At 72.5% G+C, this 57,671-nt stretch carries 49 protein-coding genes and 1 riboswitch (2 of these 50 running past the window's edge); of the genes, 21 read left to right on the top strand and 28 right to left on the bottom strand.

What is annotated here, in order from left to right; translation table 11 throughout:
* The 14 genes from pgeF to mraZ all read right to left on the bottom strand — a co-directional run.
* Positions 1–676, bottom strand: partial view of a peptidoglycan editing factor PgeF gene (pgeF, locus tag P2F65_RS01930; RefSeq protein ID WP_275803618.1) — the 5' portion only. The gene continues 50 nt to the left of window position 1, outside the view; the window shows 676 of its 726 coding nt (coding positions 1–676); the start codon lies at positions 674–676; the stop codon falls past the left edge of the window.
* A gap of 120 nt (positions 677–796) precedes the next feature.
* Positions 797–2,101, bottom strand: a complete 1,305-nt coding sequence (gene ftsZ / locus P2F65_RS01935; protein WP_275803620.1) for a cell division protein FtsZ — start codon at positions 2,099–2,101, stop codon at positions 797–799.
* Between the two features lie 333 nt (positions 2,102–2,434).
* Positions 2,435–3,184: an FtsQ-type POTRA domain-containing protein gene (locus tag P2F65_RS01940; RefSeq protein WP_275803621.1), complete on the bottom strand. Its 750-nt coding sequence runs from the start codon at positions 3,182–3,184 to the stop codon at positions 2,435–2,437.
* Entirely contained in the window at positions 3,181–4,617 is a 1,437-nt protein-coding gene (gene murC / locus P2F65_RS01945; protein ID WP_275803623.1) for a UDP-N-acetylmuramate--L-alanine ligase, read from the bottom strand. Before murC ends, P2F65_RS01940 begins: the two co-directional genes overlap by 4 nt.
* Complete coding sequence (murG, locus tag P2F65_RS01950; protein ID WP_275803625.1) at positions 4,614–5,726, bottom strand: undecaprenyldiphospho-muramoylpentapeptide beta-N-acetylglucosaminyltransferase; 1,113 nt, start codon at positions 5,724–5,726, stop codon at positions 4,614–4,616. The genes murC and murG overlap by 4 nt, the downstream gene beginning before the upstream one ends.
* Positions 5,723–6,991, bottom strand: coding sequence for a putative lipid II flippase FtsW (ftsW, locus tag P2F65_RS01955; RefSeq protein WP_275803626.1), 1,269 nt, complete (start codon positions 6,989–6,991; stop codon positions 5,723–5,725). The genes murG and ftsW overlap by 4 nt, the downstream gene beginning before the upstream one ends.
* 2 nt (positions 6,992–6,993) lie before the next feature.
* Positions 6,994–8,496, bottom strand: coding sequence for a UDP-N-acetylmuramoyl-L-alanine--D-glutamate ligase (gene murD / locus P2F65_RS01960; protein WP_275803627.1), 1,503 nt, complete (start codon positions 8,494–8,496; stop codon positions 6,994–6,996).
* The gene (mraY, locus tag P2F65_RS01965; RefSeq protein ID WP_275803628.1) at positions 8,493–9,575 is read right to left on the bottom strand and encodes a phospho-N-acetylmuramoyl-pentapeptide-transferase; all 1,083 of its coding nucleotides are present in this window, start codon (positions 9,573–9,575) and stop codon (positions 8,493–8,495) included. The genes murD and mraY overlap by 4 nt, the downstream gene beginning before the upstream one ends.
* A complete protein-coding gene (gene murF / locus P2F65_RS01970) occupies positions 9,572–10,987 on the bottom strand; it encodes a UDP-N-acetylmuramoyl-tripeptide--D-alanyl-D-alanine ligase (protein WP_275803629.1) in 1,416 nt (471 codons plus the stop codon). Before murF ends, mraY begins: the two co-directional genes overlap by 4 nt.
* A complete protein-coding gene (locus P2F65_RS01975) occupies positions 10,984–12,522 on the bottom strand; it encodes a UDP-N-acetylmuramoyl-L-alanyl-D-glutamate--2,6-diaminopimelate ligase (protein WP_275803630.1) in 1,539 nt (512 codons plus the stop codon). Before P2F65_RS01975 ends, murF begins: the two co-directional genes overlap by 4 nt.
* A 20-nt stretch (positions 12,523–12,542) precedes the next feature.
* Positions 12,543–14,327, bottom strand: coding sequence for a penicillin-binding protein 2 (locus P2F65_RS01980; RefSeq protein ID WP_275803631.1), 1,785 nt, complete (start codon positions 14,325–14,327; stop codon positions 12,543–12,545).
* Positions 14,328–14,777: 450 nt separating this feature from the next.
* Complete coding sequence (locus tag P2F65_RS01985; protein WP_275803633.1) at positions 14,778–15,506, bottom strand: hypothetical protein; 729 nt, start codon at positions 15,504–15,506, stop codon at positions 14,778–14,780.
* On the bottom strand, positions 15,503–16,483 hold the full coding sequence (gene rsmH / locus P2F65_RS01990; protein ID WP_275803635.1) for a 16S rRNA (cytosine(1402)-N(4))-methyltransferase RsmH: 981 nt from the start codon (positions 16,481–16,483) through the stop codon (positions 15,503–15,505). The genes P2F65_RS01985 and rsmH overlap by 4 nt, the downstream gene beginning before the upstream one ends.
* A 184-nt stretch (positions 16,484–16,667) precedes the next feature.
* Positions 16,668–17,099: a division/cell wall cluster transcriptional repressor MraZ gene (gene mraZ, locus P2F65_RS01995; RefSeq protein WP_275803637.1), complete on the bottom strand. Its 432-nt coding sequence runs from the start codon at positions 17,097–17,099 to the stop codon at positions 16,668–16,670.
* 426 nt (positions 17,100–17,525) lie between these two features.
* Between mraZ and P2F65_RS02000 the strand changes: the two genes are divergently transcribed.
* From P2F65_RS02000 to P2F65_RS02010, 3 genes are read left to right on the top strand one after another with little or no spacing between them, the layout of a single operon-like run.
* Positions 17,526–18,524, top strand: a complete 999-nt coding sequence (locus tag P2F65_RS02000; RefSeq protein WP_275807212.1) for an AAA family ATPase — start codon at positions 17,526–17,528, stop codon at positions 18,522–18,524.
* A 17-nt stretch (positions 18,525–18,541) separates the two neighbouring features.
* Positions 18,542–19,798 carry a DUF58 domain-containing protein gene (locus tag P2F65_RS02005; protein WP_275803639.1) on the top strand — a complete coding sequence of 419 codons (1,257 nt, stop codon included), beginning with the start codon at positions 18,542–18,544 and terminating at the stop codon, positions 19,796–19,798.
* Positions 19,795–22,170: a DUF3488 and transglutaminase-like domain-containing protein gene (locus tag P2F65_RS02010; RefSeq protein WP_275803641.1), complete on the top strand. Its 2,376-nt coding sequence runs from the start codon at positions 19,795–19,797 to the stop codon at positions 22,168–22,170. Before P2F65_RS02005 ends, P2F65_RS02010 begins: the two co-directional genes overlap by 4 nt.
* 87 nt (positions 22,171–22,257) lie before the next feature.
* On the opposite strand, the gene P2F65_RS02015 is transcribed toward P2F65_RS02010, so the two are convergent.
* Both P2F65_RS02015 and P2F65_RS02020 read right to left on the bottom strand, forming a co-directional pair.
* On the bottom strand, positions 22,258–23,544 hold the full coding sequence (locus P2F65_RS02015; RefSeq protein WP_275803643.1) for a hypothetical protein: 1,287 nt from the start codon (positions 23,542–23,544) through the stop codon (positions 22,258–22,260).
* 28 nt (positions 23,545–23,572) lie between these two features.
* On the bottom strand, positions 23,573–24,232 hold the full coding sequence (locus P2F65_RS02020; protein ID WP_275803645.1) for a class I SAM-dependent methyltransferase: 660 nt from the start codon (positions 24,230–24,232) through the stop codon (positions 23,573–23,575).
* A gap of 249 nt (positions 24,233–24,481) precedes the next feature.
* On the opposite strand from P2F65_RS02020, the gene P2F65_RS02025 reads away from it, so the two are divergent.
* The 3 genes from P2F65_RS02025 (at position 24,482) to P2F65_RS02035 (ending at position 25,890) form a co-directional block, all read left to right on the top strand.
* Entirely contained in the window at positions 24,482–25,039 is a 558-nt protein-coding gene (locus tag P2F65_RS02025) for a flavodoxin domain-containing protein (RefSeq protein ID WP_275803647.1), read from the top strand.
* A 131-nt stretch (positions 25,040–25,170) separates the two neighbouring features.
* Positions 25,171–25,275, top strand: a complete 105-nt coding sequence (locus P2F65_RS02030; RefSeq protein ID WP_275803649.1) for a DUF2510 domain-containing protein — start codon at positions 25,171–25,173, stop codon at positions 25,273–25,275.
* 405 nt (positions 25,276–25,680) lie between these two features.
* On the top strand, positions 25,681–25,890 hold the full coding sequence (locus tag P2F65_RS02035) for a hypothetical protein (RefSeq protein ID WP_275803651.1): 210 nt from the start codon (positions 25,681–25,683) through the stop codon (positions 25,888–25,890).
* Positions 25,891–25,998: 108 nt separating this feature from the next.
* On the opposite strand, the gene P2F65_RS02040 is transcribed toward P2F65_RS02035, so the two are convergent.
* The 6 genes from P2F65_RS02040 to P2F65_RS02065 form a co-directional block, all read right to left on the bottom strand.
* A complete protein-coding gene (locus P2F65_RS02040) occupies positions 25,999–27,693 on the bottom strand; it encodes an RNA polymerase sigma factor (protein WP_275807216.1) in 1,695 nt (564 codons plus the stop codon).
* 265 nt (positions 27,694–27,958) lie between these two features.
* A complete protein-coding gene (locus tag P2F65_RS02045) occupies positions 27,959–28,360 on the bottom strand; it encodes a universal stress protein (protein ID WP_275803653.1) in 402 nt (133 codons plus the stop codon).
* Between the two features lie 55 nt (positions 28,361–28,415).
* Positions 28,416–29,570 (bottom strand): homoserine O-acetyltransferase, encoded by a 1,155-nt coding sequence (locus P2F65_RS02050; RefSeq protein WP_275803655.1) that lies wholly within the window; start codon positions 29,568–29,570, stop codon positions 28,416–28,418.
* Positions 29,571–29,589: 19 nt separating this feature from the next.
* A riboswitch (SAM riboswitch) is annotated at positions 29,590–29,700 on the bottom strand.
* A gap of 64 nt (positions 29,701–29,764) precedes the next feature.
* Entirely contained in the window at positions 29,765–30,847 is a 1,083-nt protein-coding gene (locus P2F65_RS02055; protein WP_275803657.1) for a DUF4192 domain-containing protein, read from the bottom strand.
* Positions 30,848–30,955: 108 nt separating this feature from the next.
* Complete coding sequence (locus P2F65_RS02060; RefSeq protein ID WP_275803659.1) at positions 30,956–31,366, bottom strand: YkvA family protein; 411 nt, start codon at positions 31,364–31,366, stop codon at positions 30,956–30,958.
* 128 nt (positions 31,367–31,494) lie between these two features.
* Positions 31,495–32,217, bottom strand: a complete 723-nt coding sequence (locus P2F65_RS02065; RefSeq protein WP_275803661.1) for an EcsC family protein — start codon at positions 32,215–32,217, stop codon at positions 31,495–31,497.
* 73 nt (positions 32,218–32,290) lie between these two features.
* Between P2F65_RS02065 and P2F65_RS02070 the strand changes: the two genes are divergently transcribed.
* Together P2F65_RS02070 and P2F65_RS02075 are read left to right on the top strand one after the other, a co-directional pair.
* The gene (locus P2F65_RS02070; protein WP_275803663.1) at positions 32,291–33,169 is read left to right on the top strand and encodes a sulfurtransferase; all 879 of its coding nucleotides are present in this window, start codon (positions 32,291–32,293) and stop codon (positions 33,167–33,169) included.
* 7 nt (positions 33,170–33,176) lie between these two features.
* The gene (locus P2F65_RS02075; RefSeq protein ID WP_275803665.1) at positions 33,177–33,650 is read left to right on the top strand and encodes a SufE family protein; all 474 of its coding nucleotides are present in this window, start codon (positions 33,177–33,179) and stop codon (positions 33,648–33,650) included.
* Positions 33,651–33,663: 13 nt separating this feature from the next.
* Here the strand turns inward: P2F65_RS02075 and P2F65_RS02080 are convergent, their stop codons facing one another.
* Positions 33,664–34,332: an IclR family transcriptional regulator gene (locus tag P2F65_RS02080; protein WP_275803667.1), complete on the bottom strand. Its 669-nt coding sequence runs from the start codon at positions 34,330–34,332 to the stop codon at positions 33,664–33,666.
* 128 nt (positions 34,333–34,460) lie between these two features.
* On the opposite strand from P2F65_RS02080, the gene P2F65_RS02085 reads away from it, so the two are divergent.
* The 8 genes from P2F65_RS02085 to P2F65_RS02120 are packed head-to-tail and all read left to right on the top strand — an operon-like array spanning position 34,461 to position 44,499.
* A complete protein-coding gene (locus P2F65_RS02085) occupies positions 34,461–35,651 on the top strand; it encodes an ABC transporter substrate-binding protein (RefSeq protein ID WP_275803669.1) in 1,191 nt (396 codons plus the stop codon).
* On the top strand, positions 35,651–36,520 hold the full coding sequence (locus tag P2F65_RS02090; RefSeq protein ID WP_275803671.1) for a branched-chain amino acid ABC transporter permease: 870 nt from the start codon (positions 35,651–35,653) through the stop codon (positions 36,518–36,520). The genes P2F65_RS02085 and P2F65_RS02090 overlap by 1 nt, the downstream gene beginning before the upstream one ends.
* The gene (locus tag P2F65_RS02095; protein WP_275803673.1) at positions 36,520–38,472 is read left to right on the top strand and encodes a branched-chain amino acid ABC transporter ATP-binding protein/permease; all 1,953 of its coding nucleotides are present in this window, start codon (positions 36,520–36,522) and stop codon (positions 38,470–38,472) included. The genes P2F65_RS02090 and P2F65_RS02095 overlap by 1 nt, the downstream gene beginning before the upstream one ends.
* On the top strand, positions 38,469–39,305 hold the full coding sequence (locus P2F65_RS02100; RefSeq protein ID WP_275803675.1) for an ABC transporter ATP-binding protein: 837 nt from the start codon (positions 38,469–38,471) through the stop codon (positions 39,303–39,305). The genes P2F65_RS02095 and P2F65_RS02100 overlap by 4 nt, the downstream gene beginning before the upstream one ends.
* On the top strand, positions 39,302–40,261 hold the full coding sequence (locus P2F65_RS02105; RefSeq protein ID WP_275803677.1) for an MBL fold metallo-hydrolase: 960 nt from the start codon (positions 39,302–39,304) through the stop codon (positions 40,259–40,261). Before P2F65_RS02100 ends, P2F65_RS02105 begins: the two co-directional genes overlap by 4 nt.
* Positions 40,258–41,880 carry an FAD-dependent monooxygenase gene (locus tag P2F65_RS02110; protein WP_275803679.1) on the top strand — a complete coding sequence of 541 codons (1,623 nt, stop codon included), beginning with the start codon at positions 40,258–40,260 and terminating at the stop codon, positions 41,878–41,880. Before P2F65_RS02105 ends, P2F65_RS02110 begins: the two co-directional genes overlap by 4 nt.
* Before the next feature lie 44 nt (positions 41,881–41,924).
* Positions 41,925–43,667 carry a DNA polymerase gene (locus P2F65_RS02115; protein ID WP_275803681.1) on the top strand — a complete coding sequence of 581 codons (1,743 nt, stop codon included), beginning with the start codon at positions 41,925–41,927 and terminating at the stop codon, positions 43,665–43,667.
* A 31-nt stretch (positions 43,668–43,698) separates the two neighbouring features.
* Positions 43,699–44,499: a DUF1206 domain-containing protein gene (locus P2F65_RS02120; RefSeq protein WP_275803683.1), complete on the top strand. Its 801-nt coding sequence runs from the start codon at positions 43,699–43,701 to the stop codon at positions 44,497–44,499.
* A gap of 36 nt (positions 44,500–44,535) precedes the next feature.
* On the opposite strand, the gene P2F65_RS02125 is transcribed toward P2F65_RS02120, so the two are convergent.
* Both P2F65_RS02125 and hrpA read right to left on the bottom strand, forming a co-directional pair.
* Positions 44,536–45,456 (bottom strand): PAC2 family protein, encoded by a 921-nt coding sequence (locus tag P2F65_RS02125; RefSeq protein WP_275803685.1) that lies wholly within the window; start codon positions 45,454–45,456, stop codon positions 44,536–44,538.
* A gap of 99 nt (positions 45,457–45,555) precedes the next feature.
* Positions 45,556–49,350, bottom strand: coding sequence for an ATP-dependent RNA helicase HrpA (hrpA, locus tag P2F65_RS02130; protein WP_275803686.1), 3,795 nt, complete (start codon positions 49,348–49,350; stop codon positions 45,556–45,558).
* A gap of 442 nt (positions 49,351–49,792) precedes the next feature.
* On the opposite strand from hrpA, the gene P2F65_RS02135 reads away from it, so the two are divergent.
* Complete coding sequence (locus P2F65_RS02135) at positions 49,793–50,479, top strand: response regulator transcription factor (protein WP_275803688.1); 687 nt, start codon at positions 49,793–49,795, stop codon at positions 50,477–50,479.
* Positions 50,480–50,545: 66 nt separating this feature from the next.
* Here the strand turns inward: P2F65_RS02135 and P2F65_RS02140 are convergent, their stop codons facing one another.
* The 3 genes from P2F65_RS02140 to P2F65_RS18445 all read right to left on the bottom strand — a co-directional run bounded on the left by P2F65_RS02140 (position 50,546) and on the right by P2F65_RS18445 (position 52,949).
* Positions 50,546–51,748 carry a hypothetical protein gene (locus tag P2F65_RS02140; RefSeq protein WP_275803690.1) on the bottom strand — a complete coding sequence of 401 codons (1,203 nt, stop codon included), beginning with the start codon at positions 51,746–51,748 and terminating at the stop codon, positions 50,546–50,548.
* Complete coding sequence (locus P2F65_RS02145; RefSeq protein ID WP_275803692.1) at positions 51,745–52,035, bottom strand: hypothetical protein; 291 nt, start codon at positions 52,033–52,035, stop codon at positions 51,745–51,747. Before P2F65_RS02145 ends, P2F65_RS02140 begins: the two co-directional genes overlap by 4 nt.
* 113 nt (positions 52,036–52,148) lie before the next feature.
* Positions 52,149–52,949, bottom strand: coding sequence for a DUF2249 domain-containing protein (locus tag P2F65_RS18445; RefSeq protein ID WP_345803667.1), 801 nt, complete (start codon positions 52,947–52,949; stop codon positions 52,149–52,151).
* 65 nt (positions 52,950–53,014) lie between these two features.
* Here P2F65_RS18445 and P2F65_RS02160 point away from each other — a divergent pair, with 65 nt between their 5' ends.
* The 4 genes in view from P2F65_RS02160 to P2F65_RS02175 are tightly spaced (at most 7 nt apart) and all read left to right on the top strand, a layout consistent with a single transcriptional unit that may run on beyond the window.
* A complete protein-coding gene (locus P2F65_RS02160) occupies positions 53,015–53,767 on the top strand; it encodes a helix-turn-helix domain-containing protein (RefSeq protein WP_275803694.1) in 753 nt (250 codons plus the stop codon).
* Positions 53,764–54,900: a hypothetical protein gene (locus P2F65_RS02165; RefSeq protein ID WP_275803696.1), complete on the top strand. Its 1,137-nt coding sequence runs from the start codon at positions 53,764–53,766 to the stop codon at positions 54,898–54,900. The genes P2F65_RS02160 and P2F65_RS02165 overlap by 4 nt, the downstream gene beginning before the upstream one ends.
* Positions 54,897–57,536 (top strand): multicopper oxidase domain-containing protein, encoded by a 2,640-nt coding sequence (locus P2F65_RS02170; RefSeq protein ID WP_275803698.1) that lies wholly within the window; start codon positions 54,897–54,899, stop codon positions 57,534–57,536. Before P2F65_RS02165 ends, P2F65_RS02170 begins: the two co-directional genes overlap by 4 nt.
* 7 nt (positions 57,537–57,543) lie before the next feature.
* A protein-coding gene (locus tag P2F65_RS02175) for a histidine phosphatase family protein (protein WP_275803700.1) crosses the window boundary here: on the top strand, positions 57,544–57,671 show its start. The gene runs 484 nt beyond the window's last position; only the first 128 of its 612 coding nucleotides appear in the window; the start codon lies at positions 57,544–57,546; its stop codon lies beyond the right edge, outside the window.

The raw sequence follows: 57,671 nt of genomic DNA on the forward strand, positions 1-57,671 counted from the left end.
CCCGCCGGTACGAGTACAGCCGCGAGGACTCCCGGGTGCAGCCCGGAACCCACTGCACGGCAACGTTGTTGGCGCGCAGCTGCGACACAACCCCCGCGGCGACGTCGATGGCCGGCGTGCCCGTCCACGAGACGGCGCAGGTCTCGGGCGAGACCTCGGCCGCCGCGTCGCGCATCTGCGCCGGCACCTCGTAGCAGCGCCCGCACACCGACGGGCCGACGGCAGCGGTGATGGTGCGCGCACCGGCCTCGCGCATCACCGTCACCGCGCGGTCGACGATGCCGCCGGTCATGCCCGGGCGCCCGGCGTGCACCGCGCCCACCACCCCGGCCTCGGTGTCGGCCAGCAGCACCGGGGTGCAGTCGGCGACGAGCACGGCGAGGGCCAGGCCCGGAGTGGCCGTGACCACGCCGTCCGCCACCGGCGCCTGCCCGCCCCGCCACGGACCGTCGGCCACGACGACCTCGGACCCGTGGCACTGGTCGAGGTAGAGCACTTCCTCGACCCTGCGGCCAAGAGCCCCGGCGAGGGCTTCGCGGTTCGCAGCCACGGCCTCGGGCTCGTCGCCGACGTGGCCGCCGAGGTTGAGCGAGCCGAAGGGTGCGCCGCTGCGGCCACCCTCCCGGTCGGTGAAGCCCCACTCGAGGGGTCCGGAACGCTCACGCCAGAAGAACACAGGCGACACCGTATGACACCCGGGGTGACGCGCGGCCCGCGCACACCACCGACAACGAGGAGGCCGCCCGGATGACTCCGGGCGGCCTCACCACCGTCGCGGACGACGGCGCGCTGGGTGCTACTTGAGGAAGTCGGGCACGTCGAGCTCGTCGGCGTCGTCGAACGTGACGGTGCGCGGCGGCCGCGCCGCCTGCTCCTGCTGGGCCGGCTGCACCGCGGGGGCGGGGTGACCGGCCTGGCCGTTGCCCGAGACCGGCTGCGCCTGGCCGTTCGAGTGCTGCACCGGCTGGGGCACCTGCTGCGGGGCGGGCCGCGGGGCCGGCTGCTGCTGGGCCGGCGGGAACATCGGCACCTGCTGCTGCGGGCGCTGCTGGGCCTGCACCTGCTGCGGCTGCTGGACGGGGGCCGGCGGCTGCGTGCGCTGGGTGGCTCCCTGGATCTGGCCGATGGCCCGCTCGTCGTTGCGCTTGATCGGCGCCCCGCCGTCGAAGCCGGCGGCGATGACGGTCACCCTGACCTCGTCACCGAGCGCGTCGTCGATCACTGCGCCGAAGATGATGTTGGCCTCGGGGTGAGCCGCCTCCTGCACCAGTCGCGCGGCCTCGTTGATCTCGAAGAGGCCGAGGTCGCTGCCGCCCTGGATCGAGAGCAGCACACCGTGGGCGCCGTCGATGCTGGCCTCGAGCAGCGGCGAGGAGATCGCGAGCTCGGCGGCCTGCACCGCGCGGTCGTCGCCGCGGGAGGACCCGATGCCCATGAGGGCCGAGCCGGCGCCCTGCATGACCGACTTGACGTCGGCGAAGTCGAGGTTGATCAGGCCGGGCGTGGTGATCAGGTCGGTGATGCCCTGGACGCCCGAGAGCAGCACCTGGTCGGCGCTGCGGAACGCGTCGAGCATGGAGACGGCCCGATCGCTGATCGACAGGAGCCGGTCGTTCGGGATGACGATGAGGGTGTCGACCTCCTCGCGGAGGTTGAGGATGCCCGACTCGGCCTGGTTGGCCCGGCGGCGGCCCTCGAAGGTGAACGGGCGGGTCACGACACCGATGGTCAGCGCCCCGAGGCCCTTGGCGATCTTGGCGACGACGGGGGCGCCACCGGTGCCGGTGCCGCCGCCCTCGCCGGCGGTCACGAAGACCATGTCGGCCCCCTTGAGGACCTCCTCGATCTCCTCCGCGTGGTCCTCCGCGGCCTTCTTGCCGACCTCGGGGTCGGCGCCGGCGCCGAGACCCCGCGTGAGCTCGCGGCCCACGTCGAGCTTGACGTCGGCGTCGCTCATGAGGAGCGCCTGTGCGTCGGTGTTGATGGCGATGAACTCGACGCCCTTCAGGCCAACCTCGATCATGCGGTTGATGGCATTGACGCCACCACCGCCGATGCCGACGACCTTGATGACGGCCAAGTAGTTCTGTGGTGCAGCCACGTCGGTGGGCCTCTCCTGAAAGCGTTTCTGGGTGGTTCGTGCCGGCACGATCGCACTTGCAGCCCCGAGCGGTAACGCCGAGCAAAAGTCTCAGTGTCCACTAGAGGGTTAGAATTATGTCAACCCTGCCGTCGCAGACGCTATGCGCAAGGGGTGGGGCAAGCAACCGCCGCACCCGCGTGTCGCGAGACTGGTGGACGGACTTTTTGGCGGACCCCTGCCCGACTGCGGATGGCATGTCACAACAGCCACACAAGCCTCTACCGTCACTCTACATCGAGGCTCCTCCGGCCCCGCAACCGGGGCGGCGGCCAGACGCGCTCCAGAATCTCGTCAACGGGTCACAGGGGTGTCGGGCGCACTGACGTCGATGAGCTTCGGACGCGTCTTGAGCAACGCGACCATCACCGTCAGCTTCTTCTCGGGCTGCCCGACGCCGCCCCAGACGACCGTGGCCCCACGGACGCGCAGGGTCACCAGGTTGGCGCCGCTCACGGTCACCTTGGTGGTCTGCTTCTGCAGCGCCGGTGGCAGCACCTCCATGACGTCGACGGCCGCGAGCAGGGCGTCCTTCGAGAGGGCGTCGTCGGAGGCCGCGTCGACCATCGGCACGCCCTTGGGTGCGGTGTGGACCTGGGCGTACGCCACCCCGCGCGAATCCACAACGTGAAGTTGACCTTTAGGGTTCTTGGCGACCAGCACCGGAACTCGCGGGCTCGCGTGGATCACCAGGGTGCTCGGCCACGAGCGCTCGATCGAGACGTTGGCCAGCGTGGCCCGCTGCCGCACCCGGTCGGCGATCGCCGCGTCGTCCACTCGGACCATGGGCGTGCCCATGGGCACCGCCGCCAGACGGGTGATGGGTGCGACCTCGGCCGAGGGGACGCCCACCACCTCCACCGCGCGCACGGCGAGCACCGGGCTGAAGGCGACCAGCCAGACCAGGCCGGCCAGCACGAGGACCGTCCCCACCGCCCAGGCCGTCAGCCGCCACGGCCGGCGCCGGACCTGGTCGGCGCGGTGCTGGAAGCGCGCACGGGAGGACGCGAGCCCCCGCTGGGGCAGGGTTGCGCGGCCGCTCATGCGCCTTGGAGGGACCGCAGGATCTCCGGCCCGAGCATGGTGACGTCACCGGCGCCGACGGTCATGACCAGGTCGCCGGGGCGGGCGCGGCCGGCAGCCTCCCCTGCCACCGCGGACCAGGACGAGACCACCTCGACGTCGGCACCGGGTCGCAGCGCGCGCAGCTCGTCGACGATCAGCTCCGAGGAGACCCCGGGGATCGGGTCCTCCCGGGCGCCGTAGACCTCCATGAGCACCACGCTGTCGGCGGGCGCGAGGGCGGCGGCGAACTCCTTGGCGAAGTCACGGGTGCGGGAGTACAGGTGGGGCTGGAACACCACGATGAGCCGGCCCTCGCCGACCAGCTCGGCGGCCGTCTCCACGACGGCGGCAACCTTCCCCGGGTTGTGGGCGTAGTCGTCGACCACGCTCACCCCGGCCGCGGTGCCCTTGGGCTCGAACCGCCGGCGCGTTCCGGTGAAGGAGAAGAGCCCCTCGAGTACGCTCGCCGGGTCCTGGCCGAGGCCCTGCGTCGCCGCGGTGAAGGCCGCCGCCGCGTTGAGCAGGTTGTGACGGCCAGGGATGTTGACACGCAGGTCCCAGGACCTGCCATCGGCGTCGCGCAGCGGCACCTTCCCCATGAGCCCGTGGGTGACCGGCTCGCCGAGGACGACGTCCGCCCCGGTGGCCCAACCGTAGGTGAGCACCCGCAGACCCGCCTCACGCGCGCCCTCGGCGAGGGCGAGCGAGCCCGGGTCGTCGTGGCAGGCCACGAGCAGGCCGCCAGCCTGCACGGAGCCGGCGAACTCGGCATACGCGGCCTTGACGTTCTCGAAGGTGCCGTAGAAGTCGAGGTGGTCGGGCTGGACGTTGGTGACCACGGCGACCTCGGGGCGGTAGACGAGGAACGACCCGTCGCTCTCGTCGGCCTCGGCCACGAAGACCTCGCCGGTGCCCCAGTGGGCGTTGGTGCCGTGCTTGGCCAGCTCACCGCCCGCGGCGAACGACGGGTCGGCGCCGCAGTGCTGGAGCGCGACCGTGAGCATCGACGTGGTCGTGGTCTTGCCGTTGGCGCCGGCGACGGCAACGCGGCGCGAGGACGCCATCGTGCTGGCCAGCGCCTGCGAGCGGTGCAGCACCCGCAGCCCACGCTCGCGGGCAGCGGCGAGCTCGACGTTGCCCTCGCGGATCGCTGACGAGATGACCACCGTGTCGACGCCCTCGAGATGCGCGGGGTCGTGGCCGACGTGCACGTCGGCACCCTCGGCCGACAGGGCGGCCATGACGGGCGAGTCCTTCGCGTCCGAGCCGCTCACCGCGCAGCCACGGGCCAGCATGACCCGCGCGACCCCGGACATCCCGGCACCGCCGATGGCGATGAAGTGCACACGCCCGAGCTTGTCGAGGGTGGGCACCGGGGCCCGGAAGTCGAAGCGGGAGTTGGCGCCGTTCATCGACGGCTCCTCGAGGACTCGGCGAAGGCACGGGCCACCATGTCGGCGAGCAGCTCGTCGGCCCCGCGCTCCCCCACCCCCGCCGCTGCCTCGCCCATGGTGTGCAGGCGGTCGGCGTCGCTCATCAGCGGGATGAGGTGGGTGTCGATCCACTCAGGGGTGAAGGCCGCGTCGTCGACGAGGATGCCGCCGCCGGCGGCGACCACGTCGGCGGCATTGAACCGCTGCTCGCCGTTGCCGATCGGCAGCGGTACGTAGACCGCGGGAAGGCCCACGGCGGTCAGCTCGCACACGGTGTTTGCCCCGGCGCGGGCCACGACGAGGTCGGCCGCGGCATACGCCAGCTCCATGTGGTCGGCGTAGGCCGCGACGACGTACGGCGGGCCGGAGACCTCCGAGACCGGTTCGAACTCCTTGCCCAGCCCGGTGACGTGCAGCACCTGGATGCCGGCCGAGCGCAACGCGTCGACCCGCTCCTGGAAGGCGTGGTTGAGCCGCTGCGCACCGAGCGAGCCGCCCGTGACGAGCAGCGTGGGCCACTGCGGGTCCAGGCCGAAGGCGTCGAGCCCCTCCCCCCGTCGGGCGCTCCGGTCGAGCATCGCGATCTCCTGCCGCAACGGCATTCCCACCACCGTGGCTCCGCGCAGGGCGGTGGAGGCGAAGGTCGTGGCGACGTGCCGGGTGAAGCGGGCCCCGAGCCGGTTCGCGAGGCCGGGCCGGGCGTTCTGCTCGTGGATGACGATCGGGATGCGGCGCCGGCGGGCGGCGAGGTATGCCGGCGTGGAGACGTAGCCGCCGAAGCCCACCACCACCTCGGCACCCGTCTCGTCGATGGCCCGGCCGGCGGCGTCGACCGCGGCCCGCAGGTTGCGGGGAAGCCTTGCGAGGTCACCGGAGGGCCGGCGCGGCAGGGGCACCTTCGGGATGGTGCGAAGCTCGTAGCCGCGCGCCGGGACCAGCCGGGCCTCGAGGCCCTGCTCCGTGCCCAGCGCGGTGACTCGGATCTCCGGCTCACGACGGCGCAGGCAGTCGGCGAGGGCGAGCAGGGGCGAGACGTGGCCGGCCGACCCCCCACCAGCCAGCAGCACCGAGGGGGGAAGAGCGGTCACCGGTCCCCCTTCCGGGCTCGGCCGACGGACAGGGCGGGAAGCACGGCGAGCGAGCGGCGCACCACCGAGGGCCGCGCGGCGAGCGCCTCGGCGCAGCCGGGCTCGCTGCGGGCGAAGGACAGCAGCATCCCCAGGGCCAGCATCGTCGTCACCAGCGATGAACCACCGGAGGAGACGAGGGGGAGCGGGACGCCGATGACGGGCAGCAGGCCGATCACCGCGCCGATGTTGACCATGGCCTGCACGACGATCCATGCCATGACGCCGCCGGTCGCGACGCGGATGAAGAAGTCGTCGGTGCGCAGGACGATGCGGTAGCAGACCAGCGCCAGCGCGGCGAACAGCGCGAGCACCACGAGGGTGCCGGGCAGGCCGAGCTCCTCGCCGATGATGGCGTAGATGAAGTCGTTGTGCGGCTCCGAGAGCCACTGCCACTTCTCGCGGCTGGCGCCCAGGCCGACGCCCCACCAGCCCCCGTCGGCCAGTGCGTACCGGCCGTGGAGGGGCTGGCGGGCGGCGCCGAACGGGTCGGTGTCGCGGCCGAGCCACACGTCGAAGCGGGCGAGCCGGTTGGGGCTGGTGAGGATCATGGCCCCGGCCATGAGCGTGAAGGCGACGATGCCGCTTGCGAACAGCTTCCAGGAGACGCCTGCGGTGAACAGCACGGCCGCCACGACCGCGCACATGACGATGACGGTGCCCAGGTCGTGCCCGAGCAGCACGAGCCCGATCGCCACGACGGCGAAGGGGAAGAGGTAGGGCACCACGACGTGCTTGACGCTGCCGAGCAGCTTGCGCTTGCGGGTCAGCACCGCGGCTCCGAACAGGACGAGCCCGAGCTTGCCGAACTCGGACGGCTGGAGGGTGAACGAGCCGACGCCGATCCAGTTGGTGTTGCCGTTGACGCTCTTGCCGAGCGGGGTGAACACGAGCAGCTGCAGCGCCATCGCCCCGAGGAGCGCAGGCACGGCCAGCAGCTTCCACCGGGACACGGGGATGCGCGAGGCGACGGCCATGAAGACGGCTCCGACCACCGCGAACTGCGCCTGGCGCATCGCGATCGTGTAGGAGGAGTCGCTGCTCTTGTACGACACGATGGCCGAGGCGGACAGCACCATGATCAGTCCGATGACCACCAGCACCGCGGTGACGCTGAGCAGCACGTAGTAGGTGGTCACCGGGGACTCGAGGCGCTGCAGCCAGGCGGACACGCGGCCGGTCTCGGTGTGGCGTGCCTTCCCCGCGGAGGCTGTGGCACTGCTCACGGCTACTCCCCCTCGGTGCGGGACGCCCGTCGGGCGACGGCCTCGGCGAAGGCATCACCACGAGCGCCGTAGTTCTCGAACATGTCCATGGAGGCCGCCGCCGGTGCGAGCAGCACGACGTCGCCCGGCTGGGCGAGGCCGGCCGCGTGGGCCACGACGAGGTCCATGACCCCAGTGTCCGTGGTGGGGACGTCGACCACCGGCACATCCGGTGCGTGTCGGGCCAGCGCCTCGGCGATCTGCGCCCGGTCTCGGCCGATCAGCACCACCGCGCGCAGGTGGGACGCCGCCTCGCGCACGAGGTCGTCGACGTCGGCCCCCTTGAGCAGTCCACCGGCAACCCAGACCACGTGCTCGAAGGCCCGCAGCGAGGACGCCGCGGCGTGCGGGTTGGTGGCCTTGGAGTCGTCGACGTAGCGCACCCCGTCGACGGTGCCGGCGTCGGCGATCCGGTGCGGGTCGGGCGTGAAGCTGCGCAGCCCGTCGCGGACGGCCACGGGCGGCACGCCGTAGGCCCTGGCCAGCGCGGCGGCGGCGAGCGCGTTCGCCAGGTAGTGCGGTGCGAGCGTGGCCTGGCTCCCCTGCACGTCCTTGAGGGTGGCGAGCTCGGCGGCCGACGTCTGGCGCTGCTCGACGAAGGCGCGGTCGGCGACGACGTCCTCGACGACGCCCACCATCGACAGGCCGGGGACCCCGAGCGTGAAGCCGACGGCCCGGCAGCCCTCCTGCACATCCGCGTCCATGACCAGCTGCTCGGTGACGGGGTCCTGCACGTTGTAGACGCAGGCGACCTTGGTGTTCTCGTAGACCCTGCCCTTGGCCCGGGTGTACTCCTCGAACGAGCCGTGCCAGTCGACGTGGTCGGGGGCGACGTTGAGGCAGGCCGACGCGTGCGGGGCCAGCGACTGCGACCAGTGCAGCTGGAAGCTCGAGAGCTCGACCGCGATCACGTCGAAGGGTTCCGGGTGCAGCACCGCCTCGAGGATCGGCGTGCCGACGTTGCCGGCACTGGTGGCCCGCAGGCCGGCCGCCCTCAGCATCGAGGCGAGCATGTTGACGGTGGTGGTCTTGCCGTTGGTTCCCGTGACCGTGAGCCACGGGGCGGCGCCCGCCTCCGGACGCATCCGCCAGGCCAGCTCCACCTCGCCCCACACCGGTATGCCGGCCTGCGCGGCCTGCGCGAGGAGCGGCTGGTCGGGGCGCCACCCGGGTGAGGTGACGACGAGGTCGAGCGGCGCCTCGTACGGCAGGTGCGCCACGTGCTCGGCGCCGATCCGGACCTCGACGCCGAGGATGTCGAGGATGTTGGCGCGCTCGCGCAGGGCCTTGCTCTGCTCGGGGTCGCCGCCGTCGACGGCGATGACCCGGGCGCCGCGTTCGTGCAGCGCGTCGGCGGCCGCGAAGCCGCTCAACCCGATGCCGGCGACGAGCACCCGCAGCCCGCTCCAGTCGGCGCCGGCGCTGGTCAGCCCGTCCAGTCGTCCCCCGAGAGGTGCACTGCTCACGTTGTTCCCACTACCCACTCTGCATAGAACAGCCCGAGGCCCAGGGCCACGAACAGCCCGGCGATGATCCAGAACCGGATGACGATGGTGACCTCGTTCCACCCCACCAGCTCGAAGTGGTGCTGGAGGGGCGCCATCCGGAACACGCGCTTGCCTGTCAGCTTGAACGAGCCGACCTGGATGATCACCGACAGGGTGATGGCGACGAAGAGGCCGCCCAGGATCACGACGAGCAGCTCGGTGCGGGTCGTGATCGCCAGGCCCGCCAGAGCGCCGCCGAGCGCCAGCGACCCGGTGTCACCCATGAAGATCTTCGCCGGCGAGGCGTTCCACCAGAGGAACCCGAAACAGGCGCCCATCCCGCAGGCGGCCACGACGGCGAGGTCGTGGGCGTCACGCACCTCGTAGCACTTGATGCCGGGGTTGGTCTGGCAGTTCTGGTTGAACTGCCAGATGCCGATGAGGACGTAGGCGGCGAAGACCATCACCGAGGCGCCGGTGGCCAGGCCGTCGAGGCCGTCGGTGAGGTTCACGCCGTTGGAGGTGCCGGCGATCATGAGGTTGGCCCAGATGACGAACAGGATCAGGCCGAGGATGGTCCCGGCGAAGGCCAGGTCGAGGTTGGTGTCGCGGACGAACGAGATGTGCGTCGAGGCAGGGGTGCGCGACTTCTCGTTGGGGAACTGCAGCGCCAGCACCGCGAACAGCACGGCCACCAGGGTCTGCCCGGCGAGCTTCTCCCCCGAGCGCAACCCCAGGCTGCGCTGCTTGCTGATCTTGATGTAGTCGTCGAGGAAGCCCACGAGGCCGAGGCCGCCCATGAGGAAGAGGACGAGCAGCCCGCTCATCGTCACCGGTGTCAGGGTCACCAGGTGGGCGACGCCGTAGGCCAGCAGCGACGCCGCGATGATGACCGCCCCGCCCATCGTCGGCGTGCCGCGCTTGGTGTGGTGCGAGGTCGGGCCGTCGTCGCGGATGAACTGGCCGTAGCCGCGGCGCACCAGGAACTTGATGAACATCGGCGTGCCGAAGAGCGCTGCGACCAGGGAGACCACGGCCGCGATCAGGACAGCCTTCACGTCGTGCTGCCTTCCTTCGTGTCGGCCAGTCGGTCTCCGAGCCACCGTAGCCCGGCGTCACGGCTGGACTTGAGCAACACGACGTCGCCGGGGGCGAGTTCTCGCTCCAGCAGGTCGTAGGCGGCGTCCGCGTCGGGCACCCAGGTGGCCTCGTCGCCCCACGACCCCTCGTGCTGGGCGCCGGTCGCCATCGGGCGCGCCGTCTCCCCCACGACCACCAGGCGCGAGATGTTGAGCCGCACGGCGAGCCGGCCGATGGCGTCGTGCTCGGCGGTGGACTCCTCGCCCAGCTCGAGCATCGAGCCCAGCACGGCCCAGGTGCGCCGGCCGTGCCCCATGGCGACGAGGGCCTTCAGGGCCGCCCGCATGGAGTCGGGGTTGGCGTTGTAGGCGTCGTTGACGACGGTCACGCCGTCGGGCCGGTCGGTGACCTCCATCCGCCAGCGGCTGGCGGGCGTGGCGGCGGCCAGGGCCGCGGTGGCCGTGGTCGGAACGAGGCCGCACTCCAGGGCGACCGCCAGCACGGCCAGCGCGTTGCCGACGTGGTGCTCGCCGTGCAGGGGCAGCTTCACCCGCAGCGGCGCGTCGAGCCCGTGGCCGGAGACGGTGAACGAGGGACGGCCGGCGCTGTCGAGCTCGATGTCGGTGGCGCGCAGCCCGGCCTCGGGGCTGGTGCCGACGAGGAGCGTGCGGGCGTCCGTCGTGGCGGCCATGGCTGCGACCACGGGGTCGTCGGCGTTGAGCACGGCCAGCCCGTCGGGCCGGAGTGCCGCGACCAGCTCGGACTTGGCTCGCCCGATCGCCTCGCGGGAGCCGAACTCGCCCACGTGGGCGCTGCCGACGTTGAGCACGACGCCGATGTCGGGGGCGGCGATGCCCGTGAGGTACTCGATGTGCCCGATGCCCCGGGCGCCCATCTCGACGACGAGGAACCTGGTCTCTGGCGTGATGCGGCAGACGGTGAGCGGCACGCCCACCTCGCTGTTGAGCGAGCCGACCGGCGCGACCGTGGTGGCAGCCGCCGAGAGCACGCTCGCGAGCAGGTCCTTGGTGCTCGTCTTGCCCGACGAGCCGGTGATGCCGATGACGGTGACGTCGGGGTGTGCAGCCAGGACCCCCCGGGCGAGCGCGGCGAAGCCATCCTGCACGTCGTCGACGACCACGCACGGCAGCTCCTCCACCTCCCGCGTGGTCAGGGCGGCGACCGCGCCCGCCTGCCCCGCTGCGCCGACGAACCGGTGTCCGTCCATGGCCTCGCCCACGCGAGCGACGTAGAGCCCCCCGGGCCCGGCCTCGCGCGAGTCGGTGACGACCGGGCCGTCGATGACGAGGGCGGCCGCGCGCTCGTCGTCGACGCCGTGCAGCCGACCCCCGGTCAGGTCTGCGATCTCCATCAGCGACAGGGGGATCATGCCTCTGCTCCCAGGGTGATGAGCTGCTGCAAGGCCTTGCGCACTTCCTCACGGTCGTCGAACGGGTGGATGGTGCCGGCCACCTCCTGGCCGGTCTCGTGGCCCTTGCCCACGACGGCGACCGTGCTGCCCGGACCGGACCGGTATGCCGCGTGGACGGCCTGCGGGATGGCCAGCGACCGGCGCTCCACGTCGTGGAGCTCCGCGGCCGTGCCGGCCTCCCGCGCCCCGGCGAGGACGGCGGCGCGGATCGCGGCCGGGTCCTCCGTGCGGGGGTTGTCGTTGGTGACGAAGACGAGGTCGGCGTGCTCGGCGGCGGCACGGCCCATGGCCGAGCGCTTGCCCCGGTCGCGGTCTCCTCCCGCACCGAGCACCACGACGAGGCGGCCCGGCGTCGTGGGGCGCAGGGCCCGCAGGGCAGCGGCGACCGCCTCGGGGGTGTGGGCGTAGTCGACCACGACCCGCGGCAGGTGCTCGCCGCCCTCGACCGTGACCTGCTCCATGCGACCCGGCACGTGGGGGTCGGCGGCGCAGGCGCGCTCGACCTCGGCCGGGCCGTGGCCGGACACGAGCAGCGCCAGGGCCGCGAGGGCCGTGTTGACCCGGTTGAAGTCGCCGGGCAGCGCCGAGCGCAGCCGCAGCGTCGTGGCGCCGTCGGCCAGGGTGAACGCCATGGGGTCGGCGTCGTCGGCGACCAGCTGCCAGTCGGCGGCCACGTCTGGTCGCGAGGAGAGCGTGGTGACCGGCACCGTGGCCAGGCCCGCCAGCTCCCTTCCCCACTCGTCGTCGACGCACACGATGCCCTGCCGTGAGCGCTCCGGGGTGAACAGGGCCGCCTTGGCCAGGAAGTACTCGCGCATCCCGCCGTGGAAGTCGAGGTGGTCCTGGGAGAGGTTGGTGAACAGGGCCACGTCGTAGACGACGCCGTCGACCCGGTGCAGGTCGAGGGCGTGGCTGGAGACCTCCATGACGCAGGCGTCGAGGCCGCGCTCGGCCATGACGGCCAGCAGGGCGTGCAGGTCCGTGGTCTCCGGCGTCGTGCGCACGCTCTTGACGCGCTCGTCGCCGATCCGCGTCTCCACGGTGCCGATGAGCCCCGTGGTCTGCCCCAGGGCCCCGAGGGCGGAGCTCACCAGGTAGGCCGTGGTCGTCTTCCCGTTGGTCCCGGTGATGCCGTACAGGCGCAGCGGCAGACGCTGCGTGCCGTAGACGAGGGAGGACACCGAGCCCAGCACTGCCCGGGGGTCGTCCACGACCACGCGAGGGACGTCGACGCCGCCGTCCTCGAGCATCGCCGCTCCGGCCGGGTCGGTCAGCACCGCGACCGCCCCGCGCCCCACCGCCCCGGACGCGAAGGCGGCGCCGTGCGCGTTCGCGCCCGGCAGGGCGGCATACAGGTCCCCCGGGACCACGGCCCGCGAGTCGAGCGTGACGCCGGTGACCGCCGCCTCGGCGTCGGGCGCCCGCACCCCCAGGAGCGCTGCCACGTCCGCGAGCAGGGTGGCTCGCACGGTCGCGGGGCGGGGGGTGGACACGAAGGAGGAGACTACCGGCCTCACCTGCGGCGGACGTCGTCGGACTTGGTGTCGCGGAGCACGGTGGGGTCCCCCTTGGCGGGTGTCTCCTCCGCCTTGACCCGGACCTTGGGCGGCGTCGTGGTGGTCGGCGGGATCTCGAGCTCCTGCAGGGCGTAGGTCATGACGTCGCGGAAGACCGGCCCGGCGACGACGCCTCCGAAGTACCCCTTGATGGGTCGCTGGAGGGTGACCGACACGACCAGCTGCGGGTCGTCGGCCGGGGCGAAGCCGATGAAGCTCGCCGTCTTGCCGGAGTAGCCGCGCGCCTTGGCGTCGTAGCGGTCGGCGGTGCCGGTCTTGCCGGCCACGCGGTAGCCCTCGATCTTCGCCTCGGGGGCGGTGCCCTCCTTGCCGACGACGCCCTCCATCATGTCGCGGACCTGCTTGGCGATCTCGGGCGAGACCACCCGCACCGGCTTGGCCGGAGTGGCCTGGGTGAAGCCGCCCCTGCCGTCGCCGACCGAGGCGATGAGGCGCGGCGGGACCCGCACGCCGTCGTTGGCGATGGTCTGGAACACGCCGGTCGCCTGGAGCGCGTTGACCGACAGGCCCTGGCCGTACAGGACCGTGACCCTCTGCGAGCCGTCCCAGTCCTTGGCGGGCTCGAGGATGCCCTTGCCCTCGCCGGGGAAGCCCATCCCCGAGGTCTGGCCCAGGCCGAACCGGTAGAAGTAGTCGTGCATCTTCGAGGACGGGATCTTCTCCCCGGCCAGCACCGTGCCGATGTTGCTGGACTGGGCCAGCACGCCGGCGAAGGTGAGGTACTCGGTGGGGTGGTCGTGGCTGTCCCTGAACGCCCGGCCGTCGGCGCGGTAGATCCGGTTGGGCACCTCGACGACCGTGTGGGGCGTGACGACCCCCTCCTCGAGAGCCGCCGCCGACGTGATGACCTTCGCCGTCGAGCCCGGCTCGTAGACCTCGTTGAAGGCCTTGTTGGTCCAGTTGCCCGCGCTCTGCCCCGGGGTGTTGGGGTCGAACGTCGGGTAGGACGCGACGGCCAGGAGCTCACCGGTGCGGGCGTGCTGCACGACGACGGTGCCCGACAGGGCTTTGGTCTCGATCACCTTCTGCGCCAGGGCGTTCTGGGCGAACCACTGGATGTCGGAGTTGATGGTCAGACGGATGTCGCGGCCGGGGACCGCCGGCGTCGTCTGCTGGTGCCCGGTGGGGATGACCCGGCCGTCGAGCGCCTGCTCGTAGACCGTCTTTCCCGCCTGGCCGGAGAGAGCCTTGTCCATGAGCACCTCGACACCGGCGCCGGCGCTGCCGTCGTCCCGCAGGAACCCGACCAGAGACGCCGCGGCGGTCGACGTGGGGTAGTTCCGCTCGGATGTGGGCTCGCTGTAGATCCCCGGGATGCCGAGCGCGGCGATCTTGCGCCAGTTCAGCGGCGTGATGTTCTTGGCCACCACGCGGTAGCGGGCCCTGCCGGTGAGCACGGGCTCGAGCTCCTTGGCCGGCATGCCGAGCAGCGGCGACAGGTCGGCAGCCGCGCCGGCCACGCCGACCTCGGTGTAGACGCCGTCGACGGTCTTCTTGTACTCCACCACCGCCGTCTGGTCGACGGTCACGGTGCGGCGCTCGATGCTCGACGCCAGGACGGTGCCCTGGGAGTCCAGGATGCGTCCCCTCATCGCCGGGATGGGCACCGTGGCCATGCGGGAGTCGAGCGCGTCCTGCGACGTGGCCGAGGCGTCGAACCCCTGCAGCCGCAGCAGCTGGGCGGCGAAGATGCTGAACACGAACAGCACCGCCACGGTCATCACCCGCATCCTGCGCCGCGGGCTGGCGGTGCCGACACGAACGCCCTTCGGCGGGCGCCCGGCCGGGCGTCGCGGCGGGGTGGCGCGCTGCGGGGGCCGCGGTGACCTCGGCACCCCGGCTGCGCCCGCGGCCGTGCCGCGCGGGGAACGGGCCGGCGCCCCCGGGGCTCGTCGCTGGCCCGGACCACCCGCGGAGCGGGGCTGCCCCGCCTTCGAGGAGGCCTTCGGGTGGGAGGTGCCGTCACCGCGCGGCGCGCCGCGGCGCGCCGCGCTGCTCGACGTCGGCGCAGCGGTCCGCGGCGCGCGCGTCCGGGAGCCGCCGGCCGAGCCGGCCTTTCCCGCCGAGCCGGGCTGGCCCGGGCGAGTGCCTCGGGGCTGCGTCACGTCGATACCTCTGGTCGCTGCTGTCGGGTGGTGTCGGGACCAGCTGGTCCGGGGCGGGAGGGTGTCCTACCGGGAGGGGGTCGGCGCCTGGGCCGGGACGGCCCCGCGGTTCTGCTGGCCGGTCGCGGTGGCCCCCTGGCCCCGCTCGGCGCCCTGGGCCCGGCTGGGGCGGGCCGTGGCCGTGGTGCTCGTCGTCGACTTCGTGCGGGCGTTGACGCTCGTGGTGGTGGTCACGACGGATCCGTCGGGCTTGGTCACCACCACGGTCGTCGTCGTCACGTCCCCCTTGCGTGTCATCGTGGTCTTCGGCTCGGCCAGCAGGCCCTGGGACCCCCCGGCGGCCTGCGCCCGCGTCGGCTTGGCCTGCGGGGCCGTCACCACGGTAAAGCCGGGGCGCTTCTTGGCCGGCGTCGCCACGCCGAGCACCGCGCCGTCGCTGAGGCGGAGGAACGCGGCGGAGTCCGCCGGGACCATGCCGAGCTCCGCCGCGCGCGCTGCGAGGTTGGCCGGGGCCTTCTGGGCGTCGATGGCGGCCGTCAGCGCCTGCTCGGTGTCGGTGAGCTCCCCGGAGGTGGCCTGGAGCCGGTGCAGGGTGAAGGAGCCCTCGGCCATCGAGGTGTTGAGCATGAGCAGGCCCATGAGGCCGCCGATGAGCAGGAGCATGCAGAGCGCGGCGAACATCGCGCTGCCGGGGTGGCCGGCCCTGCCCGGGACCACCCGGAGCGGCTGGGGTGCCGCGGCGCGGCGCTGGGGTGCCCGTGATGCGACCCTCGCCGTCGCAGTCATCTGGCTCATCGGTGCTGTCCCTTCGTGGTGCGGGTCTTCTCGGCGACCCGGAGCCGGGCCGACGCAGATCTGGGGTTGGCGGCCTTCTCGGCGGCGCTGGGCTCCTCGGCCCCGCGCGTCAGCAGCCGCAGGTAGGGGCGGTGCTCCGGCAGCTCGACGGGCAGGCCCTCTGGGGCGCTGCTGCGGGCGCCGGCGGCGAAGACCCGCTTGGTGATCCGGTCCTCGAGTGAGTGGTAGCTGAGCACCGCCACCCGGCCGCCGACGGCCAGGGTGTCGATGGCGGCGGGCAGCGCGGCCGCCCAGGCCGAGAGCTCGGCGTTGACCTCGATGCGCAACGCCTGGAAGGTGCGCTTGCCCGGGTGGCCGCCGCTCTTCTGGGATGCCGCGGGCACCACCTTCTTGAGCAGCTCCACGAGGCGGCCCGAGGTGACGAACGGCTCGGACCGACGCTCGCGGACGATGGCGGCGGCGATCTTGCGGGCGAACCGCTCCTCGCCGTATTCGCGCAGGATCCGCTCGAGCTCGGCGGCCTCGTAGGTGTTCAGGACGTCCGCCGCGGTCAGCCCGCGGCTCTGGTCCATGCGCATGTCCAGCGGCGCGTCCTGGCTGTAGGCGAACCCGCGGTCGGCCTCGTCGAGCTGGAGGGAGGAGACGCCGAGGTCGAAGAGCGCTGCCTGCACCCCGTCGACGCCGAGGTCGGCCACGACCGCGGCGACCTCGTCGTAGACGGCGTGCACCAGCGTCACGCGCTCGCCCCAGGGAGCGAGCCGCTCCCCCGCCAGCGCCAACGCCTCCGGGTCGCGGTCGATGCCCACGAGCCGGGCGTTCGGGCAGCGCTCGAGCACCGCCTGCGCGTGCCCGCCCATGCCGAGCGTGCCGTCGACGTAGACCGAACCGGGCTCGGCGAGGGCAGGGGCGATCAGGTCGAGGATGCGGTCGCGCAGCACAGGGATGTGCCGGTCCTCGGCTCGTCCTCTGGTGCTCATGCGCGTCTCTTCCTGGTGTGTTGCGTGGTGCGGGGCGGTGCGGGGGTGGTGCGTCTGCCGGCTGGCTGGGTGCGGCGGGTGGTGGGCCCTGCGGTCAGGTCTCCATCCGCTTTGTCGCCCGAGACGGGGGAAGTCGCCTCGGGTGGCGAAGCGGCTGGAGACCTGGCTCCAGGGACCGCGCCGGCTAGAGGAGTCCGGGGATCACCTCCTCGCTCTGGTCGGCGAAGGCCTGCTCGGTGCTCTCGAGGTAGGAGTTCCACGCGGCGGTGTCCCAGACCTCGACGCGGGCGCCGGTGCCGATGACCGTGCAGTCCTTGGCCAGGCCGGCGTACTCGCGCAGTGCGGCGGGGATGGTGACGCGGCCCTGCTTGTCGGGGACCTCGTCGGAGGCACCCGAGAGGAAGACGCGCATGTAGTCGCGGGCCGCCTTGCTGGTCGTGGGGGCCTGCTGCATCTGGTTGGCGAGGCGCACGAACTCGTCCATGGGGAAGACGTAGAGGCAGCGCTCCTGCCCTCGCGTGACGACCAGGCCCTCGGCGAGGCGGTCGCGGAACTTGGCCGGGAGGAACAGACGGCCCTTCTCGTCGAGCTTGGGGTTGTGGGTCCCGAGAAACACGCCGCGCACCTCCCCTCTTGGCGCCTGTGCCGCACCACCGACCTCTTGTGCGCCCCACTTTACTCCACCGTTATCCACTTTGCTGCCCAAACCGGCAGATTTTTCGGTATGAGTCTCACGTTTTCGCAGGTCAGCAGCGGTGGTGCAAAGTGGAGGGACTGGACGACGCCCAGGGCCCGACCGGGGACCATGACGCCGTTCGGGTAACCGACCGGTGACGATCTGGAGCGGATCGGCGCGAACCCGACCCGCAAACCCGCCGAAACGGGCACGATGACGCCCCGCAGCGCGTTCCCCGGACGTCACTTCCGCGGCATACCTCTGTCGCGGTGGAGCGTTGTGGGGGAAGATCGATCGACATCGAACGAAGGGACGGCGGACGTGGCGATCACGGAGCCGACGGAGGGACGACTCGTGCACGACCAGATGGCCGCAGCCGACGACGGGCACCCCCACGGCCACGGGCACGAGGTGGCCTCGCTCGACCTGGTGACCAAGGTGGCCGGGCAGCTCGCGCAGGCCATGAACTCCGTGATCGAGGGCAAGCCCGACGTGGTACGCACCGCCATCACCGTGCTGCTGGCGGAGGGTCACCTGCTGCTCGAGGACGTGCCCGGTGTCGGGAAGACGATGCTCGCCAAGACCCTCGCCCGGTCCATCGACTGCTCGGTGCGCCGGGTGCAGTTCACCCCGGACCTGCTGCCCAGCGACATCACCGGCGTCAGCGTGTTCAACCAGGACGTCCGCGACTTCGAGTTCCGGCCGGGCGCGATCTTCGCCAACGTGGTCGTCGGCGACGAGATCAACCGCGCCTCGCCCAAGACGCAGTCGGCGCTGCTGGAGTGCATGGAGGAGGGCCAGGTGACCGTCGACGGCCAGACCTACGGCCTCCCCCGCCCGTTCATCGTCATGGCCACCCAGAACCCCATCGAGATGGAGGGCACCTACCCGCTGCCCGAGGCGCAGCGCGACCGCTTCATGGCCCGGATCTCCCTCGGGTACCCCTCGACCCGGGCCGAGCTCGCCATGCTCGACACCCACGGCCAGTCCAGCCCGCTCGAGGACCTGGCCCCGGTGACCGACGCGGAGACGGTGTCGTCGATGGTCAGGGCGGTGCGCGAGGTCTACACCAGCCCGTCGATCAAGCAGTACGTCGTCGACCTCACCGCCTCCACCCGCTCGAGCAGTGCCCTGCGGCTCGGCGCCTCCCCGCGGGCCACCCTGCAGCTCCTGCGGGCGGCTCGTGCCCACGCGGCCCTCGAGGGTCGCGACCACGTGCTGCCCGACGACGTGCAGTCGATCGCGGTGCCCGTCCTCGCGCACCGGATCATCCCCACCGGCGAGACGCAGCTCGCGCGCAGGACCACGGCCGACGTCCTGCACGACCTGATGCGCAGGGTGCCGGTCCCCTCGGCCAACCGCTGAGAGGCGGGTGGGACGTCGTGCGCCGGCTCCGTGACCTGCTGACCACACGCGGTCGCGCCTTCGTCTCGGCGGGCATCACCCTGGGCCTGTGCGGGGTGGGCCTCGGGTTCTCCGACCTGACCCGCATCGGGGTGCTGCTCATCGCGCTGCCGCTCCTCAGCGCCCTGCTCATGCGCCGGCACGACCTGCGCTTCGCCCTCGACCGCACGGCTCGTCCCGGACGGGTCCAGGTCGACGAGCCGTCGACGGTCACCCTCACGATCGAGAACGCCGGGCCCAGCACCAGCCCCCTGATCATGGCCGAGGAGCAGCTCGACTACGCGCTCGGCGACCGCCCCCGCTTCGTGATCTCCCGGCTGCGCCGCGGCGACCGGCAGGAGGTGCACTACACGGTGCGCTCGCACGTGCGCGGCCGTCACCGCCTCGGTCCGCTCGGGGTGCGGCTGCGCGACCCGTTCGGCCTCAGCACCCGGGTCGCCGCCATCAGCGGCGCGGGCGACATCCTCGTGCTGCCGCGCGTCCTCGAGCTCGGCTCCAGCCGCCCGCCCGGCAGCGGCATCGGCGCCGAGGGGGCCATCCCGCACATGGTGGCGCTGCACGGCGAGGACGACGTCTCGATCCGCGCCTACCGAGACGGTGACGACCTGCGTCGCATCCACTGGCCGGCGACCGCGAAGACCGGCGACCTCATGGTGCGCCAGGAGGACCGGCCGGCCCGCCGGCGCGCGGTCGTGGTGCTCGACTCCCGGGCCTCGGGCCATCGCGGCACGGGGAGCTCCAGCTCGCTGGAGTGGGCCGTCACCGCTGCGGCGTCGATCACGGCCCACCTGTGCGAGCAGACGTATGCCGTCCACCTGGTCACCGACGAGACCGCCGACAGCGGCCGAGCCGGGGCGGCGATCGACCTCGACCACGCGCTGGAGGTCCTGGCCGAGGCGCACGCCGGACAGCTCGAGCAGTTCGCCGAGGTGATCCACAGCGCGCACCCCCTCACCTCGTCCGGGGGCCTGGTCATCGCGATCGTCACCGAGCTCGACGAGGACCTGGCCCGACAGGTCGCCGCGCTCCGTCAGCCCGGAGGCACCGGGCTCGCCATGGTCCTGGACGCGCCGAGCTTTGCCGCGCAGCGTCGCCCGGAGGCAGCGTCCCCCGAGCCGCCGTGCGTGTCGGTGCTGCGCACCGCCGGCTGGACCGTGGCGGTCGTGCGCGCCGACGACCAGCTCGCCACCGTGTGGACGGCTCTGGCCGGGGCCTCGAGCCCGGTGCCGGCATGATCCGGACGCGCCTTCCCGAGACGGCCCTGGCGGCCTTGGCCACGATCGTGGTCAGCTGGCCGCTGACCACCCTGTTCACGCCCAGCACGTGGGTCCGCCCGACCATCCTCATGGTCGCCTTCGTCGCCGGCGCCGGACTGCTCGGCCGTCGGCTCACGACCTCGAAGACGGGCGTCGTGCTGCTGCAGCTGGCTGCAGTCGTGGTCGGGTCCGGCTGGATCTACGGGCGTGGTCACCTGTGGCACGGCCTGCCCACCGTCGACATGGTGCTGGCGTTCAACAACCTCCTGGTCCTGGCCCGCGAGACCATCCAGAACCACGCCGCCCCGGCCCCCACCAACCGCGGCATCGTTCTGGGCATCGGGCTGGCCATGGCCCTGGTGGCGATCCTCGTCGACCACCTCGCCGTCATGCGCCGCTCCCCGGCACTGGCCGGCCTGCCCCTGCTGACCGCGTTCCTCATCTCCGCCTCGAACTCCGGCAGCTCGCTCCACCCGGTCTACTTCCTCATCGCCGCCACCGTGTGGCTGGTGATGGTCGGCCGACAGGGCGTCGCGTCCCTGCGGCGGTGGGGCACGACGGCCCCGCTGCAGAGCCGGGGACGCGGTTCCCTCGACCGGGACGGGTCCATGAGCTTCGCGGCGCTGGGCCGCACCCTCGGCGTGGCCGCGCTGGCGGCGGCCGTTGTCCTGCCCGTCGTCACGCCACACCTGCCCACGCGCTACCTCGTCGACGGCCTGGGGCGCGCCACGGACGCCACCGGCTTCAGCGACGGCCAGATCGGCATCACCAGCACCCTCGACCTCACCCGCAGCCTCGAGGACCGTTCGATGTCACCGGTCCTGTCCTACACGACCACGGCCCCGAGCCCGACCCCCCTGCGCGTCGGCGTGCTGACCAGCTACCGCGACGGCGAGTGGCGCCCCGAACGACCCGAGGCCGAGCTCAGCCGGCGGCCCGAGGTCACCCTCCCCCCGGAGATCGGCGACGACGTGCCCCGCAAGCGGTTCCGGCTCAATGTCGACGGCTCGCGGCTGCAGGCCCCGCAGGTCGCCACGCCCTACCCGCTGGTGGCGGGGGACCTCGACGGCGTCGCCTGGGGCGTGGACCGGCGGACCCAGGTGGCGACGACCAACCGGACTGCCGAGTCCTACACGATGGACTACGTCGAGCTCGAGCCCCCGCGCTCGCTGCTCGAGCAGCCACCCACCGACCGGCTCACGGACCTGTCCCACTCCGAGGAGCTGCGCCTGGACCGCGAGTCAGCGCCCGCCGTGCAAGCCCTCGCACAGCAGGTGGTCCCCCGGGGAGCCAGTCGCATCGAGGCCGCCATGGCCATCCAGGAGCACCTGCGCAGCAGCGCCTACACCTACTCGCTCAAGCTCGCGGGCCCGGTGCGTGACGACGCGGGCCGGGAGGTGGCACTGGACCCGGTCACCCACTTCCTCACGACCCGCACCGGCTACTGCGTGCAGTTCGCCACCGGCATGGTGATGCTCGCCAGGGCCAGCGGCATCCCCGCGCGGATGGCGATCGGGTTCCTCCCCGGCACCCTGGACAAGGGCGTCTTCACGGTGCGGGCTGCCGACGCCCACGCGTGGCCGGAGCTGTACTTCGAGGGCGCGGGGTGGCTGCGCTTCGAGCCCACTCCCCCTGCGCGCAGCGGCTTGGCGCCGGGGTACTCGCTGGAGCAGGCGACCACCGAGGATCCCGAGGCGAACCCGACCGACACGCCCACGACCTCGGCCACCTCCGCGCCCCGGCGCGACAGCGGCGCCAACGACCCCGGCGCCCAGGACCCGCTCGACCCGGCGAACGCCTCCGACACCGGCGTGCTCTCGATCTGGTGGTCCTCCGGCCGTCTGACCCTCCTGGGCTGGGTGCTGCTGGGGCTCGTCGTCGGGGTCGCCGGGACGCTGGCCGTCCCGGTGGCCGCCCGCCTCCGGCACCGGCGCAGGCTGCGGGAGGCGGACGACGACGCCCACCGGGTGGAGGTCGAGTGGCAGAGCATGGTCGAGCGGATCGGCGACCTCGGAGTGGTGGCTCCACGGGGCAGCACCCCACGGCAGGCAGGCCGCTTCTACCAGCGCGAGGCCTATCTCGAAGGACCCGAGGTCGAGTCCTTGAGACGGGTGGTCGACACGGTGGAGCGCTCGCGCTACGCCCGCCCCGGCGCAACCCTGACCGACATCCGCGCGGACACCGACCGCGTCGTCCACGCGGTCTCCGGTGTCCGCCGGCGACGCGACCGGGTGCGGGCCCTCCTCTGGCCCCAGGACGGTCTCGTCGAGTGGCGGGAGCGCCGTGCCGCTGCCGCCCGCCCGGTGCAGCGCGCATGGGACACCGCGAAGGCCCGCGTCGGCAGGGGCTGACCGCCCCGCTCCGACGCGGCCCGGTCCCGTGTGCTCAGGGATGCCGGATGGTGCCGGATGGTGCCGGGCGGTTCCAAGCGGGCACGCCTAGGTGCTGCTGACCGCCTTCGGGACGGTGCCCCGGCTCACCAGGTCGGCGTAGGCGGAGCGGTCCCAGGTGTGCTGGAAGCCTGGGTCCGGGGTGCGCCAACCCGGGCCGTAGAGGACCTCGAGGTAGCGCAGCGGGCTCCGGGGCAGGCGACAGGGCACGCCGAGCAGCGAGCCCTCCGACACGGGGAACATGGTCTGCCGGTCCAGCGCGCCCCGCGTCCCGGGGTACCACGAGATCGTGTCGCCCTCGAACAGCCCCACGAAGACGTCGACGTGCTTGCCGGAGCCGAGCCGCACGTGGCGGTGCGCCGAGAAGTTCCCGGAGACCGTGTAGCCGAGCGGCCTCAGGTGGTCCTCCACCCGCTTGAGGCCGGCCGGGAGGTTGGCGGCCTCGTCGGCGTCGAAGCCGATGATGATGTCGAGGTCGTCGTCGTGCGGGATGAGGTCCCCGTCACGGACCACGCACAGAGCGGCGCCGAAGCCGAAGCACACGTGGGGCGTCAGGCCCGAGAGCGCCTGCGCGACGTCGGCGGCGAACCGGACGTAGTCACGCTTCTCCTGCTCGGCCCAGAACCGGAAACAGCGTTGGGGTCCGTGCACGGTCCACTCCAGGCTCCGTGACACCAGGAGGTCCTCGGTCACGACCGACCGGAAGATCCTGCGGCTCTCCGGCGAGAGCGCCGCGGCGTCGAAGGCCTGACGGGCCGGTGCGTAGGAGCCGGCGACGACCAGCGGCAGGACCGGGAGGACGGCCGTGGTCTCGGGGTCGAGGTCCCGGTGCCGTGGCACCTGCTGCACGAAGCGGTCCAGCTCCGCCGTCCTCGCGGCGTGGTCGTAGACCACGGTCCACTTCCCACCTGAGCGGGCGAGGACGCGCAGACCCCAGTTCTGGGCTGCGGTCCTCGCAGCGACGTTGCGCACGAGGATCCGGGTCAGCTCCGCCGGTCGTCGCAGCGTGACCTGGCACCAGCCCTGTTCGTCCGGCGGGGTCTGCACGCCCGGACCCGTCGGGTTGTCGAAGTCCAGCAGCTGACGGGCATCGCCACGGCGGCCCCCGGCGACCGCGGCACCGCTGACCTCGACCGACGCCCGTCGGGTCACGTCCGAGCGATCCGCGGCCACCAGCCCGACGGACTGGAGCCGCAGCACCCCGGCCGGGCCCGCCTCGATGCGGATCTGGTCGATCGGCCCAGGTGGTGCCGCGACGCTGAGCACGCCCGACGGCGCGGTCAGCTCGAGGTCGGGAAAGTGCAGACGAGCCGCGGCGAGGAGGCCGCGCAACACCTCCGGCTGCACAGCGGGCCGCGTCCCCTCAGCGTCGCGTGAAGATCTCGCGGGCAACATACGCGTCGTCCTGGCGGTACTTGGCGAACCCGAAGCCCTCGACCGCGTAGGCCACCTCGAAGCCACGGCCCAGGGCCCGAGCCTGGAAGGTCGCCGGTGTGACGAAGCGGCGGAAGTGGGCACCCGTCACCTTCACACCGCTCTGGTCGCGCACGGTGCGGTACTCGACCGCCAGCATGTCGCCCGGAGACGTCACCTCGGCGGCGAGGTCGAGGAAGGTCTCCTCCTCGTCGTCGGTGATGGCGTGCACGAAGAACCGGGCGTAGATGGCGAGCGGTCCGCTGCCGGAGCCCAGCCGACGGGCGAGGGACTCGTCGTCGACCATCGCGTTGACGAAGGTGGCCGGGACTCCCAGTGCCTCGCTCAGCGCACGGCAGTTCTCGACGGCGGCGACGGACCCGTCGACACCGGTCACGTCGTGGCCGTAGGAGGCGAAGAAGATGGAGTCCCTCCCGCTGCCACACCCGAACTCGACCACCCGCTGACGGCCCTCGAGCTCCCCCGCCACGAACGTGGCGAACTGCGAGGGAAGCGGACGGGCGTTGCTGTGCTGCTGCCCGTAGTAGGCATCCCAGTAGCCGGTGCGCTCCTTGGTTGAGCTGCTCTGCGACGTCGGCGTCAGCGTCACGATCTTGACCCTCCGTGTGGGACGAGGAGTTCACGCTCAGTTCATCTCCCGGCCACCATAGAGCCCACGACGTCCGAATTGGCGTCAGATGCAGGACGGCACGCAGGGCGCCGCCCCCCGCAGAGCCGCACCTGCTCTGGGTGACCTTCGCCCCTTCGCCGCCCCTTGGCGCCACTGCACAGTGCCCGTGGGGGCCTGCGTGCCCATCAGCGCAGCCCTGTCGACCACACCCAGCGAAGGGACACGACCATGACCAGGATCTTCATCCCCTACGGGACCACCGAAGGGCAGACCGCCACGATCGCCGAGGTCGTGGCCGACGTGATCCGCGCGCACGGCATCGACGTGGAGGCGGTGGACGTCAAGGCGTCACGAGGCGTGATCCCCGACGGCTGCGACGGCGTGGTCATCGGCGCCTCCATCCACATGGGCAAGCATGACAAGCACGTCGTGGAGTTCGTGCAGAGGAACCGCGACGCCCTCGACAGGCTGCCGTCCGCGTTCTTCTCGGTGAGCCTGGCGGCCCACGGGGACACCGCGGAGGCCGAGGGGTATGTCGAGCAGTTCGAGCAGGAGTCGGGCTGGCGCCCCGACAGGGTGGCTCTCTTCGGTGGCGCGCTCCTCTACACCCACTACGGGTTCGTCAAGCGCCACCTCATGAAGAAGATCGCCCAGGACAAGCCCGGCCAGCTGGGGACGGACACCTCGCGTGACTACGTCTACACCGAGTGGGACGGCGTCAGGCGTTTCGCCGAGGACTTCGTGACCGACCTCGCCACCGGGGCGGACCGGCCCCGGCTGGAGTAGTCACTCGGGCGGAAGCTCGACCGCTCGGCCGGACCCACCCGGCTGTTCGGCCGGCCGGGGTGGTTCCTTCCCGGGGGCGTGGGCGGGCGCACCTACCCTGACGGGGTTCCCATGGCCCAGGAGCTGCCCTCATGTCCCCCCTCCCCCCGCCCGGCTGGTATGCCGACCCCGAGCGCCCGTGCACGTGGCGGTACTGGGACGGCGCGCAGTGGACGGCCCACCGCCCCAGCCTGTGACTGCGCCCTCGTCCCCCGCGGCATCGGGGTCCCGGCCCGGATCCTGCTCGTGCTCGGGGCTGTCCTGGGGGCGGGGATCGCGGGTACCGTCGCGATTGCCCTCGCGGTGGCGCCGGCCTCAGCCCCCAGCCCCCCTTCTCCGGCTCGGGCCACAGCTGCCCCGTCGGCCGGAGCCAGCCCGACCGTTCCCCGAGCGGCAACCCCGACGACGGCGGCAGCCCCCCTGCGCCCGACCACCACCGCCCCTGCACGGCCGGTCCCCACGACCGCACCGAAGAAGGCGACTGCGGCAGCAGGGCTCGTCGCGCCTACACCGGGCAGGCCGCCCACCTCAGGGCCCAGGGCGCAGCCCGCTCCGCCCACCTCGGCATCTGGGGCAGCACCTGCGCCGCCCCCGCCGCACCGGTGCCGATCGCTCCGGCTCCCGGGGGGACGCCGGCCCCATCAAGCGCGTGCCTCATCAAGGGCAACATCAGCAGCGAGGGCGAGAAGATCTACCACGTTCCCGGCGGGGACTTCTACGACCAGACGCAGATCAGCCTCTCCAAGGGGGAACGCTGGTTCTGCTCCGAGTCCGGGGCCGCCGGTGCCGGGTGGCGCGCGTCGAAACGATGAGCGCCGCGGTCACGACCACAGGTGTCCACGCCACACACGGCACACAGGTCAGGTGCCCCCTGTGGGGGCACCTGACCTGTGTGTGAGGACCGGACTCCGGTGGACTTCTCAGTCCAGGTAGTCGCGCAGCACCTGTGAGCGGCTGGGGTGGCGCAGCTTGCTCATGGTTTTGGACTCGATCTGGCGGATCCGCTCGCGCGTGACGCCGTAGACCTTGCCGATCTCGTCGAGGGTCTTGGGCTGGCCGTCGGTGAGGCCGAACCGCATCGAGACGACACCCGCCTCGCGCTCCGAGAGGGTGTCGAGCACCGAGTGCAGCTGCTCCTGCAGGAGCGTGAAGCTCACGGCGTCGGCCGGCACGACCGCCTCGGAGTCCTCGATGAGGTCACCGAACTCGGAGTCGCCGTCCTCACCGAGCGGCGTGTGCAGCGAGATCGGCTCGCGGCCGTACTTCTGGACCTCGACGACCTTCTCGGGGGTCATGTCGAGCTCCTTGGCGAGCTCCTCCGGGGTGGGCTCGCGACCGAGGTCCTGCAGCATCTGGCGCTGGACGCGGGCGAGCTTGTTGATGACCTCGACCATGTGCACCGGGATGCGGATGGTGCGCGCCTGGTCGGCCATCGCGCGGGTGATGGCCTGGCGGATCCACCACGTCGCGTAGGTCGAGAACTTGTAGCCCTTGGTGTAGTCGAACTTCTCGACCGCGCGGATCAGGCCGAGGTTGCCCTCCTGGATCAGGTCGAGGAAGAGCATGCCGCGACCGGTGTAGCGCTTGGCGAGGGAGACCACGAGGCGCAGGTTGGCCTCGAGAAGGTGGTTCTTGGCCTTCTTGCCGTCCTGGGCGATCCACCAGAGCTCACGCTTGAGCTTCATGTCGATCTTCTCGCCCGAGTTCAGCTTCTCCTCGGCGAACAGGCCGGCCTCGATGCGCTTGGCGAGCTCGACCTCCTGCTCTGCGTTGAGGAGCGCGACCTTGCCGATCTGCTTGAGGTAGTCCTTGACCGGGTCTGCGGTGGCACCGGCGGTGACGACCTGCTGGACCGGGGCGTCGTCCTCGTCGTCGTCGCGCAGGACGAAGCCGCCCTCCTCCTCGACCTCCGCGGTCTTGGCGGTGGCGGCGCCACCCTCCGCGTCCTCGGTGTCGTCCTCGATGACGACCTCCTCGAGCTCGGACTCGACGACGTCCGTGGGCTCGACCTCGACGTCCTCCTCGACGTCCCCGGGCTCGGCGGCCTCCGTGCTCTCGGTGCCGGGCGCGGCCTTCGAGGCGGCGGCCTTCTTGCTGGCCGCCTTCTTCGTCGCGGCCTTCTTGGCCGGAGCCGCCGCGGCGGCAGAGGCCTCGGCGGTGGTGCTGGCCTTCTTGGACGCGGCCTTCTTGGCGGCAGGCGCATCGGTGCCCGCGCTGGCCGTCTTGGCCGACGCGGTCTTGGAGACCGTCTTGGCTGCCGCCTTCTTCGTGGCGGTCTTCGCCTCGTCAGCGGTGGCGGTCTTCTTGGCGGCCGTCTTCTTCACGGCGGCCTTCTTCGTCGAGGCGGAGGCGGTGCGCCGTGAGGACGAGGTCGCCGCGACGGCGCGCGTCGCGGTGGCGGTGTCCAGGGTGATCGAGATCCCCTGCTCCTCGAGGGAGCGCAGAACGGCCTTCATCCGCTTGGGCTCGACCTCGGCGTCGACCAGGGCGGTGCGCAGCTGCTCGCTGTCCACCGACCCGTTCGTGCTGCCCAGGAGGACGAGGTTCTGCAGCGCGGGGTGCGCGAACTCCTTGGGGAGGGGACGGGCCGGGCTCTCGGAGGCGTTCTTGGACACAGGCGACACGGACTACCTTTCGTCGCGGACAGAGCAGCGCACGCCATCAGGGCCGAAGCGCACGACCTTGACAACAACAGTGGGGGCGGAAGTATTCACGACAACCGGCTCGTGGTGCCCTGCGGTGACCTGTTCGCCGGTATGCGTAGGTGACATTGTAAAACCATCGGAGCCCCTGCTCTGGCACCGGAGCCCGAAAAGGCCCCTGGGATCAGCCCCTCGCGGGGCCCCGGGGGCCTTTCACAGGTGGCGTCGAGCGTGCGGCTCAGGCCTCGGCCTTGACGGCCAGGACAGGGCACGACGCGTCGAGCAGGATGCGCTGGGCGTTCGAGCCGAGGATGAGCTTGCCGACGGGAGTGCGCCGACGCAGGCCGATCACGATGAAGTCGGCCGAGACCTCGTCCGCGACGGCGATGAGGTCCTCCGCGGGCTCGTTTCCGCGGACCAGCTGGCGCACCTCGTGCTCGATACCGACCTCGTCAAGCTCCCGCTGGACGTTCTGGAGCTCCTTCTCGAAGCGCTCTGCCTCCTTGCCGTCGTAGTCCTTGCCTCCGCGGTTGGAGTTGATGACGATCAGCTTCGTCTTGCGGAGCAGGGACTCGTCGGCAGCGCGACGAAGAGCTGCGCGACCTTCCTTCGTAGGCACATAACCCACAACGATGGCCACTGAAACCTCCTTGGTCGACGTCCGGCGCGCTTGGCGAACGCCCGGTGCGCAGACGCTACCGGATTTCCCCGGTGCCGGCCGGTCGCCCGACGGCCTTGCGCAGGATGGCGCCCACCTGCTCGGTCTCGATGAGGAAGCCGTCGTGGCCGTGGGGGGAGGCGATGGTGAAGTGCTCCGCGTCGGGCACAGCGGCGACGAGCTCCTCGGACAGCCGTGGCGGGTAGAGCCGGTCTGAGTCGACGCTGGCCACGACGAGCCGGCCGGTGATGCGCTTCAGGGCGGCGGCGACACCGCCTCGGTCGCGGCCGACGTCGTGGGAGTTCATCGCCTCGGTCAGCACCAGGTAGGAGTTGGCGTCGAAGCGCCCCACGATCTTGCCCGCGTGGTGGTCGAGGTAGCTCTCCACGGCATACCGACCGCCGCCGCCGAGCGGCTGCTCGCCCCCTTGGGGAAGCCTGCCGAACCGCTCGTGCAGCTCGAGCTCGCTGCGGTAGGTCACGTGCGCGATCCGGCGCGCGATGCCCAGGCCGTGATCGGGACCCTTCTCGTGTTCGTAGTAGTCGCCACCGTGGAAGTCCGGGTCGCTGCGGATGGCGAGCAGCTGCGGCTGGCACCAGGCGATCTGCTCGGCGGTGGCGTAGGCCGTGGAGGCCAGCACGATGGCGGTGGCGACCCGGTCGGGATGGGTGACCGCCCACTCCAGGGCCCGCATCCCGCCCATCGACCCGCCGAGGACGGCGCTCCAGCGCTCCACGCCGAGGTGGTCGGACAGCCGCACCTCCACCGCCACCTGGTCGCGGATCGTCACGAAGGGGAACCTGCTGCCCCACGCCAGCCCGTCGGGAGCCGTCGACGAGGGGCCGGTGGTGCCCTGGCAGCCCCCGAGGACGTTGGCGGCGACGATGAAGTGGGTGTCGGTGTCGAACGGGCACCCCGGTCCGATGAGCCCGTCCCACCAGCCGGGCGTGGCGTGCCCGGGCCCGGGCCGACCCGACACGTGGCTGTCGCCGGTGAGGGCGTGCTCGACGAGGATCGCGTTGTCGCGGGACTCGTTGAGGGTGCCCCACGTCTCGTAGGCGACGGTGACCTCGGGGAGCCACCCGCCCGCCTCGAGCTCGACGGCACCGACCGAGACGAAGGACCGGTCCCCCACCGGGTCGCCCTCACGCCAGGCGCCCATCGAGAGCCGGGGGCTGGACGTCGTGGTCATCTGCGAAGAACTCCTGTGGCAGTCGCGCTTGCCGCGACGTCGAGCCACGGCCCGGTCCTCACCCGGGGCACCCCACCGCGAGGAGGGTTGCCGTCCAGCGAGCCGGGGCTTGGCACTGGAACTCGTGACCTGCTCGACAGCATAGGACGCCCTCCCCCAGCCCCCCTCCCCTGTCCGATCTCTGGACGGCTGGTTCAGGCGGTCTCGCGCGGTCGGATGGCGAGGTCCACCATGCGCTCGAGGAGTCGGGCCAGCCGGTAGCCGGGCTCGACCTCCAGGGCCCGCTGGAGAGCCACGCGGGTCAGCGCGCCGTCACCCAGCCACCAGGTGAGGTTGGCCAGCACGGTCAGCGCGGGGGCTGCGTGCTCGTCCGGCAGCATCCGGCACAGCTGCACGAGGCGTGCCTGCAGGCGCCGGCCCGCGACTGCGCCCTCGGGGCTGGGCGACGCAGCTGCCCACGTAGGCGGCTGGAGGCAGCTGCGCAGCTGGTCGACGAGGTCGTCGTCGAGCGCGTCGAGGGGCAGGGTGCCCGGGCACAGCCACCCGATCAGCCCGTCGCGCAGTGCGAGGTCGCGCAGGGCCACGGCGCAGTCGGCCACCTCCTCGGCGGCGAGTCCCTCCAGTGGAGGTCGGGCCGGTGACACGTCGCACACGACCGCCCAGCGCGAGAGCTGACGCAGCCGGCGGACCGCCTCCTCGCGGGTCCCCAGCACCCGCAGGTGGCGACCCGGTGCCTGCTCCGCCGTGACCATCCCCCGAAGCACCTCGGCGACCTCGGCGCAACGGGCTGGGTCTGGGGCGATCTGGCTGCGCAGCGCTGCGCGGTCGCGCACGGGCGCCATCTCGAGGCCGACGAAGTCGGCGACGGCAGGAACCTCACCCGGCGCGGGCAGGGGCGTCCCCTCACCGGGGCAGCACCCCGTGCCACAGTCCGGCGCGAACCACCGGCCGTCCCGGACGACGAGCCGGTCGAGCGCCGCGATGCCGAGTCCGCCACACGCCGCGTCGAGTCCGTCGAGCAGCGGCATGGCTGCCCCGGCAGCGGGCTCGTAGCCCACGAGCAGCACCGAGTCGGGCTCCTCGCGGGCGAGCGCCGTGAGCAGGGAGGTGACGGCGGCCTCGACGTGCTGCTCCGGCGGCAGGTCGACGCGCTGGACGAGTCCGATGGCCCGGCCCGTGAGGGCGACCACGACCACCGCCTCCTCGGGGTGGTAGCCGAGCTGGAAGGGAAGGGCGGCGAGGATGTCGGCGGGGCCGCGGAGCCGGATCGGGTTCATGGACCCACGCTTGCGGTCCCGCCGGCACCTCAGGGAGAGCCCGCCGCGCACCTGTGCACGACGTGGCGGACCGGGCACCACCTGTGCACAACCAGCCCGGTCAGCGCCTCAGCGGATGACCTCGCCGGGCACCGTCTCGGACCAGCCGGCTCCCGTGGGACGGCCCCCGGCAGCCGGGCCGTGGTCCCCGCTGGTCGCGCCTGCGCGCTCCCACGCGAGGAACGCGTCCGTCTCGTTGACCACGGTCGCGGCGATCCAGGTGGCCACCATGGCGTCGTCGGCGAGCCCGAACAGGGTCAGGAAGGCCTCCGGCACGAGGTCGACCGGCGAGAGCACGTAGGCAGCGGCGGCGGCGACGAGGAACAGCTTGCCGGTCGTCGTCCCCCGGTACTCGCCGCGCAGCGTGGCGCGCAGGAGGCGAGGGAGGGCGGACAGCCGCTCACCGAGGCCCGGCCCACCGGGCCGGACGGCTGAGCGAAGAGCAGTGGCGAGGGTGCGGAGCACTCCCCAGCGGGACATGGCCATCGACGATCTCTCCCTACATCCGGGCACATTCGGCCGGACACGTTGCCAACGTGCGGGGACCCCTGGGCATTCCCGGCGCGCCCACGGCATACCGCGCGGGCCAGGTCGGCCCACCCGGGCGGTCAGTGGCCACGGATGCGGCGCGGGAACTCGTGACGGGCCTGCTCGGAGATCCGCTTGAGCAGGTAGGCGTCCAGACCGGCGCCGACAGCCCCGCCGACGACCGGCAGCGCCTTGCCCATCCGCACGAGCGCCTTCTTGCCCACCTGGCTGAGCAGGCGGAAGGCGACCGCCTTGTTGACGACCATGAGCGCCGGGCCGGGCAACCGCTGGGCGGCCAGGTTGGACAGCCGGCCCGTGGCCGTGACCCCTGCCTTCTTGAGCAGGTCGTCGGAGTCGGCGCCGACCAGGGTGAGCAGCACCGCGGCGCGGATCTCCGGCTGGCGGATGTCGTAGCCGCGCGCGGAGGCGACCGCGGCCACCATGCGGGTGGCGACGAGGTAGAACTCGACGACGTTGGCCGGCAGCGCGACCGGCAGCGTGACGAACCCGCCGAGTCCCGTCGCGAAGCCACCGGCGGCCGCGAGCTTGAGGTGCGAGGAGATGATCGCGTCGATGGCCTGCTCGCTGTCGGGGTGGTTGGACAGCGCGACGTCGGCCACCTGCTGGGCCGAGTGGAACGGGCCCTTGCCGTCGATGCCCGTGTCGAGGACGGACTCGATCAGGCGCACCACGCTGTTGCCGAACGCGCCGTGGTCCTCGGGCCCCGCGCTGGCCTGCTCGAGCGCCGAGGGCCGCTTGTCGGCGGTCTTGGTGTCGTCCTTGTCCATGCCCAGAATGCCCATGATCGCCCTCTCTGATGACGGTCCGCCCATCCTGCCACGGGCACCGCACCAGCGCCGGTCTATCGTTGGCTGCATGGCCGACGTGCAGACCCCGGAGCCCCGTTTCGCCGAGTACGCCCACCCCGAGCGCCTCGTCTCGACCCAGTGGCTGGCGAGCCGGCTGGAGGCCGGCAACCCCGACGGCGTCGTCGTGCTGGAGTCCGACGAGGACGTGCTGCTCTACGACACCGGGCACATCCCCGGGTCGCTGAAGCTCGACTGGCACCAGGACCTCAACGACCAGCTCACCCGTGACTACGTCGACGGCGAGCAGTTCGCGAAGGTGATGTCGGCGCGAGGGATCGGCCGCGACACGACCGTCGTCATCTACGGCGACAAGAACAACTGGTGGGCAGCCTACGCCCTGTGGGTCATGACCCTCTTCGGCCACGAGGACGTGCGCCTGCTCGACGGCGGCCGCGCGAAGTGGATCGCCGAGGGTCGCGAGCTGACCAAGGACGTGCCCTCCCCGGCCCCCGCCGACTACCCCGTCGTCGAGCGCGTCGACGCCCCCATCCGCGCCTTCAAGGACGACGTGCTGGCCCACCTCGGCGGGCCCCTGGTCGACGTCCGCTCCCCCGGCGAGTACTCCGGCGAGCTGCTGCACATGCCCGACTACCCGCAGGAGGGCGCCATGCGCGGCGGGCACATCCCCGGCGCGAAGTCGGTGCCGTGGGCGCGTGCCGCCAACGAGGACGGCACCTTCAAGTCGCGTTCCGAGCTCGAGGCGATCTACCTGGAGGAGCAGGGCCTCAAGCCCGAGGAGCCGACCGTCGCCTACTGCCGCATCGGTGAGCGCTCCTCGCACACGTGGTTCGTGCTGACGCACCTGCTCGGGTTCGACAACGTCCGCAACTACGACGGCTCGTGGACCGAGTGGGGCAACGCCGTCCGCGTGCCCGTCGAGAGGTGAGGTGCCCGTGACCGCCGCTGTCGACACCACCGGCCTCCCGGCCGCCCTCGCGGAGATCGCGGAGGACTTCGCCGATCTGCCTGTGGCAGAACGACTCCAGCTGCTCCTCGAGTTCAGCGAGGAGCTGCCCGAGCTGCCCGAGCGGTATGCCGGTGCGCCCGAGAAGATGGAACAGGTGCACGAGTGCCAGTCGCCGCTGTTCCTGACCGTCGAGGTCGACGAGGAGTCGTCACCCGAGCCCGGCAAGCGGGTCGTCTCGCTGTTCTTCTCGGCACCTGCCGAGGCACCCACCACGCGCGGGTTCGCCGGCATCCTGCACCAGGGCCTCGACCAGCTCACGGTCGACGAGATCCTCGCGGTGCCCGAGGACGCGCCCTACCGCTTCTCGCTGGCCGAGGCCGTCTCGCCACTGCGGCTGCGCGGCATGGTGGGCATGCTGAGCCGCATCAAGCGCCAGCTCGCCCTGAAGTCCCGGGCCTGAGGACGCCGGCTCCTCAGAGGTCGGCGCCGAGGGCCTTGGCCGCCGAGACGACCTGCGCGCTCAGCACGTCGAGGTCTGCCTCACCGCCGTACACCACGCTGAGGGCGCCCACGCACTCGCCGGTCGAGTCGTGGACCGGTGCCGCGCACGCGCTGAAGCCGGCGATGACCTCGCTGGTCGACCACGCCCAGCCACGGGACCTCGCCTCGCGGACCCTCGCGCTGTCCGAGTCCTGCCCGGGCCGACCCGCGAGGATGGCGATCCCGGGGGCGCCGCGGGTGAGCTCGTGGCGCGCACCCGGCCGATAGGTCACGTGGAGCACGGAGAACCGGGGCTCCACGACGGCGATGGTCACCGCGTCACCCTCGTCCGGCACCACGAGGAAGGCCGTCTTGCGGCTGGCGTCGGCCAGGCTCGAGAGGTGGGGCAGGGCGGCGGTTCGCAGGTGGGGCGCCACCCGACGGGCGAGGCCCGCCAGCCCGACGCCCGGCCGGTAGCGGTTCTCGGCGTCGCGGGCCACCAGCCCGTGTTCCTCGAGCGTGCGCAGCATGCGGTAGGTGATCGACCGGTGCAGGCCCACGGCCGAGGTGATCTCGGCAATGGAGAGCGGCTCGTCGCTGTCGGCGACCACGCGCAGGATCGTCAGGCCGCGGTCGAGCGTCTGTGAGGCCGGCGCCGACACCCGAACCTGCGCAACATCTCTTGCCACCCCGGGAAACCGCCCTCTAGTCTCGTTCAATATTCGAACCGGTCGTTCGAATATAGAACACAGCGTCGTGTAGGGCCATACCGGCCGTCAGGAGACCAGGCATGACACGCATCGTCCGCTCCATCACCTCCGCCGTGGCGATCAGCGCCCTCGCGCTCGTCTCGACGGCCTGCGCAGAGTCCGAGGAGACCGGCAGCTCGGGAGGGGGGACCACCGCCAGCGGCCCGATCAAGATCGGCGCCGTGCTCGACATCACCGGCGCGGGCGCGAGCCTCGGGGTTCCCGAGCGGCAGACGCTCCTGATGCTGGCCGAGCAGGTCAACGCCGCCGGAGGCGTCAACGGCCGCAAGGTCGAGCTGCTGATCGAGGACAACCAGTCCACCGAGGACGGCGCCGCGAAGGCCGCCAGCAAGCTGCTCAGCACCGAGAAGGTCGACATCCTGCTCGGCGCCTCGCGCACCGGCCCCAGCCTGGCGATGCGCCCCCTCGCGGAGCAGGCCAAGAAGCCGATGATCTCCCTGGCCGCCAACCAGAAGATCGTCGACGGGTCGACCTGGGTGTTCAAGACCGCACAGAACGACCGGGTCGTCCTCGAGCGCCTCGTCGACGACATGAAGAGCCAGGGCCTGAAGAAGATCGCCGTGGCCCGCGACGCGTCCGGCTTCGGCGAGGGCATCCCCGAGATGCTCGCCGAGATCGGCAAGCCGGCCGGCATCGAGGTGGTCGCCGTCGAGAAGTTCGCGCCCGACGCCACGGACTTCACCGCGCAGATGGTGAACATCCGCAAGGCCGACCCCGACGCCACCCTCATCTGGGGCATCCCCCCGGCCGCCTCGCTGGCCCAGGTCTCCTACGAGCGCATCGGCCCGAAGGTGCCGGTCTACCAGTCGCACGGCATCGGCAACCAGGTCTTCCTCGACACCGCCAAGGGCTCGGCCGACGGCCTCCGGGCGGCACTCGGGCGCATGCTCGTCGCCGACCAGCTCCCGGCTGACGACCCGCAGAAGGAGGTCGTCACGAAGTTCATCAGCGACTACAAGGCCAAGTACAACCAGAACCCGTCGACCTTCGCCGGCCACGCCTACGACGGCTTCATGATCGCCATCGAGTCGCTGAAGAAGGCGGGCACCGACCCGAACAAGCTCCGTGACGCGATCGAGCAGACGTCCGACTGGCCGGGCATCAGCGGCGTGTTCACCATGACGCCCGAGGACCACTCCGGTCTCACCAAGGACGCCCTGATGATGGTCACCGTCGACACCGGCCAGTGGAAGGTCATCGAGGGAAGCTGATGAGCGACCTCTTCCAGCTGGTCTTCTCCGGGCTGGCGCTGGGAGCGGTCTACGGGCTGATAGCGCTGGGGTTCGTGGCGATCTTCTCCGTCAGGGAGATCGTCAACATCGCGCAGGGCGAGTACGCCGCCCTCGCCGGCCTGAGCGCCATCAGCGCCGTCACCGCAGGCGTCCCCCTCCTCCCGGCCGTCGTGCTCGTCGTGCCGCTCGTGGTGCTGGTGTCCGTGGTCATCGAACGGGTCGCGATCCGGCCGGTGCGCCGGATGACCCCGCTGACCTCGATCATCCTCACCCTCGGCATCTCGACGGTGCTCAAGGCCGTCATGCTCCTGGTGTGGGGCCCGGAGGCCCACCGCCTTCCCGACTTCCCGGGGCGGGACTTCGTCGTCGGCGGCGTCAGCATCCGCTCCCAGGAGGTGTGGATCCTGGGCACCGCGGCGGTCGTGGGGTATGCCGTGGTGTGGTTCTACGAGCACACCACGGCGGGCAAGGCCCTGCGGGCGTGCGCCGAGCAGCCGATCGCCGCGCGGCTGGTGGGCATCTCCCCCCGGACCGCCACGATGGTCGCCTTCGCCATCGCCGGGCTCGTGGGCGCCGTGGCCGGTGTGGTCAGCAGCCCCATCTACCTCAGCTCCTGGAACCACGGCCTGACCCTGGGCCTGAAGGGCTTCGTCGCCGCCACCCTCGGCGGGCTCGTCTCGTTCCGGGTGGCCATGCTCGGCGGACTCTTCCTCGGGGTGCTCGAGAGCCTGGTGGCCGGCTACGGCGCGGCGGGCTACCGCGACGCGGTCGCCTTCATCGTGCTCCTGCTGGTGCTGCTCGTCCGCCCGCAGGGCCTGGCCCTGAAGACGTCGGGGGTGCGGGTCTGATGGCACGCACCCGGCGGCTCCTGCCCTTCGTCGTCTTCGCGGTCTTCCTCCTCCTCTTCCCGCTCCTGTTCTCGACCAGCCTGGTCAACGTCGGCGTCTATGCCCTCATCTACGCCCTCGCGGCCATCGGCCTGTCCCTGCTGATGGGCCTCGCCGGCCAGGTCAGCCTGGGGCACGCCGCCTTCTTCGCGGTGGGGGCCTACACGCAGGCGATCCTCGTCACGAGGACGGAGGTCCCCGGGCTCCTCGCCGCGGTGATCGCGGTGGCCGCGGCGATGCTGCTGGCCCTGCTCGTCGGCCTTCCCCTCCTGCGGCTGCGCGGCCACTTCCTGGCCCTGGCCACCCTCGGTCTCGGCATCATCGTCTCCGTTGTCGTCCGCGAGCTCGAGGTCACCGGCGGCACCTCCGGGATCTTCGGGATCCCCAAGCCGGACTTCAACGGCCGGGTCTACGACAGCCCCCAGGAGTACTTCTGGCTGCTGGTCCCCTTCGTGGTCATCGGCCTCCTGCTGGCCCACACCCTCGTGCACAGCCGCTCGGGGCGGGCCCTCAGCGCCGTCAACGACTCGGAGGTCGCCGCGGAGTGCCTCGGCGTGGACACCTTCGCGCTGCGCCTGCGCGTGTTCGTCCTCGCTGCGGCGTATGCCGGCCTGGCCGGCGTGTTCTACGCCCACTGGCTCGCGGTGGTGAGCCCCGAGGCCGCCGGCTTCGAGCTCAGCGTGCAGATGCTCCTCATGGTCGTGCTCGGCGGCCTCGGCACCGTGTGGGGCGCCATCACCGGCGCCGTCGCCGTCGAGGCCATCGACGAGGGCTCGCGCACGATCATCCCCCAGCTGATCCCCGGCGCCTCCGGCGAGGTGCAGCTCATCGGCTTCGGCGTGGTGCTCGTCCTGCTGATCATCCTGCTGCCCGGCGGCCTGGCCCAGCTGTGGAACAAGCTGACCAAGCGCACCGGCTCCCCCGCGACAGCCGGCGCCCTGGCCGGCTCCGACGTCGAGCCAGACGTGCAGATCTCGACCGCCTCCCCCGCGGCTGTGCACGCGGCCCGCGACCACGAAGGCGGGGAGCACGCGGGCGGTGGACCCGCGGCATACACCGGGCGCAAGGCCCTCGAGCAGCTGCTGGCCCAGGCAGACACCCCTGAGGCGGGGACCACGCTGCTGACCGTCAGCGGCCTGACCAAGAGGTACGGCGGCGTCAAGGCACTCGACGACCTCGGCCTCGAGGTCCGCGCCGGCGAGATCCTCGCGCTGATCGGCCCCAACGGCGCCGGCAAGACCACGGCGTTCAACGTCATCACCGGCGTCCTCCAGCCCACCTCCGGCACCGTCACGCTCCGGGGCCAGCAGGTCCAGGGTCGTCGACCGCACGCCATCGCCGAGCTCGGCGCCACCCGCACCTTCCAGAACCTGCAGGTCTTCGGCAGCTCAACGGTGCTGGGCAACGTCAAGGTGGCCCGCCACCTGCGCAGCCGCTCCGGGATCGTCCGCGGGATGCTCGGGCTGTCGGGACGCGAGGAGCGCGAGATCGACGAGTCCGCCCGCACCGCGGTCGAGGCGCTCGGCCTCACGCCGGACGCAGACCGTCCCATCACCGACCTGTCGTTCGGTCAGCAGCGCAAGGTCGAGGTCGCCAGGGCGCTCGCCCTCGCCCCCGCCCTGCTGCTGCTCGACGAGCCCATGGCGGGGCTCAGCGGCCCGGAGCGCGACTCGCTCGCGTGGCTGCTGCGCCGCGTGCGCGAGGCCGGCATCTCCGTGCTGCTCGTCGAGCACGACGTCGACGCCGTCATGGCCCTCGCCGACCGCGTCGCCGTCCTGGACGACGGGCGCCTCATCGCGCTCGGCTCCCCCGACGAGGTGCGCGGCAACCCCGCCGTCATCGCCGCCTACCTCGGCACCGGTGAGGACGACGAGGCGCTGATCCGCGGGGCCGCGGCGGAGGTCGAGGCATGAGCAGGCAGCAGGGCACGCGGCCCGGCGGTGGGCTGGAGGTCACGGGCCTCACCGCGGCCTACGACAAGCTCGAGGTCCTCCACGGTGTCGACGTCTCCGTGGCACCTGCCGAGCTGGTCGCCGTCATCGGCTCAAACGGCGCCGGAAAGACCACCCTCCTGCGGGCGGTGTCCGGCCTGATCCGCCCCACCGGCGGGACGGTCCTCCTCGGCGGCGAGGAGGTCACCACCATGGGCGCGGAGCAGATCGCGGCCCGCGGCATGGCCCACGTGCCGGAGAACCGGCTGGTGTTCCCCTCCCTCACCGTCGACGACAACCTCGAGCTCGGGGGATGGACCCGGCGTGGCGACGGCAGGCACGCACAGCGGCGGGCCGAGGCGCTCGAGCTGTTCCCGCGGCTCGCCGACCGGATCACCCTGCCGGCCGGCGCGCTCTCCGGGGGCGAGCAGCAGATGCTGGCGATGGCCCGCGCCCTCATGGCCGAGCCGTCGGTGGTCGTGCTCGACGAGCCCAGCCTGGGCCTGGCCCCCAAGGTGGTGGGCGAGATCATCGCCGCCCTCGGGGCGCTGCGCGACAGCAAGCGGCTCGCGGTCCTGCTCATCGAGCAGAACATCCGGGCCGCGTTCACGGTGGCCGACCGGGTCGTCGTGATGGAACGCGGATCCGTTGTGGCACAGGGCACCCCGGCCGACCTGTCCAGCGATGACCGGGTGCGCAAGGCCTACCTCGGCGGCGGTTCCACGTCGTCAGGGTCGGTGGCGGCCCGCAGCGCCACGGCTTCGTTGCCCGCCTCCCCCAGCCCCAGCTCCCCCGCTCCCCAGGAGGACCAGTGAGCAAGCCCTTCGCCTCGTCGGGCGACCTGACCGAGAAGACCGAGACCCTCGAGGTCCTGGCCGACGGCGTCTACGCCCTGACCGCCGAGGGCGACCCGAACGTCGGCGCCATAGAGGGCGAGGACTTCGTCGTCGCCTTCGAGGCCCGCGCCACCCCGGTGGCGGCACGCGAGTGGCTCGACCGGCTTCGCGAGCACACCGACAAGCCGGTCCGCCACCTCGTGCTCTCGCACTACCACGCGGTGCGGGTCCTCGGCGCGTCCGCGTTCGAGGCAGACGAGATCATCGCCCACGAGCGCACGAGGTTCCTCATCGAGGAGCGCGGCCAGCAGGACTGGGACAGCGAGTTCGGCCGCATGCCAAGGCTTTTCAAGGAGCCGGAGTCGATCCCCGGCCTGACGCACCCGACCCGCACCTTCACCGACGAGCTGACGATCCCGCTCGGTGGCGTCCGCGGGGACCTCGTGCTGAGGTACTGCGGCCGTGGGCACACCGAGGGCGACATCGTCGCCTGGCTGCCCAAGGACCGGATCCTCTTCGCCGGTGACCTGGTCGAGGCCAGGGCAGCGCTCTACACCGGCGACGCGTTCCACCAGGAGTGGTCCACGTCCACACTCGACACGGTGGCGTCCTTCGGCGCAGACCAGCTCGTCGGCGGTCGGGGCGGTGTCGTGCGCGGCGGGGACGAGGTCAACGCCGCCATCGAGCAGAGCCGGCACTTCCTGGCCGTCATCATCGAGAAGGTGCGGGAGGTCCAGGGCCGGGACGGCACGCTCAAGGAGGCGTTCGACGCCTGTCATGCGGCGCTGGTCGACCAGTACGGCTCGTGGCCGATCTTCGAGCACACGCTGCCCTTCGACGTCTCGCGCTGTTGGGACGAGCTGTCCGGGATCGAGCGGCCGGTCATCTGGACGGCGGAGCGGGACCGCGAGGTCTGGGACCAGCTCCAGTCATGAGCAGCGGGGCGGGACCCACCGGCCCCCGCTCCGCCGGTCGCGTCGCGGTCATCGGCAACGGCCCGGTCGGCCAGACGACGGCGCTGCTGCTGGCCGGGTGGGGGGTGCACGTGGTGCTCCTGGACCGACGACCGGCCCGTGACCCCGTGGGCAGCAAGGCCATCTGCCAACAGCGCGACGTGCTCGACGTGTGGGCATCCTGCGGCGGCGAGCGCATCGCCCAGGAGGGCCTGACGTGGTCCCGCGCGCGCACTTTCTACCGTGAGCACGAGCTCTTCTGCGTCGAGCTGCAGGACCCTGGCCGCTCGCCGTTCCCGCCGTTCGTGAACATCTCACAGGCGCGCACGGAGGAGATCCTCGACGAGGCCATCGCCGCCCAGCCGCTCATCGAGGAGCGGTGGGGCCACGAGGTCGTCGGGCTCGACCAGGAGCTCGACGACCGCGTGGTCGTGCACTGCGAGACCAGCGCCGGCCCGGTCGACGTCGAGGCTGCGTATGCCGTGGCGTGCGGCGGGGCGCGCGGGCGGCAGCTGCGTGAGCTGCTGGGCGTGGGGTTCGAGGGGCGCAGCTTTGCCGACTCGTTCCTGATCTGCGACATCCGGGCCGAGCTGCCCGGCTGGGAGAACGAGCGACGGTTCTACTTCGACCCCGTCTGGAACCCCGGCCGGCAGGTGCTGATCCACCCCTGCCCCGGCGGGCTCTACCGCATCGACTGGCAGGTCGACCCTTCGTTCGACCTCGATCGCGCCCGCGCCGACGGCTCCCTCGACGTGCGGATCCGGCAGGTGGTCGGCGATCGGTCCTACGAGGTCGACTGGACGTCGCTGTACACCTTCCACGCCCGCGTCGCCGACCGGTTCCGTGTCGGGCGGGTGCTGCTCGCCGGCGACCTCGCGCACCTCGTGGCCCCCTTCGGCGCCCGCGGCCTCAACTCCGGTGTGGGAGACGCGGACAACGCGGCCTGGAAGATCGCGTTCGTCCTGCGGGGATGGGCGGGCGAGGCCCTGCTGGACTCCTACGAGAGCGAGCGTCGGGCCGCGGCGGTCGAGAACCTGGGGGTCACTTCGGCCACGATGGACTTCCTCGTCCCCCACTCGCCGGAAGGAGCCGCGCGCCGGCGCGAGCTCCTCGAGGCTGCCGTCACCGACCCCGCCGTGCACGAGCGCGTCGACTCGGGGCGCCTGGCCGAGCCCTTCTGGTACGTCGACTCGGAGCTCACGACCCCCCACAGCGCCCGCCACTGGCCGGGGCGTCCGCCCCGCGGACAGGCACCGGCACCGGTCCCCGGCGTGATCATCCCCGATGCCCCTGTCCGAGACGCCGAGAACCCCGGCGTCACCCACATTCGGCAGCTGTGCCGGTCCGGGCTGCTGGTGCTCCTCGGGGACGCCGGCCAGCGCGAGGCCGCGGCCAAGGCCCTCGACGACGTCCTTCCCCCGGAGCTGCCCCGCCGGATCGTGCCCCTCGACGAGATCGACACCGACGGCATACTGCGCACTGCCCTCCGCATGGAGGGCAGCCGCGAGATGTGGCTGGTGCGGCCCGACGCCCATCTCGCAGCCTGCGTGGCCACTCCGAAGGACCTGGCGGCGGCCGCCCGACGCCTGCTCCCCCGGTGAGCACCGTGTCCTAGGCTGCTCGTCGTGGGCGGCGGCAGGCAGTGGTGACGGGACCTCCCGCCGGCTCCCCTCGCGGCACCCGCCTCGCCCTCGTGGCCGCACCTCGCACCGCTGGTCAGCCTCGGCTGGTCGCCGTGGTCGGCGAGGGGGTCGAGGAGTGCGGCACTGACGAGCAGGTGGTGGGCCTCGTGGAGCGCCTCGAGCGCGAGCGCTCCCCGCGCTGGACCTGGTGGTCGGCCGCCCAAGACGCCGCCCCCCTGGTCGCCGCCCGGGTCCCGCTCGCCCGCTGCTGGGACGTGGCCGAGGCGCACCGGATCCTCGCCGGTGGGTGGGAGGCCTCTGCGCACGTGGCCTGGGCCCGGGCGCAGGGCCTCGATCCGTCGACCATCCCGGCCGCCACCGTCGGCGACCTCTTCGACTTCGGCGCCGCCGAGGCCGACACCGGCGACCCCGACAGCGCGGTGCGCACCGATGGGTACCTCCGGCCGGAGGCAGGGGCAGACGGTTCGGCGGGGTGGACGATGACACCCTCCCGCCTGGTGTCGTGGGCCCGGGCTGCACTGGAATGCGCTGTGGCACAGGAGAAGGCGCTCAACCAGGCAGGTCCGCGCGGGGTGGGCACGGCGCACTCCGAGTCCGCGGCCGCGCTGCTCTGCGTGGAGCTCGAGCGCGACGGGCTGCCGCTGGACCGCGCGACCGCCGAGCGGCTGATCGCCGAGGCTGCGGGACCCCGGCCGGAGGACGAGCGCCAGGCCCGCGCCGTGCGGGCCCAGCGGGACACGGCCGTGCTTCGGCTCGCGCCGGGCCGCGAGTCCACCGACCTGCGCAACCCGGTGCAGGTGCGCGAGCTGCTCGCCAGCGTCGGCGTCGACGTGCCCAACACGCGCAAGTGGGTGCTCGAGCCGTTCCGGGACACCCACCCCCTGGTGGCTGCCCTGCTGGAGTGGCGCAAGGACGAGCGGATCGCCACGACCTACGGCTACGCCTGGCTCGAGGCCCACGTCGGCGCCGACGACCGCCTGCGGGGCGCCTGGACCGCATGCGACGGCGCCGCCGGGCGGATGACCGCCCAGAACGGGCTGCACAACCTGCCTGCCTCCCTGCGTCCGGCGGTGGCGGCGCACCCGGGCCACGTCCTCGTGCGCGCCGACCTCGGGCAGATCGAGCCGCGGGTGCTCGCCGCGGTGTCCGGTGACCGTGCCTTCGCCGCCGCGACCCGCGCCGACGACCTCTACGCTCCGGTGGCCGCCACGCTGGGGGTCGAGCGCCCCGTGGCCAAGATCGCGGTGCTCGCCGCGATGTACGGCCAGCGCAGCGGCGCCGCGGGAGAGGCGCTCAAGGGCCTGGAGCGCGCCTACCCGATCGCGATGGCCTTCCTCGACCAGGCGTATGCCGCGGGTGCTCGGGGCCGGCCGGTGCGCACCTTCGGGGGCCGCACCATCCCTATGGGGCCCTCCGCCGAGGGCATCGCCCCCGGGGCGGACCCGGCGCGGGACGCGGCCCGCGGCAGGTTCGCCCGCAATGCCGTCATCCAGGGGGCTGCCGCCGAGCTGTTCAAGGCCTGGGCTGCGACGGTGCGGGCCACCACGCGCGACCTCGGCGCGCAGATCGTGCTGTGCCTGCACGACGAGCTCCTCGTGCACGTTCCGGCCGACCGGGCCGAGGAGTGCCTGCACCGCGTCGTGCACGCCCTGGACGACAGCGCGCGGCGCTGGACGGGCTCGACCGAGGTCCGTTTCGTGGCGGACGCGAGCATCGTGACGCGCTGGTCGGACGCCAAGGAGTGAGGTGTGGCCCCCGACGTGCCACGCTGTGCCCATGAGCGACGTCATCAGCAGTGCGCGGCAGGCCAGCGACCACCCTGCCCTCGAGACCGCGGCCCGGGTGGGCTACGCGGTCAGTGGCCTGCTCCACCTGCTCATCGGGTGGATCGCGCTGCAGGTCGCGTGGGGTCTGGGCGGCTCGGGCAAGGACGCCGACCAGAGCGGGGCACTGCAGTCGCTCGCGGGCAACAGCGCCGGAATGCTCGCCCTGTGGGTGGGCGTGCTGGGCTTCCTCGGTCTCGGGCTGTGGCAGCTGGCTGACTCGGCCTTCGGACACCCCGGCTCCGACAAGGAGGCCTGGGGTGGGCGCATCAAGGCGTTCAGCAAGGCCGTGATCTACCTCGCGCTGGGCTGGACGACGTTCAACTTCGCGCGTGGCAAGAGCTCGGACAGCGAGAGCCAGACGGTCGACCTCACCTCCTCGCTCATGAGCAAGCCGGGCGGGCAGTGGCTCGTGGGCATCGTCGGCCTCGTCGTGATCGGCGTCGGTGCCTACCACGTCTGGAAGGGCGCCACCGAGGGCTTCCTGCGCGACCTCGAGAAGGACCCGGGCACCTGGGCGGTCCGCGCCGGCGTCGTGGGCTACATCGCCAAGGGCGTGGCCCTCGCCGTGGTGGGCGTGCTGTTCATCCTTGCGGCCATGCACGCCAACCCCGAGGAGTCCAAGGGGCTCGACGGCGCCCTGCGCACCCTGAAGGACCAGCCCTTCGGCCCGGGGTTGCTGACCGCCGTCGCGCTCGGCATCGGCGCCTACGGGCTCTACAGCTTCAGCCGCGCGCGGCACGCGCGAGTCTGAGCCCGGCGCGCCGGCAGTCGGCGCGCGTCCCGGGCGTCAGTCGTCGCGCTCGTCCTCGGCGACCTCGCGCAGGAACTGCTCGAACTCGGCGCCGATCTCGTCGGCCGAGGGCAGCTCGCTCACGTCGGTGGCGAGCAGGCTCGGCTTCTGCAGCCCCTCGACGAAGGTGTCGTACTGGCGCTCGAGGGCGGCGACCACCTGGGCCACCTCCTCGGAACCGGCAAGCTCGTCGGCGATCTCGGCACGGTTGAGGCCCGCCGCGGCGACCAGGTCGTCGATCGGCAGGTCGAGGGCCGTCGCGCCGGTGATGGCGTTGAGCGCGGTGACGGCGCCGTCGGCGAACTCCGACTGCGCCAGGTAGTGGGGCACGTGGATGGCGAAGCCGATGGCGTCGTGGCCCGACTCCCCCAGCCGCAGCTCGAGCAGCGAGGAGAGGCTGCCCGGCACCTGCACCCGGCCGAACGGGTTGAGCTGCTCGGGGACCAGTCGGGGGTCGGTGGCGTGCGCGGTCATGCCGATGGGCCGGGTGTGCGGCACCGCCATGGGGATGCCGTGCGCGGTGACCACGAGGTCGACGCCCAGCCGGACGACGAGCTCGCGGATCGCCTCGACCACGCGCTCCCACTGGTAGTCGGGCTCCGGCCCGGCCAGGAGCAGGAACGGCGTGCCGTCACGGTCGACCAGCCGGTGCAGCGCGAGGGCGGGGTCGTCGTAGCTGACCCAGCGGTTGGTGTCGAAGACCATCCCGGGGCGCCGGCCGCGGTAGTCGAGGAGCTGGTCGACGTCGAAGGAGGCGACCACCGAACCGTCCGAGGACGCGAGCAGGTGCTCGGTGAGCAGGCGCTGCGTCTGGCCGGCGTCGACGAATCCCCCGAGCGTGACGATCATCACCGAGGCGCGCAGCTCGTGCGGCTTGGCGTCGGTCTCGAAGCGGTACAGCTCGGACGGGTTCTGCACGGTGTTCCTCTCTCGTGGTCCTACTCGAGGATCAACAGATCAGTGTGCCAACCGATTCCTCAGCCGCCCGGGCGGGGCATCACGATCGCATGACGGGCCTCAGGCGGTGAGCGCCGCGATCGCCTTGTGGATGCGCTTCTCCGAGACGGGCTGGGCCGTGCCCAGGCTGTTGGCGAAGAGGCTCACCCGCAGCTCCTCGATCATCCACCCGACGTCGAGCACGGGCTGGGAGCGGCGGTCCACCGGGGCGAGGGAATCGAGCAGGTCGGCGTAGGCCTCCTCCACGCGGTCGACGACCTCCTGGCCCTGGGCGTCTCGTGGGAGGGCACCGGGGGCCTTCTCGATGCGCAGGAGCATCCCCCGCAGGTAGCGCCGCAGGTGGGGCAGGCGGGCGAGGCCGGTGTCGGCGACGAAGCCGGGGTAGACGAGGCTGCGCAGCTGCGCCTGCAGGTCGGCCGCGAGCGAGGCGACCGCAGGGGCGCGCAGGGAGGCGAGCCGCTGCTCGACCTCGCGGGCCAGGCCGAGCACCGGCTCGACCTCATCGACGACGTTGAGCACCCGGGTGGCGACGTGGGTGCGCACCGCCGCCAGGACCTCCTCGAAGGCCTCCGGGTCGCGCACGGGCCCCGGCTGCCGCTCGGCCACGATCGCGTCGACCGCGCAGGCGAGGCAGTCGTCGAGCAGGGCGGGCACGCTGCCGTGCGGGTTGTTGCCCAGCGCCAGCTTCTGCGCATTGGTGAGCCGGGCGAGCACGCGCTTCCAGGGCGCGGAGGTGTTGAGCAGCAGCAGGCGCCGCACCCCCAGCCGGGTGGCCGCCTCGGCCTCCCGCTCCCCCGGCAGCACCACGAGGTCGACGGAGTCGCCACGGTCGACCAGTGCCGGGTAGCCCTGCACGGCCTGCCCGCCGGACCGCGTCTCGAAGGTCGCCGGCAGGCCGCCGAAGTCCCACTGCCGCAGGCCCTTCCGCTCGATCGCCGCCCCGGCTCGCGACATCCGGCGCTGCACCTGGCTGGCGAGCTGGGCCTTGAGCTGCTCGAGGTCCTTGCCGCTGGCGAGGGATCGACCGCGGTCGTCGTCGACGCTGAAGGTGATCCGCAGGTGGTCAGGCACCCGGGTCACCTCCCACTCCCCCGGCTGCACGCGCACACCGGTGCGCGCGTAGAGCACCCGCGCCATCTCGTCGACGAGCCGGCGCCCGCCGCCCGGCTGGGCGTCGGCCAGGGCCGCGGCCGCGTGGTCGGGCGTGGGCACGAAGTGCCGACGGGTGGCCTTCGGCAGCGACTTCAGCAGGGCCGTGGCGAGGTCGGCCCGGAGCCCGGGCACCTGCCAGTCGAATCCGTCGTCCTCCACCTGGTTGAGCACCTGCACCGGGATGTGCACCGTCACGCCGTCGGCCGCCGCGCCCGGCTCGAACTGGTAGGTCAGCGGCAGCTCGAGACCACCCTGCCGCCAGGTGCGGGGGTAGTCGCCGGCGGACACCTCGTCGGCAGACTCGCGGGTGAGCATCTCCTCGGTGAAGGTCAACAGGTCCGGGGTCTCCCGGCGGGCCCTCTTCCACCAGCTGTCGAAGTGGCGCGAGGAGACCACCTCGGCCGGGACGCGCTGGTCGTAGAACTCGACGAGGGCCTCGTCGTCGACAATGAGGTCACGTCGTCTGGCCCGCTCCTCGAGCTCCGCGAGGCGCCCCAGCAGTGCCTGGTTCGCACGGAAGAACTCGTGGTGGGTCTCCCAGTCGCCCTCGACGAGCGCGTGCCGGATGAAGAGGTCGCGCGACTCATCGGGGTTGATCCGCCCGTACTGCACGGTGCGGGCCGCCACCAGCGGGACGCCATAGAGCGTGACCCGCTCGGTGGCCAGCGCGGCGCCCTGCTTCCTCGACCAGCGCGGCTCGCTGTAGGTGCGCTTGACGAGGTGGGCGGCCAGCCGCTCCGCCCAGACCGGGTCGATGCGGGCGTTGGTGCGGGCCCACAGGCGGCTCGTCTCGACCAGCTCGGCCGACATCACCCAGGTGGGCTGGCGGCGGAACAGCGTCGAGCCGGGCGAGATCGCGAACCGCGCGCCGCGGGCGCCGAGGTAGTCGCGCTTGGCCTCGTCGCGCAGCCCGATGTGCGACAGCAGGCCGGCCAGCAGGGCCTGGTGGATGACGTCGGCCTTGGGGTCCTCGTCCTTCGCAGCGGTCGCCCGGTCGGGGTCGATGTCCTGCTGGCGGCACGCCTGGCGAAGCTGGGTGTGCAGGTCCTGCCACTCCCGCACCCTGAGGTAGTGCAGGAACTCAGCCTTGCACATGCGCCGAAAAGCACTGCCGCTCAACGCCTTCTGCTGGTCCTTGAGGTAACGCCACAGGTTGAGCAGTGAGATGAAGTCGGAGTGCTCGTCGCGGAACCGCGCGTGGGACTGGTCGGCCTGGGTCTGCTGGTCGGCCGGGCGCTCACGCGGGTCCTGCATCGACAGCGCCGCGACGATGACGAGCACCTCGCGGGTGCACCCGAGCCTGTCCGCCTCGATGAGCATGCGTCCGAGCCGCGGGTCCAGCGGGAGCCGCGCCAAGGTCCTGCCGTATGCCGTGAGCCGGCGCCCGCGGCCGCGGCCGCGGCCCCGCTGCGGCGCGGCGCCCACGGGGGCCGGCTCCGCGGCATACCCGCTGTCGAAGGCCTGGAGCTCCTCGAGGAGGCGGATGCCGTCGGCGACCTGGCGCGAGTCGGGGGCGTCGACGAAGGGGAAGGCGGCGATGTCGCCGAGGCCGAGGGAGGTCATGTGGAGGATGACCGAGGCGAGGCTGGTGCGCTGGATCTCGGGCTCGGTGAACTCCGGCCTGCTCTCGAAGTCGTCCTGGGAGTAGAGGCGGATGCAGATGCCGTCGGCGACCCGGCCGCACCGGCCGGCGCGCTGGTTGGCACTGGCCTGCGAGACCGGCTCGATGGGCAGGCGCTGCACCTTGGTGCGCTGGCTGTAGCGGGAGATGCGCGCGGTGCCGGCGTCGACGACGTAGCGGATGCCGGGCACCGTCAGGGAGGTCTCGGCGACGTTGGTGGCGAGCACCACCCGGCGGCCCGTGTGCCGCCCGAAGACCCGGTGCTGCTCGGCCGCGGAGAGGCGGGCGAACAGCGGCAGGACCTCGGTCTGCGGCAGGTCCATCGACGCGAGCGCGTCTGCGGTGTCACGGATCTCGCGCTCGCCGGAGAGGAACACGAGGATGTCGCCCTCGCGGTGCTCGGTCCACAGCTCCTCGACCGCGTCGCAGACGCCGGTGACCTGGTCGCGCTCCTCGGCGTCCTCGCGGTCGGGGTCGACGAGGGGCCGGTAGCGGACCTCGACTGGGTAGGTGCGGCCGGACACCTCGATGATGGGCGCCGGTGTGCCGTCGGGTCCGGCGAAGTGCTTCGCGAACTTCTCCGGGTCGATCGTCGCCGACGTGATGACGACCTTGAGGTCGGGACGACGCGGCAGCAGCTGCTTGAGGTAGCCGAGGATGAAGTCGATGTTGAGCGACCGCTCGTGCGCCTCGTCGATGATGATCGTGTCGTACTTGCTGAGCAGTCGGTCGTGCTGCATCTCGTTCAGGAGGATGCCGTCGGTCATCACCTTGACGAGGGTGTTGTCGCTGCTGAGGTCGGTGAAGCGCACCTGGTAGCCGATCGCCGTGCCGAGCTCGACCTCGAGCTCCTCGGCGATGCGCTCGGCCACCGACCTCGCGGCGATCCTGCGTGGCTGGGTGTGGCCGACCAGCCCTTCACGCCCGCGCCCGAGCTCGAGACAGATCTTCGGGAGCTGGGTCGTCTTCCCCGAGCCCGTCTCACCGGCCACGATGACGACCTGGTGGTGGCGGATGGCCTCGGCGATGTCGTCCTTGCGCTCCACCACGGGAAGGTGCTCGGGGTAGTGGAGGTCAGGCACCCGGATGGCCTGGCGGGGCGGACGCTGCGGGACGCGTCGGCGACCGGCCCGCGTCCGCCCGGACCTGCCTCCCGAGCGCGCCGAACGCACGGCCGAGTCCGGGCCGTTCCCCCCACGACCAGGACCCCCGCGGGCTCCCTCGCTGCCGCGGCCGGACGGGGAGTCGCCGGGACGCGGGGTGGACATGCGCCCCAGCATACGGGCGCACAACGCACCCTCCCCGGTCACCCAATTGGGCGACCGGGACGCTGCCCGGGGCTAGTGGCGATGCTGTACCCCGCCCCCGGTGGCCGTCGTTAGCGTCGGGGGTAGGCCCTGTGACCCACCACCGGTCCGTGATCGGAGGCACCATGCGCGTCAACCGCCGGACCGCAGCGGTCGTCGCCGGGGCGGCCACCGCGTTCGCCGGAGTGTCCCGAGGCCCGGAGCGGCCCACTCGGTCATGACCCGGCGCCGCTCCCGGGCCCAACCCGTCGCCGCCCTCCGGGTGGTGCTGGCCGGTGGATCCGCCGCCTTCCGCCAGGGGCTGCAGGTGCTCCTCGAGGCGGGAGGGGTCGACGTGGTGGCCTCGGTGCAGGAGCCGTCAGCACTCGGGGACGCCGTACGCACCATGGCACCGGACCTTGCGATCGTGGAGGCCTGCCTCTCCCCCAGCGCGCTCGACTCCGGCGTGGAGGCGGCGCTCACCCTCAAGGGCGAGCGCCCGGATGTCGGGGTGATCGTCGTCGCCAACCACCCCGAGCCGCAGGACATGCAGCGCCTCGTGGACGGGGCTGAGAGCGGCCTGGGCTACCTCCTCAGTGACACGGTCCAGGACGTGCTCGGCCTGCTCGACGCGCTGCGCCGGGTCGCGAGTGGCGGGCTCGCGCTGTCGCCTGAGGTGGTCAAGCCCCTGATCCTCGAGCGGGGGCAGGCGGCGCCGCTGTCACGGCTCAGCGCGCGCGACCACGAGGTGCTCTCGCTCGTGGCCCAGGGCCACTCCAACTCCGGGATCGCCTCGGCGCTGTTGCTGTCGGCGAAGACCGCCGACAGCCACGTCACCGGCCTGCTGCAGGAGCTCGGCGTGGAGCATGACGGCACCGAGAACGGTCGGGCCCGGGCCACGCTCTCGCTCCTGCGCTCGCCGTGAGCCGCCCTCGTCGGGAGGCCCTGGTCGTGAAGCCCTCCTCGCGTGCCCGTCGAGGTCCGGCTCAGCTCAGGGAGCCTGCTCGGCCCGGTGCTCCCGCGCCAGCCAGCGCTCACGGGCCATCGTCACCCGCTCGTAGGCGGCGTTGACCTTTTTCGCCGCGGTGTAGGTGGTGCTGCCCGCCTTCAGGCCCCACGCGGTCAACAACATCGCGCGGGCGTCGGCACCGTTGCGGGTCGCCACTCCCCAGTCGCCCCGCAGGCCCTTGACCGTGCGGTCGACCCGGCCGCGCACCTCCTGGCGTACCCGGCCGCGCAGGGGCAAAGGACCTGCCGCGGGGAGGGACCGCACGGGCGGCTGCGCCCGGGCAGGCCCGATCCGCCACGGGTCGTTGGCCGTCGCCTGCTCCTTGACGCCCGCGCGCAGCCGCTGGGAGGAGCTGGCGAACCCGCTCGGTCCGCGGTGGGCGGCACTCGGCAGGCCCCTGGCCAGGCCCGCGGTGCGCAGCGAGGCCGCGCCGAACCCGAGCACGCCGAGGCCGAACTCCTCCACCATGGGGCCCCAGTCGCCTTCGTCGAAGGCCACCTTGACCATGCCGTCGAGCACCAGACCCGCAGCCGCGGACGTCGCACCCACCGCTTTCGCCGCCGGCGCCCAGACCGGGACCAGCGCGACGTAGCCGGCGGACCGGGTCACTCCGTCGGCCAGCGCCTCGGCGCCCTTGATGGTGTCGTACTGGAGCGAGTCGGTGAGCGAGTCGTGGTCGAGTGCCGCCAGGGCCCGCCGGCAGCGACGGTCGGCCTGGTCGAAGAGCTCACGGGCAGCGCCGTGGCGACGTTCCGCATCGAGCACCTCGGCGGCACCCTCCACCATCAGCCGGTGCAGCCCGGGCACCTGGGCGAGGTCGGCCGGTGAGGCACTGGTCTCCGCCCGGGCCAGCGCCTCGGCGTGGCGGTCACGACGCCACGCACCCCGTTCACGCAGGCTGATCGCCAGGCTGCACTCGAGCTGGGCTTCGCGGAACCCGGAGGCGAACGCGCGCAGGGCGGCCGCCGCGCCGGCATACCTCTGGGCCACCAGGTCGAGCACCCGCGGCAGGAGCGCCAGCTCGGCGGCGAAGGCGCGCCCGGCAGAGCTGTCCCACGAGGTGCGGGTGCGCAGCGCCAGCAGCCGCTCGTGGGTGGAGGCGATGCGCTGGGCCTCGTCGCGCAGCGCGGCTGCGACTGCCTCGACCACGTCGGGGCTTCCGGGGATGGGGAGGTAGCCGCTCACCTTCGCAGGCCCTCGAACCCCTCGGCCACCGTGGCCTCGACCTCGGCGTAGCCGGCCCCCGCCGCCCGCGCCGCCAACGAGAGGGCGTCCAGCTGCCGCCCGAGCAGCAGCCGGTAGCGCTGCCAGTTCCCGAGCACCTCGAGCAGGGCGCCCGGCGTCTCTCCGGGGCCGAACGCCCACGGCTCGATGGTGCTCACGCGGTCGAGCGCCGCGAGGAAGGCCCTGATCTCGTCGAGCTCCTCGGCCAGCCGAACGAGGTCCTCGGCGCTCACCGCGATCTCAGGCATGCCGTCAGGCTAGGAGGGGTCGCGAGTGAGCCCTTGGCGTTGTCCACAGCCCAAGGGCGCGGGCGGTGCCGGGCGGCGCGGGCGGGGGTGTGCCGGCGCCGCCCGGTACCTGGTCAGGCGCGCACGAAGCGGAGCCTCCACGTCTCGGGGCCGCGCGCGAGGTAGTCGACCGTGAAGGCCCCGGGCTCACGCTCCTCGACCTGCCTCAGCAGGGGTAGCGGGTCGTGCGGGGCGATCAGCACCATGCCGGCGCCCGGGCCCAGCGCATCCAGGGCGCCGAAGATCGTCGCGTGTCGGATGGCGTGGGGCACGGCGCGCGCGTCGAGCTCGGGCAGGTCGGGGCCGTCGCTCTCACCACAGGCACAGCCCCCGCCACACCCACCGACCTCGGGCTCGGCGGCGGCGCGGTCACCGCTGTGGTCGTGGCCCTCGCCGTGGTCGCCGAGCAGCTCGTGCATGCCCGTCAGGGCGCCGGCGAGGGAGACCCCCGGTGACTGCGCCAGCAGGGGCAGGACCTGGTCGTTCTCCTTCGCGAGGTGGCTCTCGAAGGTGACGGACAGCGCCCTTGCCCAGGCTGCCGCCTCGACCTGGGTCGTCGCGCCCCTGAGCCGGGCGACGAGGTCCATGATGAGCGCGTGCTCGGCCAGCATGGCGTCGATGAGCAGCCGGGCGCGGCTGTCCTCGTGGGCCAGCGGGTACATCGCCTTCTCCTCGGCGAGCGCGTGGGGCACCAGGTCGCCCTCGGCCCAGCCGACGAGCTCGTCCCGGGCGGCGAGCGATGACCCGGTGTCGATCGCAGCGGCGATCCGGCGGGCGAGCATGGACAGGGTGCCCGCCATCTCTGCGTGGTGACCTTTGACGGCCTCGACGGCGGCAGCGTCCTGCTCGGTTGACGCGATGACGACGGTGTCCACAGTGACCCTCCTACGTGGTGCCCGCCGGCTGGCGGAGCGACTACCTATTTAATACACTTGTTTCCGTGAATATTCCAACCAGCGTCGAGCAACGGCTGGCCACCCCCGGACTGGGCCCCCGCGCCGCCTCCGCCGCGGTCACGGCGGAGGGCGCCCCGAGCCGTGCCGCGGCCGCCGTGCACGACCTGCTCGTCGGCCAGGGGGCACCCGTCACGGCTGCCGAGCTGGCGCGCAGGTCCGGCCAGCACCCCAACACCGTCCGCGAGCACCTCGACGCGCTGGTCGAGGCCGGTCTCGCGAGCCGCCAGCGTGCCAGCGCCATCGGTCGAGGGAGGCCGGCCTGGCTCTACGCAGCCACGTCGGCCGAACAGCCCGTCGTGCGCGAGTACGCCGGCCTGGCAACGGCGCTCGCGATGCAGCTCGCCCGAACGAGCTCTCAGCCCCGCGAGGATGCGGTCGAGGCGGGACGGGTCTGGGGAGAGCAGCTCGCAGCGCAGCGGAAGAGCCCGACCTCACCCTCCGGCGCACGCCGGGAGGTGGTCGACCTGCTCGCCGGGCTCGGCTTCGACCCCCAGGCCGACCGCAGCACGCAGACGGTGCGGCTGCGCCAGTGCCCGCTCATCGCGGCAGCGCGCCAGGAGCCAGCGGTGGTCTGCTCGGTGCACCTCGGCATCGTGCGTGGGGCGCTGGACACCTGGCACACGCGCAGCGACCGGACGAGCCTGGTGCCGTTCGCGGAGCCCGGGGCCTGCCTGCTCCACCTGACCGGCGCCACGACCCGCAGCCCGGAGCAGCCGGCTGGCGGGTCCGGGCGATGACCTGGCGGCGCCTGCCGTTCCTGGTCCCGGCCGGGCTGGCCCTGCTTCTCGGGGTCGACGCCGGCCTGGCCCTCCTCGGTGTGCCGGTCGCCCCGGTGCCGGAGCGGCTGCCGGAGGTCCACGGGCCACTGCTGGTGCTGGGCTTCGTGGGCACCCTGGTGTCCCTCGAGCGGGCGGTGGCGCTGCGCCGCCGTCCCGGATTCGCGGCGCCGCTGCTGCTGGGGGGCGGCGCCCTGCTCCTGGTGGCCCCCGTGTCGCCACGGGTCGGCCAGGCGGTGCTGACAGCCGGTACCGCCGCCCTGGTCGCCGTCTACGTCGCCCTCTGGCGCCGTCTGCGCGATGACGCGGTGCTCGTGCAGGCGGTCGGCGCGGTGCTGGCCGGCGGAGCAGCCGTGCTCTGGCTCGGTGGGGTCCCGGTGCCGCGCGTGCTGCCGTGGCTCGCCGGCTTCGTGGTGCTCACCATCGCGGGCGAGCGCCTGGAGCTGGCACGCCTCGAGATGCTCGGATCGGGCGGCGCCGCAGCGCTGCTCGGCGCCAGCACCGCAGTGGCCGTGTCGGTCGTCGGGTCGTTGCTGTGGCCGGCGGCGGGCTTCACCCTGCTCGGGCTCTCGCTGCTCGCCCTGGTCGCCTGGCTCGCCGCCCACGACGTCGCGCGTCGCACCGTGAGGGCGAGCGGGCTCCCCCGGTTCATCGCCGTGTGCCTGCTGGCCGGCTACGGATGGCTGGCCGTCGCCGGCGCCCTGTGGCTGGCTGTGGGGGTGGTGCTCGACGGCCCGACCTACGACGCGCTGGTGCACGCCGCCTTCCTGGGTTTCACGCTGTCGATGATCATGGCCCACGCGCCGGTCATCCTCCCGGCCGTGCTGCGGGTCCGCCTGCCCTACCGGCCGGCGATGTACGCGCCGGTCCTGCTCCTGCACACCTCGCTCGTGCTGCGGACCCTGGTCGGCGACGCCCGAGGGCTCCAGACCGCCACCGAGGTCGGTGGGCTCCTCAACGCCGTCGCGGTGCTGCTCTTCCTCGGCACCCTCGTCTGGTCCGCGGCGCGAGCCGCACCCCGGCGCGTGCGCGCGACAGGTGCTGCCTCGTCGTCGACGGCGCCGCAGGCGATCTCCGTCGGGGTCGTCCGGTGACCGCCGCGACGCCCGGCCCGAGCCGGCTCCGGTGGCACCTTGCCGTCAACGCCCCGGTGATCGTGTGGCTCCTCGCGCTGGTGCTGGTCGCCTTCGCCCACCAGCTCGTGCCTGCTGCTCGATGGCTGCTCGTCCACCTGCTGCTCCTCGGAGCGGTCACCAACGCGATCCTCGTGTGGAGCGCGCACTTCGCCCGGGCGCTGCTCAGGACCGCGTCCGGCTCTCGCCGCGGTGAGGCGGTCAGGTTGGCGGCGCTCAACGCGGGCGTCGTCTCCGTGGTGGCCGGAATCCTCACCGACACCAGGGCGCTGACCCTCGTGGGCGCGGTGGCCGTGGGCGTCGCCGTGGCTGCCCACGGCGTCGCAATCGCCCTGCATGCCCGCGCTGCCCTGCCTTCCCGGTTCGGGGCTTCGGTCCGCTACTACGTCGCCGCCTCAGCCTGCCTGCCCGTCGGCGCAGCCCTCGGCACGGCGCTCTCCGATCGCCCGGCGGAGGCGCTGCACGGCCGGCTCGTGCTGGCCCACGTCGCGGCCAACGTGCTCGGCTGGGTCGGGATCACGGTGCTCGGCACGCTGCTGACGCTGTGGCCCACGATCCTGCGCACGAGGATCTCACCCGGTGCTGAGCGGTGCTCGCGCCAGGCACTGCCGCTGCTCGTCGCGGCACTGGTCCTGGTCGTGGTCGGCGCCCTGGCCGGCGCGCTGACCCTGACGGCCCTCGCCGTGGCCGCCTACCTCGCCGCCGCCCTGTGGTCGCTGCGGCCCATGTTCGAGGCCTCCCGAGCGCGGCCACCCCGGTCGTATGCCGCGTGGTCGGTGCTCGCGGCGGTGGCCTGGCTCACCGTGGCGCTGGCGTGGCTCGCCGTCTCGCTCCTGCAGGCCCGGGACTGGTCGGCTGCCGACGAGGCGGTCAGCCAGGTCGCCGTGCCCCTGGCCGCCGGGTTCGCGGTGCAGGTGCTGCTCGGGGCGCTGAGCCACCTGCTCCCCGTGGTGCGCGGCGGTGGACCGTCGGTCGTCCGCGCCACGGGCGCGGCACTCGACCGCGGGGCCGCGCTCCGGGTGGTCGTGGCCAACCTCGGGCTGGCGCTGCTGCTCCTGCCCGCCCCGAGCCTGGTGCGGGTGTGCGTCTCCGCGCTCGTCCTGGCAGTGCACGCCTCGTTCCTGGTCCTGCTGCCCATGGCGCTTCGTGCCGGCAGGTCGGGCGACGCGGCCCCGACGACACCGGCTCGACACGTCCCGGAGCCGCTGGAGCAGGTGCGCGCGCGTCACACCGGCCTTGCCGCGGTGGGGCTCTCTGCCGTCCTGCTCGCAGTCGCGGTGGGGGTGGCGGCCGACCCGGCAGCCCTGGGGGCGGGCGCCTCGGCAGCGGCGGCCGCCGCAGCCACCGGCGAGACGACCACCGTGCGCGTGGAGGCGAGGTCGATGCGGTTCCACCCAGCCTCGGTCGACGTGCCCGCGGGCAACCGGCTCGTCGTCGAGGTGGTGAACCGCGGCAGCGACGTGCACGACCTCACGCTCGAGTCCGGGGAGCGCAGTGGCCGGCTCTCCCCCGGCCAGACGGGACGCGTGGAGGTCATCGTGGTCGGGCGCGACCTGGAAGGCTGGTGCACCATCGCGGGTCATCGGCAGATGGGAATGGTGTTCTCCGTCAACGTGGTCGGCGCGACCGGTGTGCACCTCCCCCAGCACGGGGGCGGTACCAACTCAGCCGAGCACGGGGCGGCGCCGGGCCCGACGGGGACCGATGGGCTGGCCGCAGTCCCCGACTTCATGGCCGAGCCGGCAGACGGGTTCACTGCTCGTGACGCACGCCTGGCTCCGGCGCCGGCGGAGCGGGTTCACCGTGTCACGCTCTCCGCCCAGCAGGTGGAGCGCGACGTGGCCGTCGGTGTCCGGCAGCAGCTGTGGACGTTCAACGGCACGGCACCGGGTCCGGTCCTGCGTGGCCGCGTGGGGGATCGCTTCGAGGTGACCTTGCGCAACGACGCGGGCACCGGGCACTCGATCGACTTCCACGCCGGTGCACTGGCCCCGGACGAGCCGATGCGCACCATCCTCCCCGGGACCTCGCTCACGTTCTCCTTCACGGCCGAGCGAGCCGGCATCTGGATGTACCACTGCAGCTCGATGCCCATGTCGCTGCACATCGCCAACGGCATGTTCGGCGCCGTGGTGATCGACCCACCTGCGCTGCCGCAGGTGGAGCGCGAGTACCTGCTCGTGCAGTCCGAGCTGTACCTCGGTGGGCAGGGCGAGACCGCCGACCCGGCCAAGGTGGCTGCAGAGAGACCGGATGCGGTGGTGTTCAACGGCTTTGCCAACCAGTACGACCACGACGAGCTCACGGCGAGGGTCGGCGAGCGGATACGTTTGTGGGTGCTCGACGCCGGGCCGAACCGCCCGAGCTCCTTCCACGTCGTGGGAGGCCAGTTCGACACCGTGTTCAGCGAGGGCGCCTACGTCCTGAGGCGTGGCCAACCGGGAAGCGTCGGGGGTGCGCAGGCGCTCGCGCTCCAGCCCGCACAGGGCGGGTTCGTCGAGCTCGAGGCCACCGAGGCAGGCCACTACCCGTTCGTCTCGCACATCATGGTGGACGCGGAGCGCGGCGCCCACGGAATACTGCGAGTCACGCGTTAGGAGAGACATGGCCGATCTGCAGTGCCCTGCCCGGATCATCCTGGCCCGCCACGGCGACGCCGCCACCCCGGACGGCGGTGGCCCGAGGTTGCTCACGTCGACGGGCGTCGACCAGTCCGAGCAGCTCGCGGGGCG

This window comes from Knoellia sp. p5-6-4, assembly GCF_029222705.1.
In the GTDB taxonomy this organism is placed as follows: Bacteria; Actinomycetota; Actinomycetes; order Actinomycetales; family Dermatophilaceae; genus Pedococcus_A.

What these genes read in the sequence shown, in the direction of transcription:
- P2F65_RS01940 (WP_275803621.1), bottom strand. Translation starts at nt 3,184, where the DNA reads ATGAGCGGCCGCGCAACCCTGCCCCAGCGGGGGCTCGCGTCCTCCCGT.
- murC (WP_275803623.1), bottom strand. Translation starts at nt 4,617, where the DNA reads ATGAACGGCGCCAACTCCCGCTTCGACTTCCGGGCCCCGGTGCCCACC.
- murF (WP_275803629.1), bottom strand. Translation starts at nt 10,987, where the DNA reads ATGATCCCCCTGTCGCTGATGGAGATCGCAGACCTGACCGGGGGTCGG.
- P2F65_RS01980 (WP_275803631.1), bottom strand. Translation starts at nt 14,327, where the DNA reads ATGACCGTGGCGGTGCTGTTCGTGTTCAGCATCTTCGCCGCCCAGCTG.
- P2F65_RS01985 (WP_275803633.1), bottom strand. Translation starts at nt 15,506, where the DNA reads ATGAGCCAGATGACTGCGACGGCGAGGGTCGCATCACGGGCACCCCAG.
- rsmH (WP_275803635.1), bottom strand. Translation starts at nt 16,483, where the DNA reads ATGAGCACCAGAGGACGAGCCGAGGACCGGCACATCCCTGTGCTGCGC.
- P2F65_RS02000 (WP_275807212.1), top strand. Translation starts at nt 17,526, where the DNA reads ATGGCCGCAGCCGACGACGGGCACCCCCACGGCCACGGGCACGAGGTG.
- P2F65_RS02010 (WP_275803641.1), top strand. Translation starts at nt 19,795, where the DNA reads ATGATCCGGACGCGCCTTCCCGAGACGGCCCTGGCGGCCTTGGCCACG.
- P2F65_RS02025 (WP_275803647.1), top strand. Translation starts at nt 24,482, where the DNA reads ATGACCAGGATCTTCATCCCCTACGGGACCACCGAAGGGCAGACCGCC.
- P2F65_RS02030 (WP_275803649.1), top strand. Translation starts at nt 25,171, where the DNA reads ATGTCCCCCCTCCCCCCGCCCGGCTGGTATGCCGACCCCGAGCGCCCG.
- P2F65_RS02050 (WP_275803655.1), bottom strand. Translation starts at nt 29,570, where the DNA reads ATGACCACGACGTCCAGCCCCCGGCTCTCGATGGGCGCCTGGCGTGAG.
- P2F65_RS02055 (WP_275803657.1), bottom strand. Translation starts at nt 30,847, where the DNA reads ATGAACCCGATCCGGCTCCGCGGCCCCGCCGACATCCTCGCCGCCCTT.
- P2F65_RS02060 (WP_275803659.1), bottom strand. Translation starts at nt 31,366, where the DNA reads ATGTCCCGCTGGGGAGTGCTCCGCACCCTCGCCACTGCTCTTCGCTCA.
- P2F65_RS02065 (WP_275803661.1), bottom strand. Translation starts at nt 32,217, where the DNA reads ATGGGCATTCTGGGCATGGACAAGGACGACACCAAGACCGCCGACAAG.
- P2F65_RS02070 (WP_275803663.1), top strand. Translation starts at nt 32,291, where the DNA reads ATGGCCGACGTGCAGACCCCGGAGCCCCGTTTCGCCGAGTACGCCCAC.
- P2F65_RS02085 (WP_275803669.1), top strand. Translation starts at nt 34,461, where the DNA reads ATGACACGCATCGTCCGCTCCATCACCTCCGCCGTGGCGATCAGCGCC.
- P2F65_RS02090 (WP_275803671.1), top strand. Translation starts at nt 35,651, where the DNA reads ATGAGCGACCTCTTCCAGCTGGTCTTCTCCGGGCTGGCGCTGGGAGCG.
- P2F65_RS02095 (WP_275803673.1), top strand. Translation starts at nt 36,520, where the DNA reads ATGGCACGCACCCGGCGGCTCCTGCCCTTCGTCGTCTTCGCGGTCTTC.
- P2F65_RS02100 (WP_275803675.1), top strand. Translation starts at nt 38,469, where the DNA reads ATGAGCAGGCAGCAGGGCACGCGGCCCGGCGGTGGGCTGGAGGTCACG.
- P2F65_RS02110 (WP_275803679.1), top strand. Translation starts at nt 40,258, where the DNA reads ATGAGCAGCGGGGCGGGACCCACCGGCCCCCGCTCCGCCGGTCGCGTC.
- P2F65_RS02120 (WP_275803683.1), top strand. Translation starts at nt 43,699, where the DNA reads ATGAGCGACGTCATCAGCAGTGCGCGGCAGGCCAGCGACCACCCTGCC.
- P2F65_RS02135 (WP_275803688.1), top strand. Translation starts at nt 49,793, where the DNA reads ATGACCCGGCGCCGCTCCCGGGCCCAACCCGTCGCCGCCCTCCGGGTG.
- P2F65_RS02145 (WP_275803692.1), bottom strand. Translation starts at nt 52,035, where the DNA reads ATGCCTGAGATCGCGGTGAGCGCCGAGGACCTCGTTCGGCTGGCCGAG.
- P2F65_RS02165 (WP_275803696.1), top strand. Translation starts at nt 53,764, where the DNA reads ATGACCTGGCGGCGCCTGCCGTTCCTGGTCCCGGCCGGGCTGGCCCTG.